The organism is Micromonospora mangrovicola (genome assembly GCF_047200535.1).
Lineage (GTDB): Bacteria > Actinomycetota > Actinomycetes > Mycobacteriales > Micromonosporaceae > Micromonospora.
The window spans coordinates 57168-98225 of record NZ_JBJZOG010000016.1 but is presented as its reverse complement, the minus strand read 5'-3'; the positions used below and the strand labels follow the sequence as shown (position 1 = coordinate 98225).

35 protein-coding genes (1 of these 35 cut by a window edge) are annotated in these 41058 nt (G+C 72.7%); 15 read left to right on the top strand and 20 right to left on the bottom strand.

Annotated elements, in window-relative coordinates; translation table 11 throughout:
- On the bottom strand, positions 1-415 hold a 415-nt coding region (locus ACL02O_RS09735), incomplete at its 3' end, for a hypothetical protein (protein ID WP_412817669.1).
- A gap of 351 nt (positions 416-766) precedes the next feature.
- On the opposite strand from ACL02O_RS09735, the gene ACL02O_RS09730 reads away from it, so the two are divergent.
- The 4 genes from ACL02O_RS09730 (at position 767) to ACL02O_RS09715 (ending at position 4992) form a co-directional block, all read left to right on the top strand.
- The gene (locus ACL02O_RS09730) at positions 767-2179 is read left to right on the top strand and encodes a PhoH family protein (protein ID WP_412817668.1); all 1413 of its coding nucleotides are present in this window, start codon (positions 767-769) and stop codon (positions 2177-2179) included.
- Positions 2180-2464: 285 nt separating this feature from the next.
- On the top strand, positions 2465-3139 hold the full coding sequence (locus tag ACL02O_RS09725; protein ID WP_412817667.1) for an aggregation-promoting factor C-terminal-like domain-containing protein: 675 nt from the start codon (positions 2465-2467) through the stop codon (positions 3137-3139).
- Between the two features lie 118 nt (positions 3140-3257).
- Positions 3258-3938 carry a rhomboid family intramembrane serine protease gene (locus ACL02O_RS09720; protein WP_412817666.1) on the top strand — a complete coding sequence of 227 codons (681 nt, stop codon included), beginning with the start codon at positions 3258-3260 and terminating at the stop codon, positions 3936-3938.
- Between the two features lie 85 nt (positions 3939-4023).
- Positions 4024-4992, top strand: coding sequence for an NAD(P)/FAD-dependent oxidoreductase (locus ACL02O_RS09715; protein ID WP_412817665.1), 969 nt, complete (start codon positions 4024-4026; stop codon positions 4990-4992).
- A gap of 400 nt (positions 4993-5392) precedes the next feature.
- Here the strand turns inward: ACL02O_RS09715 and ACL02O_RS09710 are convergent, their stop codons facing one another.
- Both ACL02O_RS09710 and ACL02O_RS09705 read right to left on the bottom strand, forming a co-directional pair.
- A complete protein-coding gene (locus ACL02O_RS09710; protein WP_412817664.1) occupies positions 5393-5602 on the bottom strand; it encodes a hypothetical protein in 210 nt (69 codons plus the stop codon).
- A gap of 1032 nt (positions 5603-6634) precedes the next feature.
- A complete protein-coding gene (locus ACL02O_RS09705) occupies positions 6635-7330 on the bottom strand; it encodes a TetR/AcrR family transcriptional regulator (RefSeq protein ID WP_412817663.1) in 696 nt (231 codons plus the stop codon).
- Positions 7331-7466: 136 nt separating this feature from the next.
- Here ACL02O_RS09705 and ACL02O_RS09700 point away from each other — a divergent pair, with 136 nt between their 5' ends.
- Positions 7467-8384: an NAD-dependent epimerase/dehydratase family protein gene (locus tag ACL02O_RS09700; RefSeq protein ID WP_412817662.1), complete on the top strand. Its 918-nt coding sequence runs from the start codon at positions 7467-7469 to the stop codon at positions 8382-8384.
- A gap of 107 nt (positions 8385-8491) precedes the next feature.
- Here ACL02O_RS09700 and ACL02O_RS09695 read toward each other — a convergent pair whose 3' ends face one another.
- From ACL02O_RS09695 to ACL02O_RS09635, 13 genes are all read right to left on the bottom strand, one after another.
- Entirely contained in the window at positions 8492-9991 is a 1500-nt protein-coding gene (locus ACL02O_RS09695) for an AMP-binding protein (RefSeq protein ID WP_412817661.1), read from the bottom strand.
- A complete protein-coding gene (bar, locus tag ACL02O_RS09690; RefSeq protein WP_412817660.1) occupies positions 9988-11121 on the bottom strand; it encodes a barbiturase in 1134 nt (377 codons plus the stop codon). Before bar ends, ACL02O_RS09695 begins: the two co-directional genes overlap by 4 nt.
- Positions 11122-11126: 5 nt before the next feature.
- The gene (locus tag ACL02O_RS09685) at positions 11127-12056 is read right to left on the bottom strand and encodes a carbamate kinase (RefSeq protein ID WP_412817659.1); all 930 of its coding nucleotides are present in this window, start codon (positions 12054-12056) and stop codon (positions 11127-11129) included.
- A gap of 93 nt (positions 12057-12149) precedes the next feature.
- Positions 12150-13616, bottom strand: a complete 1467-nt coding sequence (locus tag ACL02O_RS09680) for a carboxyl transferase domain-containing protein (RefSeq protein WP_412817658.1) — start codon at positions 13614-13616, stop codon at positions 12150-12152.
- Positions 13613-15439: a hydantoinase B/oxoprolinase family protein gene (locus tag ACL02O_RS09675; RefSeq protein ID WP_412817657.1), complete on the bottom strand. Its 1827-nt coding sequence runs from the start codon at positions 15437-15439 to the stop codon at positions 13613-13615. The genes ACL02O_RS09680 and ACL02O_RS09675 overlap by 4 nt, the downstream gene beginning before the upstream one ends.
- Entirely contained in the window at positions 15436-17460 is a 2025-nt protein-coding gene (locus ACL02O_RS09670) for a hydantoinase/oxoprolinase family protein (RefSeq protein WP_412817656.1), read from the bottom strand. Before ACL02O_RS09670 ends, ACL02O_RS09675 begins: the two co-directional genes overlap by 4 nt.
- Positions 17461-17539: 79 nt before the next feature.
- Positions 17540-18436: a carbon-nitrogen hydrolase family protein gene (locus tag ACL02O_RS09665; RefSeq protein ID WP_412817655.1), complete on the bottom strand. Its 897-nt coding sequence runs from the start codon at positions 18434-18436 to the stop codon at positions 17540-17542.
- Between the two features lie 17 nt (positions 18437-18453).
- Positions 18454-19287, bottom strand: a complete 834-nt coding sequence (locus ACL02O_RS09660; RefSeq protein WP_412817654.1) for an SRPBCC family protein — start codon at positions 19285-19287, stop codon at positions 18454-18456.
- A complete protein-coding gene (gene cutA / locus ACL02O_RS09655) occupies positions 19284-21686 on the bottom strand; it encodes an aerobic carbon-monoxide dehydrogenase large subunit (RefSeq protein WP_412817653.1) in 2403 nt (800 codons plus the stop codon). Before cutA ends, ACL02O_RS09660 begins: the two co-directional genes overlap by 4 nt.
- Positions 21683-22165, bottom strand: coding sequence for a (2Fe-2S)-binding protein (locus tag ACL02O_RS09650; RefSeq protein WP_412817652.1), 483 nt, complete (start codon positions 22163-22165; stop codon positions 21683-21685). The genes cutA and ACL02O_RS09650 overlap by 4 nt, the downstream gene beginning before the upstream one ends.
- Positions 22152-23030, bottom strand: coding sequence for an FAD binding domain-containing protein (locus ACL02O_RS09645; protein WP_412817651.1), 879 nt, complete (start codon positions 23028-23030; stop codon positions 22152-22154). Before ACL02O_RS09645 ends, ACL02O_RS09650 begins: the two co-directional genes overlap by 14 nt.
- Complete coding sequence (locus ACL02O_RS09640) at positions 23027-24478, bottom strand: uracil-xanthine permease family protein (protein ID WP_412817650.1); 1452 nt, start codon at positions 24476-24478, stop codon at positions 23027-23029. The genes ACL02O_RS09645 and ACL02O_RS09640 overlap by 4 nt, the downstream gene beginning before the upstream one ends.
- A 124-nt stretch (positions 24479-24602) precedes the next feature.
- A complete protein-coding gene (locus ACL02O_RS09635) occupies positions 24603-26273 on the bottom strand; it encodes a PucR family transcriptional regulator (RefSeq protein WP_412817649.1) in 1671 nt (556 codons plus the stop codon).
- A gap of 61 nt (positions 26274-26334) precedes the next feature.
- On the opposite strand from ACL02O_RS09635, the gene ACL02O_RS09630 reads away from it, so the two are divergent.
- The 5 genes from ACL02O_RS09630 (at position 26335) to ACL02O_RS09610 (ending at position 31775) form a co-directional block, all read left to right on the top strand.
- Positions 26335-27084 (top strand): oxamate carbamoyltransferase subunit AllH family protein, encoded by a 750-nt coding sequence (locus ACL02O_RS09630; protein WP_412817648.1) that lies wholly within the window; start codon positions 26335-26337, stop codon positions 27082-27084.
- Positions 27081-28565 (top strand): hypothetical protein, encoded by a 1485-nt coding sequence (locus tag ACL02O_RS09625; protein ID WP_412817647.1) that lies wholly within the window; start codon positions 27081-27083, stop codon positions 28563-28565. The genes ACL02O_RS09630 and ACL02O_RS09625 overlap by 4 nt, the downstream gene beginning before the upstream one ends.
- Complete coding sequence (locus ACL02O_RS09620; RefSeq protein ID WP_412817646.1) at positions 28562-29971, top strand: YlbE family protein; 1410 nt, start codon at positions 28562-28564, stop codon at positions 29969-29971. The genes ACL02O_RS09625 and ACL02O_RS09620 overlap by 4 nt, the downstream gene beginning before the upstream one ends.
- A gap of 87 nt (positions 29972-30058) precedes the next feature.
- Complete coding sequence (locus ACL02O_RS09615) at positions 30059-30628, top strand: nucleotidyltransferase family protein (protein WP_412817645.1); 570 nt, start codon at positions 30059-30061, stop codon at positions 30626-30628.
- Complete coding sequence (locus ACL02O_RS09610; RefSeq protein WP_412817644.1) at positions 30621-31775, top strand: XdhC family protein; 1155 nt, start codon at positions 30621-30623, stop codon at positions 31773-31775. The genes ACL02O_RS09615 and ACL02O_RS09610 overlap by 8 nt, the downstream gene beginning before the upstream one ends.
- Before the next feature lie 55 nt (positions 31776-31830).
- On the opposite strand, the gene glpX is transcribed toward ACL02O_RS09610, so the two are convergent.
- A complete protein-coding gene (glpX, locus tag ACL02O_RS09605; protein WP_412817643.1) occupies positions 31831-32862 on the bottom strand; it encodes a class II fructose-bisphosphatase in 1032 nt (343 codons plus the stop codon).
- A 159-nt stretch (positions 32863-33021) separates the two neighbouring features.
- Here glpX and ACL02O_RS09600 point away from each other — a divergent pair, with 159 nt between their 5' ends.
- The 3 genes from ACL02O_RS09600 (at position 33022) to ACL02O_RS09590 (ending at position 35757) form a co-directional block, all read left to right on the top strand.
- A complete protein-coding gene (locus tag ACL02O_RS09600) occupies positions 33022-33780 on the top strand; it encodes a DUF4245 domain-containing protein (protein WP_412817642.1) in 759 nt (252 codons plus the stop codon).
- A 112-nt stretch (positions 33781-33892) separates the two neighbouring features.
- Positions 33893-34702, top strand: coding sequence for a hypothetical protein (locus ACL02O_RS09595; protein WP_412817641.1), 810 nt, complete (start codon positions 33893-33895; stop codon positions 34700-34702).
- Positions 34703-34914: 212 nt separating this feature from the next.
- Positions 34915-35757 (top strand): hypothetical protein, encoded by an 843-nt coding sequence (locus ACL02O_RS09590; protein ID WP_412817640.1) that lies wholly within the window; start codon positions 34915-34917, stop codon positions 35755-35757.
- Positions 35758-35810: 53 nt separating this feature from the next.
- Here ACL02O_RS09590 and ACL02O_RS09585 read toward each other — a convergent pair whose 3' ends face one another.
- Complete coding sequence (locus ACL02O_RS09585) at positions 35811-36023, bottom strand: exodeoxyribonuclease VII small subunit (protein WP_412817639.1); 213 nt, start codon at positions 36021-36023, stop codon at positions 35811-35813.
- 13 nt (positions 36024-36036) lie between these two features.
- Positions 36037-37272: an exodeoxyribonuclease VII large subunit gene (gene xseA, locus ACL02O_RS09580; RefSeq protein ID WP_412817638.1), complete on the bottom strand. Its 1236-nt coding sequence runs from the start codon at positions 37270-37272 to the stop codon at positions 36037-36039.
- A gap of 190 nt (positions 37273-37462) precedes the next feature.
- Between xseA and ACL02O_RS09575 the strand changes: the two genes are divergently transcribed.
- Both ACL02O_RS09575 and ACL02O_RS09570 read left to right on the top strand, forming a co-directional pair.
- Positions 37463-38452: a 4-hydroxy-3-methylbut-2-enyl diphosphate reductase gene (locus ACL02O_RS09575; RefSeq protein WP_412817637.1), complete on the top strand. Its 990-nt coding sequence runs from the start codon at positions 37463-37465 to the stop codon at positions 38450-38452.
- Positions 38453-38516: 64 nt separating this feature from the next.
- Positions 38517-38933 carry a hypothetical protein gene (locus ACL02O_RS09570; RefSeq protein WP_412817636.1) on the top strand — a complete coding sequence of 139 codons (417 nt, stop codon included), beginning with the start codon at positions 38517-38519 and terminating at the stop codon, positions 38931-38933.
- Positions 38934-39037: 104 nt separating this feature from the next.
- Here the strand turns inward: ACL02O_RS09570 and ACL02O_RS09565 are convergent, their stop codons facing one another.
- On the bottom strand, positions 39038-41058 hold the 3' portion of the coding sequence (locus ACL02O_RS09565; RefSeq protein WP_412817635.1) for a S8 family serine peptidase. 1210 nt of this gene lie beyond the right edge of the window; only the last 2021 of its 3231 coding nucleotides appear in the window; the start codon falls outside the window, past its right edge; the stop codon is at positions 39038-39040.

The following is a 41058-nucleotide window of genomic DNA, read 5'->3' as shown; positions in this document are numbered from 1 at the left end:
GGTGTCCACTAACGTCGGCCACCGCGTACGGGTGGATGATTCCCAGGTCCACGCCCGCCACCCGGTCAGGGTCCGGCCCTGCACCGTACGGATAGGTGGCGACAGGAACGTCCGCGGTGACGTCGAGGAACAGCCGGCCGCCCTCACACGGCAGCGTGACCGAGCGGACCCGCTCGACCGGATACGGCACCTCCCGCGCCAACCTGACCGACAACGGCGGGGCGCCCTTCGCCACCGGGATCCGGACCCGACACCCGCCAGGGGTGAACGTGCCGTGATAACGACGCACCGGCATCAACGCCCGCCGCCGGCGCGGGAACCGCGCCGACACGTCACCGTCGCGGCGGCGTTTCGCCGCGCCGGACCACGCGTCGGAGAACCGGCGCAACACCGACCGCGCACCCGTCGAATCCAACTCGCCAAAGGTGCCCGGCCCGCTGCCCCGGCGTCAACCGCAAGCCCACCCGCGCCGTGCGATGCACACCGAGGCAGTCCCGGATCCCGACGACGAGGCACGACCAACACCCAACACCACCGGTACGACAGAAACCACACGGCGGCCAACCCGGCCAACGTTCGTGAACACCGCACTAGCCGATGGCCTGAACTGCCGCTAGCGTCTAGCCATGGCACGGGGTTTTCCCGGGCCAGCCGGTAGCCCGGACCTGCGACCTCGCGCACGGGGCCCGCATCCGACCCCGTGTCCGACCGGGCACCGGAAGAGGCGGAACTCGGGTGGCCGGGTGCCCATCCGCGGAGCAGGCCTGTGACCACTCGCCGTACCCCCGCCGGTGCCGACCAGACCCCGGCCGCGACTGCCGCCACCCGCCGGACCACCCGCAGCCGCCGTGCGGCTGCCGCGTCGGCCGGCACCGAGGAGCCCCGACCAGCCGGTCCGGCGTTCGTCCTGGACACCTCGGTCCTCCTCTCCGACCCCGCCGCGTTCCACCGCTTCGCCGAGCACGAAGTGGTGCTGCCGCTGGTGGTCATCTCCGAGCTGGAGGGGAAGCGGCACCATCCCGAGCTCGGCTGGTTCGCCCGGCAGTCGCTCCGCATGCTGGACGAGCTGCGGGTGAAGCACGGCCGGCTGGACCGGCCGGTCCCCGCCAACGACCAGGGCGGCACCCTCCGGGTGGAGCTGAACCACACCGACGACGGCGTGCTGCCGCCCGGCTTCCGCACCGAATCGAACGACGCCCGGATCCTCTCCGTGGCGCTGAACCTCGCCGCCGAGGGTCGCGAGGTCACCCTGGTCAGCAAGGACATGCCGCTGCGGGTGAAGGCGGCCTCGGTCGGCCTGCGGGCCGACGAGTACCGGCACGGTCAGGCCAGCGACCCGACCTGGACCGGAATGGCCGAGCTGGAGCTGGGTGAGGAGGAGATCTCCCGGCTGTACGCGGGCGAGACGCTGGACCTGGACGCCGCCGCGGGCCTGCCCTGCCACACCGGGCTGGTGCTGCACTCCGGGCGAGGTTCCGCGCTCGGCCGGGTGCTGCCCGACAAGACCGTACGACTGGTCCGGGGTGACCGGGAGGCGTTCGGCGTGCACGGGCGCTCGGCCGAGCAGCGGGTCGCGCTCGACCTGCTGCTGGACGAGTCGATCGGCATCGTCTCGCTGGGCGGCCGGGCCGGCACGGGCAAGTCCGCCCTGGCGCTCTGCGCCGGGCTGGAGGCGGTGATGGAGCGCCGCCGGCACAAGAAGGTGATCGTCTTCCGGCCGCTGTACGCCGTCGGCGGCCAGGAGTTGGGCTACCTGCCGGGTTCGGAGTCGGAGAAGATGTCCCCCTGGGCCCAGGCGGTCTTCGACACGCTCGGCGCGGTGGTGCACGAGAACGTGCTGGAGGAGGTCACCTCGCGTGGCCTGCTGGAGGTGCTGCCGCTGACCCACATCCGGGGCCGCAGCCTGCACGACGCCTTCGTGATCGTCGACGAGGCGCAGTCGCTGGAGCGCGGGGTGCTGCTCACCGTGCTGTCCCGGATCGGGCAGGGTTCGCGGGTGGTGCTGACCCACGACGTGGCGCAGCGGGACAACCTCCGGGTGGGGCGGCACGACGGGGTGACCGCGGTGATCGAGGCGTTGAAGGGTCATCCTCTCTTCGCGCACGTCACCCTCAGCCGTTCGGAGCGTTCTCCGATCGCCGCAATGGTCACAGATTTGTTGGAGGACGTTCCGCTCTGAGCCCGACTCGCTGACGTTCTTGTCCCGATTTGAGGGCCTTCACTTTGTGGTGCAGGTCACAATCAAGCCTGTTGGTTTCCCATCAGCCTCACTGTGCGCGATGGTGTGCATCGAGCGCCCGCGCACCAGGGAGATCGTCAGGCATCATTCGCCACGGTAGGGCGGAGGGCCACGGACGCCGGTGCGTCGGCTGCGACCGTGGGGTCGGGGCGCTCACGACGCCGCCGTGGCGATCGACGGCCACGCGTCGCGTCGTGTCCTTGCCCCCGACGAAGGGACCACTTCGTGAGTCGGCTGTGGAGCCGGTTCGGTGCCCGCACGGCCGCTGTCGCGCTGCTCTCCGTGGGTGTCGCCGGCGGTTTCTATCTGGGCGAAGACCGACAGACCCAGCAGCAGGGCCTGACCGCGCAGGTCGGCCTCGAGGTCGACCAGGCGGAGTACGCGTACCAGCGCGAGCGGCAGGCCAACCACCGGATGGAGTCCGCCAAGCAGCGCGCCGCCGAGTACCAGGCGAAGCTGCGGGCCGCCGAGGCGGCCAAGGAGGCCGCCGCGCGGGCCAAGGAGGCCGAGGCGGCCGCCGCGTCCCGCAAGAAGGCGCGCGAGGCCGCGGCGGCGACCAAGCCGTACGACGGGCCGATCCCGAGCTCCTGCGAGGAGTACAGCGGCAACCGCAAGATCGGCTGCGCGATCATGGTGGACGAGGGCTTCGGCATCGACCAGTTCCCGTGTCTGGACAAGCTCTGGACCAAGGAGAGCGGCTGGAACCACAAGGCATACAACGCAAGCTCCGGGGCGTACGGAATCCCGCAGGCGCTCCCGGGCAGCAAGATGGGCTCGGTCGCCGACGACTGGAGGACCAACCCGGCCACCCAGGTCAAGTGGGGTCTCGGCTACATCGAGGGCCGGTACGACGACCCGTGCGGCGCCTGGCAGCACTCGCAGAGCAGCGGCTGGTACTGATCGGAAGTTGACGGCAGCGGGGTGTGTGGGGATCCACACACACCCCGCTTTCGGCGTCTGCCGGGGTAACCCGTCACCCGGGTGGCGGCCGGGCCTGATTGCTGATAGCTGTTGGTACGTGACCTGGCGCGGTGGCCCGACGGGCGGCGATCCCCAACGGTTCGGCACCGAGGCGTTCTACGCCTCCCTCGGCCGGGCCTTCGTCGCGATGTGCGCGGTCGTGCCGCTGCTGTTCCTCATCGAGGCGCTCGACGTCGGGCTGCACGCCAACCTCGACGTCGCCGCCGGGATCATCCCGCGCCGGATCCAGGGCCTCGACGGGGTCATCTTCTCGCCGTTCCTGCACGCCGGCTGGACCCACCTCTACAGCAACAGCATCCCGCTGATCCTGCTCGGCACCTTCGTGCTGGCCGCCGGTACCCGCCGGTTCCTCTGGTCGACCATGGTGATCATCCTGATCAGCGGGCTCGGTGTGTGGTTCACCGGTTCGCCGAACTCGGTGGTGGTCGGCGCCAGCGGCGTCATCTTCGGCTACCTCGGCATCCTGCTCACCCGGGGCGTGGTCGAGCGGAGCTGGTGGAACTTCGCGGTGGTGCTGCTGGTCGGCCTGCTGTACGGCTGGCAACTGCTCGGCATCCTCCCCACCGACGAGCGCATCTCCTGGCAGGGGCACCTGTTCGGACTGCTCGGCGGGATCGTCGCGGCGATCCTGTTCCGGCGCCGCCGGGTCGGGCTGCCGGAGCCGGAGCACGATGGCTCGCCCACCGTCACGATGCCGCGACCGGGCGTCGACGCGTAGCCGGGATGTGCTTGCCCGGGGGCGACCCGGGGCCTACCGTCGGGATCAACACGCGTTGATCCGTTGGCGAAAGTGACGGTACGCCATGCGCGAGGTCGATGTCGCCGTGATCGGGGCCGGTCCGACCGGCCTGTTCGCCGCGTACTACGCCGGGTTCCGCGGACTCTCCGTGGCCGTGGTCGACGCGCTGCCCGAGCCGGGTGGGCAGGTGACCGCCATGTACCCGGAGAAGCTCATCCTCGACGTCGCCGGGTTTCCCGCGATCAAGGGGCGGGACCTGGTCGCGAACCTGGTCGCCCAGGCCGCGCCCTTCCACCCCCGGTACCTGCTCGACACCCGGGCGGAGAAGCTCTCGCACGCCGACGGCCGGCTCGTGCTGGGCCTGGCCGGCGGCGAGCAGCTCGCCTGCGGGGCGGTGGTGGTGACCGGCGGGCTGGGCAGCTTCACGCCCCGACCGCTGCCGGTGGCCGACAGCTTCCTGGGCGCCGGGATCGTCTACTTCGTGCCGCAGCCGGAGGAGTTGGCCGGCCGGGACGTGCTGATCGTGGGCGGCGGCGACTCGGCGTTCGACTGGGCGGTCACGCTGACGCCGATCGCCCGGTCGGTGACCCTGGTGCACCGGCGGGAGAAGTTCCGGGCGCACGCCTCGACCGTGGCCCGGGTCCGGGCCCTGCCGGTCCGGATGGTGGTCAACGCCGAGGTGACCCGGCTGCACGGCGAGGACCGGGTCACCGGCGCCGAGATAGCGGTCCGCGGCGGCACGGTGGAGACGCTGCCGGCGGACACCGTGGTCGCCGCCCTCGGCTTCACCGCCGACCTGGGACCGCTCGCCGAGTGGGGCCTGCGGCTCGACCGCCGGCACATCGTGGTGGACAGCTCGATGGCCACCAACCTGCCCCGGGTCTTCGCGGCCGGTGACATCACCGAGTACCCGGGCAAGGTCCGGCTGATTGCCACCGGGTTCGGCGAGGCGGCGACGGCGGTGAACAACGCGGCGGTCGCCATCGACCCCACCGCCCACCTCTTCCCCGGGCACTCCTCCGACGGCACCTGATCCCTCATCCACACCAAGACGTGGCCGGATCGACACCGGCCCCGGCCATGGTGGACGGATGCCACCCTCGGCCGTCACCCCGCGCGACGGGGCCCGCGCCACCCTCGCCTGGCTGGGGCATCCGGCGTCCGTGCTGGCCCTGGTCGTGCTGCTGCTCAACGACCACGTGCTGAAGGCGGCCTTTCCCGGGACGCTGACCGGCAAGCTCAGCGACGCCACCGGCCTGCTGGTCGCCCCGCCACTGGTCGCGGTGCTCGGCACGCTGCTGGTGCCCCGGCTGCCCGCCCCGACGGCGGCGGTGGGCGCCGTCATCCTGGTCGGGCTGGGGTTCACCGCGGTCAAGGCCGAGCCGGGCGCCGCCCGGGCGGTCTCGGGCGTGTGGAGTGCCGTCAGCGGCCCGTCACTGGTCCGCGCCGATCCCACCGACCTGCTCGTGCTGCCGGTGCTCGCGCTCGCCGTGTGGGTCTGGCGGCGGGCCCGCCGGGATCCGGTACGGCACCGCTCGGCCCGGCTCCTGCGGCTGCTCGTGGTGCTGCCGCTGGCCGTGTTCGGGGTGGCTGCCACCAGTGCGGTCCAGTACCACCAGGCGGTGTCGGCCGAGGTCGAGCACGGCCGGTTGGTCGCCGGTTGGTCGGCCGAGCCGGGCCGGGCCGACCTGGCCATCTCCTGGCGGATCAGCGACGACGTGGGATCGACTTGGCACGATGCCGCCCCGGAGTACCGCTCCCGGATGGCCGAGGGGCCGGCGGACGCCCCTGACCGCCAGGCGTGTTCCACCGCCACGCCGGGCCTCTGCTATCGGGTGGTGGACGGGCGGATCCGCGTGGAGCGCAGCGACGACGGTGGTCGCTCCTGGCGGCTGGCCTGGGAGGTCACCGACTCGCAGCGGTACCTGCTCAGCCGGCACCACCCCGGGATGCCGCTCGACCTGCTCAGCTCCCGCAGCCTGGCCGTACTGGATGTCGGGGGCGGGCACGCGGTGCTCGTGGCGAACGGTGCCGACGGCTTCGCGCTTCGGCACTCGGACGGCCGGTGGGAGCGGGTGGGCCTGGTCGGTGCCACCGGCAGGTCCAACGCTCCGCTGCCGCTCGGCCGTTCGACTCCCGGGGAGCGGCCCGACGACGTCCGGCGCGTGGTGGCCCTGCTCGCCTGGTTGGTCTGCCTGGTGCCGGTGGTGGGTGCCCTCCGGGCGGCCGGACGGGCCGGGGGGCCGACCTGGGTGCCGGTAACGCTCGGAGCCGTCGGGGCGTGCTCGGTCCCGCTGTTGGCCGTCATCTGGCTCGATCTCGACGGCCTGCTGTCGTTCGCCGCCACCCCGCTCATGCTCCTCGTCGTCCTGGTGGTCCTGGTCCTCTCGCTGGTCGCGCTCGCCGCGCAGGACGTGCCGGGGCGGTGGTTCGCCGAGATGCTGCCGGCGACCGGGCTGACCCCTGCGCTCACCGCGCTGCCGGCGGTCGGGTGGCTCTACGGGCGGCCGGTGTATGCGGCGACCGCCGCGCTCCTCGCGCTGCTGGCGGCGATGCCCGGCCTCCTGCTGGCCTGGCGGGCCGGGCGGTTGGTACCGGGCCGCCGACGGCGGACCCACCCTGGCCGCGAGCTCCGGCCCGGGTTCCGGCCGCCCCGGCGCCGTCGGACCGTTGAGTCACCCCTGCGCGGGCAGGCCGATCAGGTCGGCCATCAGCCCGGTCTGGTGGTCGAAGTACTCGTCGCGGTGCGGCAGCGTCGGGTTGATCCGGCCGAAGAGCTCGAAGCTGATCAGCCCGAACAGCTGGGTCCAGCCGGCCATGCCCCGGGCCAGCAGCGCCGGGGGCAGGTCGACGGAGAGCAGGGCGCCGAGTTCGGCCACGTCGGCCCGCAGGGGTTCGGGCAGGTCCTCGTCGGGCGGGTCGATCCGGCCGTCGGTGACCCCGTCGCGGAGGATGCCGACCAGGATGAGCGGGGGGCGCTGGGCCGGGGCGACCGTGTCGGCGGGGGCCGCGTACCCGGGTACCGGGCTGCCGTAGAGCAGGGCGTACTCGGCCGGGTGGTCGAGCGCCCAGGTGCGGGCCGCCCGGCACGCGGCGTGCCAGCGTCCGCGCAGGTCGGTCCGGTCGACCGCGGCGTCGGCCGCCTCCACCACCTCGCCGAGCGCCTCGTACGCCTCCAGGATCAACGCGGTGAGCAGGTCGTCACGGCTGGGGAAGTAGCGGTAGATCGCCGACGAGACCATGCCCATGTCGCGGGCGACGGCGCGCAGGGAGAGATTCGCGCCGTCGGTGGCCAGGTGACGGCGGGCCACCGCCTTGATCTCGTCGATCATGCCGGCTCGGACCCGGGCGCGGAGCGAGGGAGCGACCATGCCTCCACTCTGCCACGGATGAGAGCGCCAATCAAAACCGAGAGCAGTGCTCTTGACGGCGGGTCGGCCGGGGGTGCATGCTCTGTTGCGAGAGCGGTGCTCTCGAAAAAGACTTCTGCTTCGAAGGGTGGACCTCATGTCCCTGCACGTGATCGTCGGCGCCGGCCCGGTCGGCACCGCCACCGCCCGTATCCTCGCCGAGCGCGGCGACCGGGTGCGGCTGGTGACCCGGCGCGGCACCGGCCCCGAGCACCCGGCGGTCGAGCGGATCGCCGCCGACGCCGCCGACGCCGAGCGGCTCAGCGCGCTCACCGAGGACGCCGTCGCCCTGCACAACTGCGCCAACCCGGCGTACCACCGGTGGCCGGTGGACTGGCCGCCGCTGGCCGCCGCGCTGCTCACCGCGGCGGAGCGGACCGGCGCGGTGCTCGCCACGGTCGGCAACCTCTACGGGTACGGGCCGGCCGACGGCCCGATGACCGAGGCGACACCGCTCGCCGCCACCGGCACCAAGGGGCGGGTGCGCAACCGGATGTGGACCGACGCGCTCGCCGCGCACCGGGCCGGTCGGGCCCGGGTCACCGAGGTACGCGGCTCCGACTACGTCGGCGTCGGCGGGACCTCGCTGGCCATGATGGTGCTGCCCCGGGTGCTCGCCGGGCAGCGGGTGTTCCTGCCGGTCGACTGGGACGCGCCGCACACCTGGACGTACATTCCCGACGTCGCCCGCACCCTGGTCGCCGCCGCGACCGACGAGCGGGCCTGGGGACGGGCCTGGCACGTGCCCAGCGTGCCCGCCGTGCCGATGCGGGACCTGGCCGCCCGCGCGGCGGCCCTGGTCGGGGCGCCCGCGCCGAGGCTGGCCCGGATGCCCTACCCGGTGCTCTGGCTCGGCGGGCTGGCCAACCCGATGGCCCGGGAGTTGCGGGAGACCGCGTACCAGTTCGACCGGCCGTTCGTGATGGACTCCACCGCCGCCACCGCTGCCCTGGGGATCGAGCCGACCCCGCTCGGCGAGTCCCTGGCCCGGACGGTCGCGGCCCTGGCCGGTTGAAGCCGGGTGCACCCGCTCGTCCGCCCCACATCCCGGCGGGTGGCGCCCGGCGGCGCGGCCGGCCGGGTCGCTTCGCCATCGGGCGACGGCCCGCGCCCGAGGGCCGGTCATCCTCCTCCGGACAGCTCGCGGCGGAGCACCTTCCCGAGCGCGTTCCGGGGCACGGCATCGATCCAGCGCCAGGCGCGGGGGCGCTTGTACGGCGCCAGCCGCGCCTCGCACCACTCGGTCAGCTCCCGTTCCAGCCGCGACGTGTCGACGACGCCGGCCGGCACGACGAAGGCGACGACCATCTCTCCCCACTCCGCCGACGGCATCCCGGCGACCGCCGCGTCGGCGACCCCGGGATGGGCCCGCAGCGTCTCCTCGACCTCCCGCGGGTAGACGTTGTACCCGCCGGTGATGATGAGTTCCTTGGCCCGACCGCTGATCCGCAGATACCCGTCGTGGTCGAGGACGCCCAGGTCGCCGGTGCGGAACCAGCCGTCGGCGGTGAACGCCTCCGCGGTCGCCTGCGGGCGGTCGAGATAGCCGCCGAAGACGTTGGGTCCGGCCACCTCGATCTCGGTGGTGCCGCCCGCGCGAGGGGCCAGCCGTACCGACACTCCGGGCAGCGGCAGCCCGACCGTGCCCGGACGGCGCGGTCCGTCGTACGGGTTTGAGACCAGCATGATCGTTTCGGTCATGCCGTAGCGCTCCAGGATCTGCTGGCCCGTGCGCTCGCGGATCGCGTCGTGCAGCTCGGCCGGCAGCGGGGCCGATCCGCTGACCGCCAGCCGCAGCCCGCGCAGCGCGGTGAGCCGCGGAGACTCGGCGAGCCGGTGGTACATGGTTGGCACCCCGAAGAACATGGTGCAGCCGCTGTCGACCGCGTCGGCGACCGCGGCCGGCTCGAAGCGGGGCAGAAGCAGGAGCGAGCCACCGGCGACGAGCGTGCCGTGCAGCCCGACGCCGAGCCCGTGGATGTGGAACAGCGGCAGCGAGAGCGCCAGCCGGTCCTCGGGAGTCCAGCGCCACGCCAGCCGGACCGCGTGCGCGCTGGCCAACAGGTTGGCGTGGGTCAGCACGGCACCCTTGGGCCGGCCGGTGGTGCCGGAGGTGTAGACGAGCAGTGCGGGGTCCGCCGGCCCGACCCGATCGACCGGGGTCGCCTGCGAGGCCGGCAGCGCGCCGAGGTCCGGCGTGGTCGACGGGATGCCGGGCGCGCGGCTGACATCGTCGAGCACGGCGAGCGCCGGGTGCGAGTCGGCGGCCAGGTTCGCCAGCTCGACGGGGGTGTACGCGGTGTTGGCCGGCACCACGGTCAGCCCGTACCGCAGCGCGGCGAGGTAGGCGACGACAAGCTCCACGCTCGGTCCGGCGGACACCATGAGCCGGTCGCCGGGCGCGAGGCCCGCCGCGGCGTAGCGGCCGGCCGCTTCCGCCGTGAGCTGTTCGAGCTCGGCGGCGGTCACGATCCGCCCGGCTGGGGTCGCGACGACCTCGGCGCGCGGAGCGGCGGCCCAGCGGGCGGTCCACGCGCCCGGCAGGGTGGTGCCGAGGCTCAGGTCCGCGTCGGCACCGGGCGCGAGATGCGCCGACCAGTGCGGGGCGACGGCGGCGGTCACGGCGTGACGTATCCGGTCGGCTCGGAACCGAGGTCGACGATCGCGGCGACCGGGCCGCCACCGTCCGGGCCCTGGTGCGCTGCGGAGACCGACACGAACACGGCCGGATCGCCGGTCACCGCGGCGGCCACCCCGCCGACGCAGGACTTGATCTGTCGGTGCCAGTGCACGTCGGAGTCGTCGAGCATCGCGTTGCGCCGGCCCCGCACCATTCCGTCGGAGGACACCTCGCACTTGAGGAAGACGTTGACCAGCCGCCCGCCGAGGTCGCTGTGGTGCGGGCGGTCCGGCAGGTCCAGGCCGGCGTCGCGGATCGCGGCCCAGATGCCGTCGGCGTCGAGCGCGTCGCGCATCACCGAGTGGCCGATGCGGTACCGGCCGCCGATGCCCCGCGCGTTGCCGACCACGACGACCTGCGCCTGGTCCAGTTCGACCCCGGACGAGCAGCTCGCGACCGACGAGTAGAGCGAACGGTCGTGCAGCACCGCCTCGTCCTCCGGCATCTTGATCTCGCCGAGCGCGACCGCGATGCCCAGTGCCGTCGTCCCGTTGGACAGGTCCATCGACTCGTGGGTGTGCTCGGTCCAGACGTCCTTGCCACGGCTCTTCGCGTCGCGGATCGTGTGGATGGTCAGCAGGGGCGTCTTCGTCTGCACGTAGTGCACGTCGGCGGGGTCGCTGATCCCGGCCCGCTCCATCGCCTCGGTGACGGCGGTCGCGACCTTCTCGATCATGCCGCGCCGGCCGATCTCCTCGGGCAGGATCGGCTCGCTCATCGCGAAGCCCACGGTCAGCCGCGGCTCGTCGGTCGGCTCGACCGAGCCGGCGGGCACCGTGGCGAAGACGGTGGCGTGCGGCGAGATGACGCCGTCGGTGCCGCCCGACCAGACGATGGGTACGCCCGCCACCTCCTCGGCCGACCGGTTGCCCCGCGCGACCAGCACCTCGCGGAACGCCCGGTCGGCGATGATCCGGGTGTAGTCGTTGACGCCCCCGTTGCCTTCGGTCTTGCCGATGATGGCGACGACCCGGTCGGCGTCGAGCACCCCGGCGTCGATCAGCTCGGTCAGCCCGGACGCGTCGGAGACGTGTTTGATCGGCAGCTTGCGGACTTCGATGGGCTGTGGCACAGCGGTCACCTCTCGTATTTCGCGGTTACGACGGTGCCGGCCCGGCCGGCCACCGCCTCGGCAATGCGGTCCAGGGAGCAGATCATCGCGCGGTCGCCGCCCCGCTCGACGAACCGGCAGGCCGCTTCGACCTTCGGCCCCATCGAGCCGGCGGCGAAGTGCCCGTCGGCGGCGTACCCGCGCAGTTCGGCGGCGCCGACCGTACCCAGCGGCCGGGCCCGGGCGGTGCCCCAGCCGACGGTCGCGGCGTCGACGTCGCTGGCTATCACCAGGACGCTCGCCCCGATCGCCCGGCCGAGCAGCGCGGCATTGAGGTCCTTGTCGATGACTGCCTCGACTCCGCGCAGCGTACCGTCGGCGTCCCGCACGACCGGGATGCCGCCGCCACCGCCGGCGATGACCACGAACCCGGCAGCCAGCAGCGTGGCCACCGCGGGAGCGTCCAGCACCTCGACCGGTTCGGGTGAGGCCACCACCCGCCGCCAGCCCCGGTCGCCGCGGTCCTGCCACACCTGGCCGTGATTGATCATCACCCGCGCCTCGTCCCCTGGCAGGTAGCGCCCGACGGGCTTGCTCGGGTGGGCGAAGCCCGGATCGTCCGGGTCGACGCGGGTACGGCTCACCAGTGCGGCAACCGGCCTCCGCGACTGCTCGGTCAGTGCGTTGAGCAAAATGAAACCGAGGGTGCCCTGGGTTTGTGCGCCACACCAGTCCAGCGGCACCGGCGGCACCACCGGAGCGGCCAGCTCGTTCTTGACCAGCAGGTTGCCGACCTGGGGTCCGTTGCCGTGCGTGACGACGACCTCGGCGCCGGTCGCGATGACCTCGGCGATCCGCCGGGCGGCGCGCTGGACGGCGGCAATCTGGTCCTCGGGACGGGCGAGGCCGTCCGGCGAGGTCATCGCGTTGCCACCCAGGGCGACGAGTATCCGCACGGATGGACTGTAGGAATCCGGTGCCCACCGCGCATGGGCAAGATTCGCCGAACGGCGCGCCGAACTTCGGCAGATGGTGGCACCGGCCTTCCCTCAGAGCCGGCGATACCGGGCCCGGCGGGCGTTGAGCCGCTGCGCCGGCTCGGCGTCGAGCAGGGTGACCAGCTCGGCGGCGATCACCGCGCGCAGCCGGTCGAGAAACGCCGGTGGCTCGTCCGCGGCGTCGTCCCGCTCGGCGACGATCCGGTCCACGATGCCGTGCGCCCGCAGGTCCACGGCGCGGATGCCCTGCGCGTCGGCGACCTCCGGCGCGCGCACGGTGGTGCGGTACAGGACCGCCGAGGCGCCCTCCGGCGGCAGCGACGAGAGCCAGCCGTGGGCGGCGGCGATGACCCGGTCGGTCGGCAGCAGGGCGAGCGCTCCGCCGCCGCTGCCCTGGCCGAGCAGCACACACAGCGTCGGGACCGGCAGCGTCACGAGATCGGCGAGGCAACGAGCGATCTCCCCGGCCAGGCCGCCCACCTCTGCCTCCGGTGACAGTGCCGCACCCGGGGTGTCGATGACGGTGACCACGGGCAGGTCCAGCTCGGCGGCGAGCCGCAGCCCGCGCCGGGCGGCTCGCAGGCCGGCGGGATCGAGCGGGCTGTCGCGCCGGTCGTGGCCGACGACGACCGCGGGCGCCGCCTCGAACCGGGCCAGCGCGACGATCACTCCGGTGCCCGTCTCGCCACTCTGCGTGCCATGCAGCGGCACCACCCCACGGGCGGCGTTCCGGAGCAGGGCGCGGGTGCCGGGCCGGCCGGCGCGCCGGGACCGTCGGACGACCTCCCAGGCGGGCGGGGCTTCCGGTAGGTCGTCCGCCGGCGCTGGTCCGCCGGCGATGCGCCGCGGCGCGCAGATGGTGGCAAGGGCTCTCGCGGCCACCGGCGCCACCTGATCCGGGGCGAGAACCGCGTCGACCAGGCCGTGCCGGTGCAGGTTCTCGGCGGTCTGCACACCCTCCGGGAACGGTGAGCCGGTGAGCGCCTCGTGCACCCTCGGGCCGAGGAAACCGATGAGCGCGCCCGGCTCGGCGACCGTCAGGTGCCCGAGGGAACCCCAGGACGCGAAGACGCCCCCGGTCGTCGGATGCCGCAGATACACGAGATACGGCAGCCCGGCGGCCTTGTGCGCGATGATCGCCTGGCTGATCTTCGCCATCTGCAGGAAAGCGACCGTGCCCTCCTGCATCCGGGTACCGCCGCTCGCCGGAGCGGCGAGCAGCGGGATCCGCCGCGCGGTCGCCCGTTCGATCGCCCGGGTGAGCCGCTCGGCCGCGGCGACGCCGATCGAGCCGCCGAGGAAGCCGAACTCGCCGGCGACCACGGCGACCGGACGACCGGCGAGCCGGCCGGCGCCCGTCGTCACCGCCTCGTCGAGGCCCGTCCGGCGTCGCGCCGCGGACAGGGCTTCGCGGTAGCCCGGCGGCAGCGACCCCGGTACGGCGACCGGTTCGTCCCAGGACTCCCAGGTGCCGGGGTCGATGGTGGCAGCGATCAGGTCCCGGGCCGACGAGGTCACCGCCGATCGACCTCCGCGCAGGTGCGCCCACCGGAGAGCCGGGCATAGCCCGGGCCCCGGTCGAAGAACGGCTCGTCGCCGCTGCGCCGGCCCGCCAGTTCGGCGCGCAGCGCGTCGGAGGCGGCGACATCGACCCGACCACCGTCCATGACCACCCCGTAGTCCGCGCGGGCCCCGGCGGCGCTCACCTTGCCCCAGGCCACATCCCGGGCCACCGCGTCGTACGGACGGGTCAACGGGTCACCCCAACCGCCGCCGCCCGTGGTGCGGATCCGGATCACCTCGCCGGCCCGGACCGGCTCGGCGTCGGCCAGCGCGTCGATCTCCCGCTCGTTCGGCCCGCCCGGGTCCACCACCACGCTGAACGGGCGTCCGGCGCGCCCGCCGTTGACGCCCCAGCAGGACAGCATCGACCGGTCGGCGATGGACATGAAGTTGGCGTGGCGCAGCATCCGGATGTGCTTGTCGTAGCCGAGGCCGCCCCGGTGCCGGCCCGGGCCGCCGGAGTCCACGGCCAGGCCCAGCCGCTCCACGACGAACGGCCAGCGGGACTCGGCGAACTCGACGGGGATGTTGCGCGAGTCGGGTACGACGTGGATGGTGTCCTCGCCGTCGGCGTAGTACCGCCCGCCCGAGCCGCCACCCAGCACCTCGCGCATCAGGTAGGGGTTGCCCTCCGCGTCGGTGCCGTAGACCCCGGTGTACCTGATGGTTTCCTGGTCGGCCGGCATTCGGCCGTCGACCGCCTTCGCCAGTACGCCGGCGAGCACCCCGAGCAGGCGCAGGATGACGAACGTCCGCGCGTTCGTCGGGGCCGGGAAGACCGGCGTGAGCAGCGTCCCGGGCGGCGGGAAGCGCATCTCGATGAGCGGCACGACCCCCTCGTTGACGTCCAGCTCGGCCATCCGCTCGGGGGTGTCGGCGAGGTTGCGCAGGATCGGGGCGAGCCACTTCTTGAGGAAGTTGCCGTCGGCGTAGTCGCCGCAGTGGTTGATCGGTCCCTTGGCCTGCGGCGAGGTGCCGGTGAAGTCGATGATGAGCCGGTCCGGGACCTTGGTCAGTGTGATCCGCTGCGTGTGCAGCCGGGGCGGGTCGACGCCGTCGTGCTCGGCGTAGTCCTCCCAGACGTACGTGCCGTCCGGGATCTTCGCCAGGATCTCGCGGCGGTACGTCTCGGTGGTCTTGTCGACGATCGCGTCGAAGCACGCCTCGACCGTCGCCCGGCCGTACCGCTCGAACAGTTCGGCGAGGCGCCGCGCGCCCATCAGGCAGGCCGCACACTCGGCGTCGAGGTCGGCGGAGAGGGAGTCGGGCATGCGCGAGTTCCGGGTCATGATCTTGAGCGCCGCCTCGTTGGGCACCCCGGCGTCCCACAGCCGGATCGGCGGCACCATCAGCCCTTCCTCGTAGACGCTGGTCGCGCCGGACGGCATCGAGCCCGGGCAGCCGCCGCCGATGTCGTCGTGATGGCCGAACGCCTGCACGAACGCGACGACCGTGCCGTCGTGGAACACCGGCACGGTGACGCACAGGTCGGGCAGGTGCCCGATGCCGCCCTCGGACAGGTACACGTCGTTGTGGAAGAACACGTCTCCCGGGTGCATCGTCTCGGGCGGGTAGTCCCGGGCCACCGGGTGCACCAGTGCCGAGTAGGAGCGGCCGGTGAGCTTGCGCAGCCGTCGGTCGTGGATGCCGGCGCGGAAGTCGTGCGCGTCACGGATCATCGGCGACCGGGCGGTGCGGCCGATCGCCGTCTCCACCTCCCGCTCGATCGAGGCCAGCGTGCCCTCGACGATCTCCAGCACGATCGGATCCACGCTCATCTGCTCACCACCACATTTCCGAACCGGTCGACCGTCGCGCTGAAACCGGGATGCAGCGGAACGGTCGAGCCGTACTCCTCGATCACGGCCGGGCCCCGCACCGTCGCCCCGGGGCTCAGGTCGTCACGCCAGTACACGGGGGTCCGCGCGTACTCGTCACCGTGGAAGCAGACGGGCCGGAAGGTGGGCGTGGCGGCCGGGCCGTCCGCCAGCACCGGCAGCGTCGGTCGCCGGATCGGGCCGATGCCGGTCACCCGCAGGTTCACCCACTCGACCTGCTGCTCCGGCTTGTCCCGGAAGCAGTAGCCGTAGACCCGCTCGTGGGCGTCGTGGAACGCCGCGACCACGCCGTCCGGGTCGAGGTCCCCGACCGGGACCCGGACCTCGAACGCCTGCCCGTAGTAGCGCAGGTCCGCCGAGCGCAGGTAGCCGTGCTGGTCGCGGGGAAAACCCTCGGCGTCGAGCGCCTCCGCCGCGCGCCGGGTCAGCGCGTCGAAGTGAACGCGTACGGCGTCGATGTCGAGCGACCGGTGCCGCGCCACGTACGTCTGCACGTAGTCGTTCTTGACGTCGACGGTCAGCAGTCCGAACGCGGACAGGTTGCCCGGGTTGCGGGGCACCACGACGGCGCGCAGCCCGAGGATGTCGATGAGCCGGCAGAGCAGCAGCGACCCCGACCCGCCGAACGTCACCAGGGCGAAGTCGCGTACGTCCAGCCCCCGCTTGACGGTGATCTGACGCAGCGCGTTCGCCTGGTTCCAGGCGGAGATCTCCAGGATCCCGTTCGCCGTCGCCGGCACGCTCAGGCCCAGCTTGGTGCCGAGGGTCGCGAGCCCGTCGCGGGCCGCGTCGACATCGAGCGGCACCTCACCGCCGAGCAGATGCGGCGGGATCCGGCCGAGCACCACGTGCGCGTCGGTCACCGTCGGCTCCGAGCCGCCCCGGCGGTAGCAGAGCGGTCCGGGGTCCGCGCCGGCCGAGCGGGGGCCGACCTTCAGGGCGCCCTCGCGGGACAGCCAGGCCACCGAGCCGCCGCCGGCGCCGACCGTGACCACGTCGATCATCGTGATCTTCGAGGGGTACGCGCCGACGCTGCCTTCGGTGGTCAGCGTCGGTTCGCCGTCCTGCACCACGGACACGTCGGTCGACGTACCGCCACCGTCGAGGGTCAGCACCCGGTCGAAACCGGCCGTGCGGGCCACCAGCGCCGCGCCGAGCGCGCCGGCGGCGGGGCCGGAGAGCACCGTGGTGATCGGCTGCTTCGTCACCTCGTCGGCGGAGAGCACCCCGCCGTTGGACTTCATGATGTAGAACGGCGTCGAGCCCAACCGCTGCCGGATACTCGTGACATAGCGGGCCACCCGGGGCTTGACGGCTGCGTCGATCAAGGTGGTCATCGCTCGCTCGTACTCCCGGTACTCGCGCAGCACCTCGCAGGAGAGCGAGACCACCGCGTCCGGATGCTCCTCGGCCAGGATCTCGCGCATCCGCAGTTCGTGAGCGGGGTTCGCGTACGAGTGAAGGAAGCAGACCCCGATCGTGTCGATCCCCTGCTCGGCGAACCACCTGGCCGCCGTGCGCGCCCCGTCCTCGTCGAACGGCCGCAGTTGCGCGCCGGTGTGGTCCAGCCGACCGCCGACGGTCTTCACCAGGCCGGCCGGCACGATCCGGGGCGGCTTGACCCAGAAGTAGCTGTTGCCGTAGCCGTCCGGCACGCTCTGCCGGGCGATCTCCAGGAGAAACTCGTACCCCTCGGTGGTGAGGAAACCGATCTGGTCGATCTTGCCCTCGAGTAGCTGGTTGGTGGCGACGGTGGTGCCGTGGCACACCGCGAGGATCTCCACGCCGGCACCGGGAAGGACCTTGTCGAGCCCGGTCATGAAGCCCTCGGCGGGGTTGGCCGGTGTCGAGGGAGTCTTCGTGGTGAACAGCTCGCCGCTGTCCTCGTCGAAGGCCACCACGTCGGTGAAGGTGCCACCGGTGTCGATGCCGATTCTGACGCGGCGACGTCGCTCCGCCATGGTGCCGTCCTTTCTGACGTCCTGGGCGAGCATTCAACCGACGCCGACGGCGCCGCACGTCGTCAACAGTTGCCAACACTCATTCGCTGGAGTGCGGAAACCTGGTGCGTGCCGGACGGGCCAGCACGTCGAGGTGTCGCTCGATGAAGGCCAGGTTGCGGTCCGCGAGGTGATCGAAGCGTTGCGGCACGTTCGAGCCGGGCGTCAGCGACGCCAACGCCGTGTCCGGGTCGAGGCGCGCGCTGACCCAGCCCTCGTGGGACGCGGCGCGGGCGACCACCTCGGCGATCGGGGTGACGATCATCGAATTGCCGAAGTAGAGGACGCCGGCCGGGTCGACCCCGGTGGCGTTGGCGCCGACCACGAAGACGTGGTTGTCGTAGGCGCGCGCCCGGTTGGTCAATTCCCAGATGTCGGCCGAGCGCAGCAGGGCCGACGGCCGGCAGATCACCTCGGCGCCGAGGACGGCCTGCACCCGGGCCAGCTCGGGGTAGTCGCCGTCGAAGCAGATGATCATGCCGATCCGGCCCAGGTCGGTGTCGACCACGACGGCCTCGTCGCCCGGGGTCACCCAGCCGCCACCGGACCGGTCCTCGCCGGCGAAGAGGTGGGTCTTGCGGTAGGTCCCCAGCACGTCGCCGGACGGGCCGATCAGACAAGCCTCGTTGTAGACCTCGCCGCGCGACTCGCCGCGCGCGTAGCTGCCCACCACCACGTGCACCGACAACCGCGCCGCAGCCTGCTGCATCGGCTCGGTGAGCGGGCTGCCGAGCAGATCCCACAGCTCATCGGCGGACCGGCCCGGGGTGAACCCGGTGGTGGCCGTCTCCGGCAGCACCACCAGTTCTGCGCCGGTGGCGTCGACGCAGCGGTGCAGGTACTCGACGCATCTGGCCACGTTCGCCGTGACCGACTCGGCGGTCAGCGGACCGGGCGTCGGTGCGATCTGCACCGCCGCCGCCGTGAATGCGCGCACAGTCGGTCCTCCCTCGCTCAGCGACGGCCCGCTACCAGGCCGCCGACCACCGCGCCCAGCAACGCGACGCCGGCGCCCGCCGTCACACCCAGCGCGAAGTCGCCGTCGGGCCGCAGGCCACCGACCAGCGCGCCGAGCAACGTGACGCCCGCACCGGACACCAGTCCCAGGACGAGGTCACGAGCCGACCGTTGGCCGGCGGGCGCGGGTGCCGGCGGCCGGGTGTAGACCAACGGCTGCGTACTCGGCTGCGGCTGCCCGCCCGCCGCCTGGGTGCCTGCCGGTTCCGGCGTGGCCGTTGGCTGTGTGCCTGCCGGCGGCGCGCCCACCGGTGCCGGTGCGGGAGCTTGCGCCTGTACCGGCACCCGTACCGGCACCTGCACGGGCGGCGGTGCCGCCACCGGCGCGGGCTCGCCGGTGAGCACCGCGTCCACCGCCGAGAAGAACTCGCCGGCCGTCTTCTTCGCCACGCTCGCGAGGACGCGCTGACCGACCCCGCCGATCATGCCGCCCACCACCGCGTCCGCGTCGTACGACAGCAGCGTCGTGCCGTCGCCGTTCTCCGCGAGCGTGACCGTGACGTCGGCCGACACGGTGCCGGGCGCGCCCGCCCCGGACGCACAGAGCACCAGCGAGTGCGGCGGCCGCTGATCGCTCAGGCGGATCGCGCCGGAGAACGAGCCCTTGATCGACGCCACCCCGGCGGTGACCGTCGCCCGGTAGGCGTCCGCGCCCGCCTGTTCGAGCCGCTCGCAGCCGGGGATGGTCCGCACGAGCACGGCGGGGTCGTTGAGCACGGCGTACACCGTCTCGACCGGGCCGTGCAGGACGGCCGTGCCGGACACCTTCATTTCCGAACTCCCCTCGTCACTCCCGGCACCTCGCCGGCCTGGTGCCGCCCGCGCAGCTCCCACAACTCGGCCGGCGAGATCGGCATCCGGTCGATGCGGAACCCCTCGGCGTCCTCGATCGCGGCCGCCAGCACCGCCGCGCCGGGGATGACCCCGGCCTCACCCGCGCCCTTCACCCCGAGGGGGTTGAGCGGCGACGGCGTCTCCAGGTGGTCGATCTCCACCATCGGCACCTCGGAGGCGTACGGGATCAGGAAGTCCATGTAGGACGCGTTCAGCAACTGCCCGTGCTCGTCGTAGACGATCCGCTCGTACAGCGCCCCGCCGACACCCTGCGCGACACCACCATGGACCTGGCCTGCCACGATCCGCGGATTGATCAGCGTCCCGCAGTCGTGCACCACGCAGTACCGGAGGATCTTGATGTCGGCCGTCTCCGGGTCGGTCTCCACGATCGCGGCGTGCGCGCCGTTGGCGAAGGTGGAGCGCAGCGGCGAGTAGTAGTCGGTGGCCTCCAGCCCCGGCTCCTCGCCCGCCTCGACGGGCGGCCGGTCGGTACGCCCGCCGACCGCGAACTGCGTGGCGCGGGCGGTCTCGGCGTCGAAGGCGTACCGCAGCGGGTTGGCGAGCACGGCGACGGTCTTCAGGGGGATCTCCGCGCCGGCCGACGACCGGACGACGCCATCGACGATGTCGAGGTCGTCGGTGGGGCAGTCCAGGGCCTCGGCGGCGATCCGCAGCGCCTTGGCGCGTACCTTGCGGGCGGCCAGCGCGACCGCGTTGCCGCTCATCACCGCCGCCCGGGAGGCGAAGGTGCCGACGGCGTACTTGAACCGGCGGGTGTCGCCGGTGACGACGGTGACGTCCTCGACCGGTACCCCCAGTTCCTCCGCCGCGACCTGCGCGAAAACGGTCTCGTGGCCCTGGCCCTGGGTGGTCAGGCCGGTCGCGACGTGCACCTGCCCGGTCGGCTCGACCCGCACGTGCGCGCCCTCGTACGGCCCGACACCGGTGCCCTCGACGTAACAGGCCAGCCCGATGCCGACCCGCCGGCCCTCGGCGCGGGCCCGCTCGCGGTAGGACGCGAAGTCGTCCCAGCCGATCAGCTCCCGGATCTTGTCCAGGGTGGCCGGGAAGTCGCCGGAGTCGTAGACCAGCCCGCGCCCGTCCTGGAACGTCAGCCCGTGGTCGAACGGCATCTCGTCGGGCCGGATGAGGTTGCGTTCGCGCACCACCGCCCGGTCCAGCCCCAGGTGGTCGGCGACGGCGTCCATGGTGCGCTCCATCGCGAACACACCCTGCGGCCGGCCCGCGCCGCGGTAGGGCGTGACGATGACGGTGTTGGTGTAGAGCGAGTGGAACTCGACCCGGTAGGCGCCCGGTTTGTACGGCCCGAGCAGCTGGGTGGCGGTGATGACCGGCACGACGATGCCGTAGGGCGTGTAGGCGCCGTTGTCGTGCAGGAACTCGACGTCGAGTCCGAGCAGGTGGCCCTCCGCGTCGAACCCGACCCGTACGGTGTGCCGCTGGGCCCGCTCGTGCGCCGAGGAGATGAAGTGTTCCCGACGGTCCTCGGCCCACTTGACCTCCCGGCCGAGCCGGATGGCGGCCCACGGGACGAGGATCTCCTCGGGCCATGGATGCATGATCTTCACGCCGAAGCCGCCGCCCACGTCGGGCGTGACGACCTCGACCCGGTCGACGGGCACGCTCAGCTTGTGCGCGAGCGCGAACCGCAGCGAGGTGGACGTCTGAGTCGAGGAGTAGACGCGCAGGCTCCGGTCGTGCGCGTCCCAGCGGGCGTACACCCCCTTGCCCTCCATCGGCATCGAGGCGGAGCGTTCGACGTCGAGGTGGAGTTCGAGCCGGTGCGGCGCCGCGTCGACGGCCGCCCGCGCGTCGCCCACCTCCTGGACGAGGTGCGCGGCCACGTTGTCGGGAACGTCGTCGTGCACGGCGTGCTCGGCCCGGAACGCGCTGTCGATACCGACGACGGGCGGCAGCGGCTGGTACTCCACCCGGATCCGCTCGCACGCGTCCTCGGCGAGGTAACGGTCCCTGGCCACAACCATCACGACCGGCTCGCCGACGTGCTTCACCACGCCGTCGGCGAGCGGGCGGGCGGTACGTGGCGCCCGCAGCGCCGGGTGCGGGATCAGGATCGGCAGCGGCTCGGCCACCTGCCCGACAAGGTCGTCGTACGTGTAGATCGCCACCAGCCCGTCGACGTCGAGCGCGTCGGTCACGTCGATGTCGACGATCCGCGCGTGCGCGTGCGGGCTGCGCACGAACGCGGCGGCGAGGGTGCTGGGGTTTCCGAGGTCGTCGAGGTATCGGCCCTGTCCGGAGACCAGCCGCGGATCCTCCAGGCGCGCGATCGGTTCGCCGAAGACCTTCACGATTCGCTCCGCATGATGTCCGCAGCCTGCAGGACCGACGCCACGATGTTCTGGTATCCCGTGCATCGGCACAGGTTCCCGCCGATCGCCTCGCGCGCCTGCGCCTCCGTCGGGTTTGGGTTGTCGCGCAGATACGCCGTGATCGTGGTGATGAATCCCGGCGTGCAGAACCCGCATTGCAGGCCGTGGCAGTCCTGGAACGCCTGCTGCACCGGGCCGAGCCCGCCGTCCGGCGTCCGGCAGCCCTCGACGGTGGTGATCTCGGCGCCGTCCACACTGACCGCGAATAGCAGGCAGGAACGCATCGGAACGCCGTCGACCAGCACCGTGCACGCTCCGCAGACGCCGTGCTCGCAACCCACGTGGGTGCCGGTGAACTCCAAGTCGTGCCGCAGGCAGTCGGCGAGCAGCCGCCGCGCCGGCACCCGGACGGACCGTTCGATCCCGTTGACGGACAGCCGGATGTCATGGTCGGACATGTGTGCTCGCTTCCTGCGCCGCGGCCCGCAACGCCCGGGCTGTCAGGACGCCGGCCAGGTGCCGACGGTAGGCGGCGGTGGCATGGATGTCGTCCTCCGGATCGATCGCCGCGGCGACCACGGCCGCCGCGGCGGCCCAGTCGGCCACGTCGGCGGGCCGGCCGACGACCGCGTCGGCGAGGTCGACGAGCACCGGCACCGGTCCGACCGAGATGAGGGCGGCCCGCGCGGCGACGATCCGCTGGTCGGGGTCGAGCGTCACGAGTACGCCGACACCGCAGAGGGCGTAGTCGCCGTGCCGGCGGGACAGTTCGAGCCAGGCGCTGCCGGTGCCGGGCGGCGGTGCCCGGAATGTCGCCGACACGGCCAGTTCCCCCGGCCGTACGCAGGACTCCAGCGGCCCGACGAAGAAGTCTCTCGCGGGGACCGTGCGGCGACCGCCGGCCGCCGCCAGGGTGACGTGGCCGTCCAGCAGAGTGAGCACCGCGGGCAGTTCCGCCGCCGGGTCGGCGTGCACCAGGCTGCCGACGGTCGTGCCCCGGTTGCGGATTGTCGGGTGCGCGACGTGTTCGGTGGCGCGCCGCAGGAGCGGGATGGCGGCGTACGCGGCCGGGTCGCGCGCCAGGTCCGCGTGCCGGGCGAGCGCACCGACCTCGACGTCACCGTCGACCACCCGGACGTAGGCCAGTTCCCGCACGGTGTTGACGTCGATCAGCTTCCGGGGCGCGGCCAACCGCATGTTGAGCATTGGCACCAGGCTCTGGCCGCCGGCGAGCACCTTGCCGTGCTGGCCGGCCTCGGCGAGGAGGTTGAGGGCCTCGCCGAGGCCGGCCGGCCGGTGGTAATCGAAGGATGCCGGCTTCATGACACCTTCGAGGCGTCGACCTCGTCACCGGGCCGCTGGGTCGGGGCGACCGGGGCCGGCGCGGCGGTCTCGGCGAGCTGCTGGTCGCGCAGGTGTGGCGGGGCGATGGCGCGGACCAGGTGGTAGCTCACCACGGTGACGATGGTGCCCAGCGCGATCCCGGCGAGTTCGAACTCCGAGCTGAACACCAGAGAGGTGTTGCCGATGGCGATGATGATGCCGGCGGCCACCGGGATCAGGTTGATCGGGTTGCCGAAGTCGACCCGGTTCTCCTTCCAGATCTTCGCGCCGAGCAGACCGATCATGCCGTAGAGCACGACGGTGATGCCGCCCAGGACGCCGCCGGGCGTGGCCGAGACCAGCGCCCCGAACTTCGGTGAGAAGCCGAAGAGGATGGCGACGAGGGCGGCCACGTAGTAGGCGGCCGTGGAGTAGACGCGGGTCGCGGCCATCACGCCGATGTTCTCGGCGTACGTTGTGGTCGGCGACCCACCGACCGCACTGGCCAGGGCGGTGCCGACGCCGTCGGCGGCGATCGCCTTGCCCATCACCGGATCGAGGTCATTGCCGGTCATCTCGGCGACGGCCTTGACGTGCCCGGCGTTCTCCGCGATGAGCGCGATCACGGCGGGCAGCACGAGCAGGATGAACGCGAACTTGAAGTCGGGCAGGTGCCAGCCGGTGATCTCCTTGCCATCCGCACCGGTCGTGGTGTGCGGCGGGAAGCCGAACCAGTCGGCGGAGCGGACGCCGTCCCAGTTGACCCGGAAGTGCTCGGTGGTCTTGCCGGCACCGGGATCGAACGAATTGATCTTACCGAAGATCAGGTCGAGGACCCAGGACAGCAGGTACCCGAAGACCAGGCCGAGAAAGATCGCGATCCGGCCGAGGAAGCCCCGGAAGCCGACCGCCATCGTCATCACGGCGAGCATCGTCACGAGGGCCACCCACTGGTCCTGCGGCCAGTAGACACCGGCCACCACCGGGGCGAGGTTGAAGCCGATCAGCATGACGACCGCGCCGGTCACCACCGGGGGCAGCACGGTGTAGAGCACCTGCGGGCCGAGCAGATGGATCGCGACGCCGCACAGGATGAGGATCACGCCGGCCACCAGGATGGAGCCGGTCACCTCGGCTGAACTGCCGCCCTGTGCCCGGATGGCCACCACACCGCCGACGAACGATGCCGAGGTGCCGAGGTAACTCGGCACCACCCCCTTGACGATCAACAGGAAGCAGATGGTTGCGATGCCGCTCATCATGATCGCCAGCTGGGGGTTGAGCCCCATGATGATCGGGAAGACGAATGTGGCGCCGAACATCGCCACGACGTGCTGTGCGCCGAGTCCGACCGTCCGGGGCCAGGAGAGCCGCTCGTCCGGTCGTACCACCTCACCCGGTGGTGGCGTCTTGCCGTCGTGCACGACCCGCCATCCCAGCAGGGCCATGTACGCTCCTCTCGTTGGCAGCTCACGGCGCGCCAGCGCCGAATTGCCGATCAGGATGGGTCGCGGGTGACCAACGACACATGGGCAAATGTCGCCAATATTGCGGCGCAGGCTTGGCGGACTTTCACAGGCCCCGGATTTCCAGCACCCGTAGGGCCAGCATCAGGTCGAGCCGGAGGGCCGGTTCGCTGGTGAACGGGCCGACCATGCGCTCAAGCTTTCCGATGCGGTAGCGCAGCGTGTTGTAGTGGAAGTGCAGCCGGCGCGCGGTCTCGGCGACGTTGCAGTTCGTCTCGAGCAGCACCGCGAGGGTGCGCCGCAGGTCGGAGTTCTCCGGGTTGTCGACGGCCAGTTCGCCGAGCGCGTCGGTGAGGAAGCCGCGCAGCTCCGCCCGGTCGGTGATGAGCGACAGCAGCCGGTGCACCCCCAGCCGGTCGAACCTCGTCCGCGCGCCGTCGCCGTGCAACCGCCGCCCGATCCGCACCGCCGCCCGGGCCTGCTCATAGGCTTGCACGAGGTGCTGCGGTCCGTCGGTGGGGCGCGAGACGCCGAGCGAGAAGGAGCGCCGCCCGCCGCCGCCGTCACCCTTGACGAGCCGGACCAGGTCGGCGACCAGCCGGTCGAGGTCACCGTCCGCGGGTAGCCCGAGCAGCACCACCACCTCCCGGTTGAAGTTGACGACCGCCGCGCGGGGGTCGCGCCAGCGCACGACCGACTGCCAGGCGGCCGCGAACCGCTCCTCGACCGGCCGCAACTGCGGCGCGGACGTGGCCGGCGGCACCGCATCGGCATCCAGTTCGGCGACCACGACGACCGACGGCCGATCGATCTCCCAGCCGAACGAGCGGGCGTGCGTGACGGCCGCCGACAGGTCCTCCACCCGGCCGGCGAGGAGGTCGCGCAGGAAGTCGGCCCGGTACTTGCTCTCCACGGCGGCGACCGCGAGTTCCTTGGTGATCGCCAGCGCCGCCACGGTCGCGGCGCGCTCCAGGTGGTGCACGTCGGCGTCGGTCAACGGAGACAGCGGGCCGGCCGGGAACGCGACGATCCGGCCGTGGTCCACCCGGCCCGCGACGATGGGCACGACGACGTGGTCGCCCCTGGACTCGATCAGGAACCTGCCCGACGGGTCGAAGCCGCCGGTGATCTCGCCCGCCCGGGCGAGCACCCGCCCGTCCGGCGTGGTGATGAGCGCCGGACCACCCAGCAGCCGGGTCACTTCGGCCGCCAGGTCGCCCAGGTCCCCGCCGTCGAGCACCACCGCCGCCAGCGCGCGGTGCACCTCCTCGCTGCGGGCGAGCACCGCCGCCTGCCGGTTGAGCAGTTCGGCGAGGACCTCGTTGAGTACGTCGGCGAAGCCGACGCCGGCCGGGACCTCGAGGATCGGGAAGCCCCGCCGGTCGGCCTCGGCGAGCATCGTGGCCGGCACCTCGTCGAGGTACCGGTGCAGCTTGATCGCCAGCGCGGCGAGGCCGCGGTCGTCCAGCTCGCCGACCAGGCTGACGAGCGCCTGCGGATCCTCGCGGAGCGGGTAGCCGGTGGTCAGCAGCAGCTCGTGCGGCTTGACCCAGGACAGGATGTCGGGCACTTCCATGATGTTCAGGTACCGCACGATCCGGTCGAGGCCCGTCGCGCCGGCCAGCACCCGGACGCCGGCCAGCGACGAGACACCGAGGATCTCCCGTACCCGAAGGCCCACGGCGGGGGTGGCCCGTTCCGGCATGGCGGGGGAGGCCCGCTCCGGCTGGGCAACATCAGCCGAAGAAGTGGCCTCACCGTTGGCACCTTCGACCATCAACGCACGATAGACCGCTCACCTACCTTCAGGACACCCTCAGTGAGGAGGAGGTGTCCGTATGCGGCTTCGTCCGGTCGCCGCCGCGGCGTCGGTCGCCCCGGTACTGCTGCGTCCCCGGCATCCGGTCGCCGTCGCCGCCGTCACCGCCCATGCGGTCTATCTACGGACCGACGACCCCGCGTGCCCCGCGGTCTGCCTGTCGACCCCGCGTGCGGTCCGGGTGCCGTGCGCGCTCGTCCTCGGTACCGACGCGCCCCCGCCCGAGCTGCGAATAGGCGACACCGGGTCGCTCGGCGGCGGCGAGCTGACGGTGGGTGGGACGGCGTACCGGCCGGCGCGTTGGTGGCGCCCGGCCCGCCCGCGGGCCAGCGGTCGGCTCCCCATTACCTACCTGCCGCCGCTCGACCCCGCGACCGCCACCGCGGTCAGCCGGCTCGCGGCGGCCCTCGCGGCCGGAACGTCGCTCGCCGGGCCGGTCGCCGAACTCCTCGGACGCGGACCCGGGCTGACCCCGCTCGGGGACGACGTGCTCGCCGGGGCACTCGTCACGCTCCTGGCGACCGGCTCACCCGCGGGCCCCACGCTGGCCGCGGAGGTCATGCGGGAGGCGTTCCGGCGCACCGCGTTCGTCTCCGCCGCGCTGCTCTGGCACGCCGCGCGCGGCGAATGCGTCCCGCAGTTGGCCGCCCTGCTCACCGGCGCACCGGGGGCGGCGGAGGCGCTGCTGCGCGTCGGCCACACCTCCGGTGCCGGTCTGGCGCACGGGGTACGCGCCGTCTCGACGATTTCCGGTGAGGTGACCGCATGACCAGCCATGTCGAACTACGGCGCGGCAGCTATCGCGACTCGGTGCGCCTGATGCAGGTCAGCCGCGCGGTCAACGGCACCCCAGGGGTTTCGGCCGGGCTCGTCGCCATGGCGACCCCGCTCAACCTCGACCTCGCCGCCGGCCTGGGGTTCCCGCCGCCACCGGATGCCACACCCAACGACCTGCTGGTCGCGGTCGCCGCCGCCGACGACGACGCGCTGCGGGCCGCGCTCGCCCGGCTCGACGCCGAACTGGACGCCGTGGCCGCCCCGGCCGCGGGCACGCCGGAGGTCGCGCCGCGCACGGTCGGTTCCGCCGTACGGCGGCTCGGGGCGAACCTGACACTTGTCTCCACACCCGGCCGGTACGCGTTCGCCGACGCGATGGACGCGCTGGCGGCCGGCACGTCGGTGATGGTGTTCTCCGACAACGTCCCGATCGCCGAGGAGATCCGGCTCAAGGAAGCCGCCTCGGCGCGCGGGCTGCTCGCGATGGGGCCCGACTGCGGCACGGCGGTGATCGGCGGGGTCGGGCTCGGGTTCGCCAACGTCGTACGCCCCGGACCGGTGGGGCTGGTCGCCGCGTCCGGCACCGGCGCCCAACACATGATGTGCCTGCTCGACGCGGCCGGGGTCGGTGTGTCGCACGCCCTCGGCGTGGGCGGGCGGGACCTGTCGGCGGCCGTGGCGGGCCGGAGCACGCTCGACGCGCTCGACGCGCTCGACGCCGACGACGCCACCGAACTCATCGTGGTGATCTCCAAACCCCCGGCGCCCGAGGTCGTCAGCCGGGTGCGTGAGCACGCCGCGCGCCTGGCGACGCCGGTGGTGTTCGCGTTGCTCGGTGCGGGCCGCCCCGACCTGACCGCGGTCGCCGCCGACGTGCTGCGCCGGCTCGGCACCCCGGTCCCGTCGCCCTGGCCAACCTGGCTGCCGGCCACGCCGCCGGCCGGTACCGGACGGGCGCTGCGCGGGCTGTTCTCTGGCGGGACACTCTGCGACGAGGCGATGCTCATCGTGAGTGGGGCGCTGGGACCCGTACGTTCGAACATCCCGCTGCGGCCGGAGTGGGCCCTGCCGGCCGACCTGACCGCGGACGGCCACACGATGATTGATTTTGGCGACGACGCGCTGACCCGGGGCCGCCCGCATCCGATGATGGACTGCGCTGGGCGCGTCGACCGGCTCCGCGTCGAAGCCGCCGATCCGGCGTGCGGTGTGGTGCTGCTGGACGTCGTACTCGGGCACGGCTCGCACCCGGACCCGGCCGTGGAGTTCGCGCCGGCGATCGCCGCCGCGCGCGTCCCCGTCGTCGTTTCGCTGGTCGGCACGGCGAGCGATCCACAGGGCCTCCACCGGCAGGCCGCCTCGCTACGCGAGGCCGGGGCCGTTGTCTTCGCGTCCAACGCCGAGGCGGCCCGGCACGCCGCCCACCTGGTGAGTCACCCCGCCCAGCTCGCGTCTCCGGAGGCCGCCCCATGATCGACCTCGCCGCCGAACCCCGGATCGTGACCGCGGGCGTCGGCCTGCTCGACGAGGCGCTGGCCGCACAGGCCGTCGCGCACCTGCCGGTGCAGTGGCAGCCGCCGCTCGCGGGCACCGAGGAGGCCCTCGCCCGGGTCCTCGCCGACCCACGCCGCGGTGCCGCGAACGCCGAGGCGACCCGGCGGATGCTCGCGGCGGGCGCGGCCCTGGTCGACGTCCGCCCGGCCGCCGAGGTGCTCGGGCTGCGGCCGGGGCAGTTCTGCCACGCCGGGCCCCCGGTCACCTGGGAGCGCGCATCCGGGCCGATGCGCGGTGCGTTGATCGGCGCGATGCTCTTTGAGGGTCTGGCGGATTCCCCAGACGAAGCGTCGGCGCTGCTCGCCGCCGGGCGCGTGCAGTTCGAACCCTGTCATGCCCGCGGCGGGGTCGGGCCGATGGCCGGCGTCGTCTCGCCCTCGATGTGGGTGTTCGTGCTGCGCGACGAGACCCACGACCGGATGAGCTGGTGCAGCCTCAACGAGGGCCTCGGCAAGGTGTTGCGCTACGGTGCCTATTCCCCCGACGTGCTCGACCGGCTCCGCTGGATGTCGGTGGTGCTGGGACCCGCGCTGCGGACGGCGCTGCGACGCAGCGGACCGATCGACGTCAAGGCGATCATCGGGCAGATGGTGCAGATGGGCGACGAGGGCCACAACCGCAACCGGGCCGGCACCCTCATGCTGCTGCGCGACCTGCTTCCGCACCTGGTCGACGCGGGGCTGCCGGCCGCCGATGTCGCCGAGGTCGCCCGGTTCGTCGGCGGAAACGACCACTTCTTCCTCAACCTCGTCATGCCGGCGGCGAAACTGCAGACGGCGGCGGCAGCGGGCATTCCCGGTGCCACGGTGGTCACCGCGATGGCCCGCAACGGTAGCGACTTCGGGATCCAGGTCTCGGGTACCGGCGACGCCTGGTTCACCGGCCCGGCCGAGGTGCCGTCCGGGCTGTTCCTCGGCGCGTACGGCCCGGACGACGCCAACCCGGACATCGGTGACTCGGCGATCACCGAGACGGCCGGGCTGGGCGGCTTCGCCATGGCCGGCGCACCGGCGATCGTCCGCTTTGTCGGCGGCACCGTGCCCGACGCCTTGCGCACCACCGCGGAGATGTATGAGATCACCATTGCCGAGAACCCGGCGTACGCGCTGCCGATCCTCGACTTCCGTGGCGCGCCGACCGGCATCGACGTCGTCTCCGTGGCCCGTACGGGCCTGCGCCCCCAGATCAACACCGGCATCGCCGGCCGGGTGGCCGGCACCGGGCAGGTCGGCGCCGGTCTCGTCCAGCCGCCGGTGGAGTGCTTCATCGCCGCGCTGTCCGCTTTGGCGTCGGCCGCGCCGCCGGTGCATGCTGCGGATGGGTGACCGGCCAACCGGCGGGCACCGGCCGCGGCGCGTGGGGAGGGCAGCAGGCATGACCACCGAAATCCGTCGGCGGACCCGGGACCGGGGATGACCACGGCGGGACTGGTCCTCGCCGCGGGCGCCGGCCGGCGCTACGGGATGCCGAAGGCGCTCGTCCGACGCTCCGGGCAACTGCTCGTCGAACGGTCCGTCGCGGTACTCCGCCAGGCGCGCTGTTCGCCCATCGTCGTGGTGCTCGGTGCGGCTGCCGGCGAGATCCGTGCCCGGGCCGACCTCGACGGCGTCATCGCGGTGGACAATTCGCTCTGGGAAACGGGCATGGGATCCTCGCTCCGGGCCGGGCTGGCCGCGCTCGCCGACACCGATGCCACCGCGACGGTGGTGCTGCTGGTCGACATGCCGGGCGTGACGGCTGCGGCGGTGCGTCGGGTTGCCGCCGACGCCGGCCGGGCCAACCTGGTCGTGGCCGGATACGGCCAGAAACGTGCCGGTCATCCGGTGCTGCTCGGCCGCGACCACTGGGCGGGCGTGGGCCTCTTGGCGGTGGGTGATGTCGGCGCGCGAGCGTACCTGCAGGCCAACCGCGCGGCGGTGCGGGTGGTGCCGTGCGCCGACGTGGCCGACGACCGCGACCTGGACGTGGTGCCCGATGCGTGAGGTCCTGGACGAGCTGCTGCGCTGGTGGCGCGCCGGACAACCGGTGGCCATGGCGACCGTGACCGGGACCTGGCGGAGCGCGCCACGGCCGGCCGGCGCGACGATGCTGGTCGGCCCGGACGGTACCGCCGTGGGCAGCGTCTCCGGTGGCTGCGTCGAGGCCGACGTTTACGAGCTGTGCCAGCAGGTCCAGGTGTCCGGCGAGCCCCGGACGGCGCGGTACGGCGTCAGCGACGACGACGCGTTCGCCGTCGGCCTGACCTGCGGCGGCATCATCGACGTGTTCGTCGAGCGGGTCGACCGGGACCGCTTCCCCGAGCTGCCGGAGGTGGCCGCCGCGATCACCGCGGAACGTCCCGCGGCGGCGGTGACCTGCATCGAAGGCCCAGCCGGGCGACTCGGCCGGCACCTGATGGTCACGGCCGACGGGTGCCTCGGCACGCTCGGCTCGGCCCGGATCGACGCCGCTGTCGCCGACGACGCGCGCGGCATGCTGGCCCTCGGAAGCACCGGCCCGCTGCACTACGGGGTCGACGGGCAGCGGCGCGGCAGCGGCCTGACGGTCCTGGTCAGCGCGTTCGCGCCCCGCCCCAGGATGATCGTGTTCGGGGCGATCGACTTCGCCGCCGCCGTCGCCCGCGTCGGTGTCTTCCTCAACTACCGGGTCACCGTCTGCGACGCCCGGCCGACCTTCGCCACCCCGCGACGGTTTCCCGACGCCAGCGAGGTGGTTGTCGACTGGCCGCACCGCTACCTGGCCGCCGAGGCCGAGGCGGGCCGGACCGACGAGCGTACCGTCGTCTGTGTGCTCACCCACGATCCCAAGTTCGACGTGCCGGTGTTACGGGTCGCCCTCGACCTGCCGTTGGCGTACGTCGGCGCGATGGGCTCGCGGCGTACCCACGACGAGCGGATGACCCGGCTGCGCGAGGCCGGCGTGCCGGAATCGGCTCTTGCCCGGCTTGCCTCGCCGATCGGGTTGAACCTGGGCGCACGCACCCCGGAGGAAACCGCGGTCAGCATCGCCGCCGAGATCATCGCGAACCGTTGGGGCGGCAACGGCGGCCCGCTGTCCAGCGCCACCGGTCGCATCCACCGGGACCCCGCCGCCCCCACCCGCGTCAACCGTCGGCCGCCCGGAACGTGAGCAGCCGAGTTGCGCTGCCCGGCCCGTGGTGCGGGCGGCGGCGTCCCGGTCGTGGTCACTCCTGTTCGGCCAGGGGCCGGCCGTCGAAGTCGACCGCCGAGTAGAGGGCGAGCTTCTCCAGCCGGTGGTACGAGTCGATGACCCGGATCGTGCCGCTCTTCGAACGCATCACGATCGACTGGGTGTACGCCCCACCCGCCCGGTAGCGGACGCCACGCAGCAGGTCGCCCGAGGTGACCCCGGTGGCCACGAAGAAGCAGTTGTCCCCGGTGACCAGGTCGTCGGTGAGCAGCACCCGGTCCAGGTCGTGCCCGGCGGCGAGCGCCTTCTCCCGCTCCTCGGCGTCCTTCGGCCACAGCTTGGCCTGCATCATGCCGCCCATGCACTTGAGGGCGCAGGCCGCGGTGATGCCCTCCGGGGTGCCACCGATGCCCATCAGCACGTCGACGTCGGACTCGCCCCGGGCCGCCGCGATGGCGCCGGCGATGTCGCCGTCGGAGATGAACCGGATGCCCGCCCCGGTACGCCGGATCTGCTTCACGAGGTCGTCGTGGCGCGGCCGGTCCAGCACGCAGACCGTTACCTCGGCGGCGTCGGAGCCCTTGACCTTGGCGATCCGTCGGATGTTCTCGGCCACCCCGGCGTTGATGTCGACCACGTCGGCGTACATCGGGCCGACGGCCAGCTTCTCCATGTAGAAGACGGCGCTCGGGTCGAACATCGCGCCGCGCTCGGCCACCGCGAGCACCGCGAGGGCGTTCGGCATGCCCTTGCTCATCAGGGTGGTGCCGTCGATCGGGTCGACCGCCACGTCCACCTCCGGACCGGTCCCGTCGCCGACCTCCTCGCCGTTGAAGAGCATCGGGGCGTTGTCCTTCTCGCCCTCGCCGATCACCACGACGCCCCGCATCGGGATCGAGTTGATCAGCTTGCGCATGGCGTCGACGGCTGCGCCGTCGCCGCCTTCCTTGTCGCCCCGGCCGACCCAGCGGCCGGCGGCCATCGCCGCGGCCTCGGTGACCCGGACCAGGTCGAGGGCGAGGTTGCGGTCGAGGTTCTGGGGGGTCCGCGTCCTGGTGGTTGTCATCACGGCTTCCTCCTCGCGACGTTGCGGGGTGGACCGGCGGTACACGGCCGTCGCCGCCGCCGGCTTTGTCGCTGATCCTCACACGATCTCAGGTTCCGCGTCGGAGCGGGGCGGAGGAGGCCAGGATCACGTCACCCGGAGGGCTGCGAGAATGGCCGGGTGGAACCCGCACACCCTGCCGACCGTGTACCGACCGACGCCACTCCGCCGGACGGCCAGCCGCCGGTCCGGTCGACCGCCGGCCCGGCCCCCGAGGTCGGCGAACCGGCTCTGGTCGAGCCGTCGCCCGCGCCGCCGGCCGCCGGCGAGCCGGCTCTGGTCGAGCCGGTCGAGGGGGCGGCCCGGGGTGGCGCGAGCAGCCACCCGGCCGTCTCGGGCGACCAGCCCGCCCTGCCCGCCCGCAGGGAGAAGGCACGCTCCGAGCGGTCGCCCCGGGACATGGCCCTCTCGCTGCTGGTCCTGCTGGTCCCGATCGTGCTGCTGCTCGCCTTCTACCGGGGTTTCCTCGGCGGGGACGAGCCGGCGACCGTCGACCCGGCGCCCGCCGTCGAGCAGGCCCGGGCGGCCGGTGCCTTCCCGGTCAGCCAGCCCGAAGGACTCGGTGCGGGCTGGCGTACCGTCAACGCCCGCTACCGGGCCGAGTCGGGCGGCGCGACGCTGCGGATCGGCTACGTGACCCCGGAGGGCCGGGGCGCGCAGCTCGTGGAGAGCAGCGTGCCGGCCGACAAGCTGCTGCCGGCCGAGCTGAAGGGCGGCCAGCCACAGGGACCGGCGGACCTGCCCGGCGGCAGCTGGCAGCGCTACACCGCGCGGGACAACGAGCAGGCCCTCGTGCTGCTGGAGCCGAACCGTACGGTGATCGTGATCGGCGACGCCCGCGAGAACGAGTTGCGGCAGCTCGCGACCGCGTTGCGCTGACCGGCGGCGGCCCGCCGCCCCTCGGTAGTCGGACCGTTCCGTTACGCTGCCCCGGTTTGGCAAACCGGCACACGTGACGTGTCCCGGACAGCTCACCGGAAAGAGATACAACGTGAACCTTCGACGGTGGAGCGTCGGCGTCCTCGCCGCCGCCCTGTTCGTGCCCGGCCTGGCCGCCTGCAAGACCGAGGCCGACTCGCCGGCCGCCGAGAGCAAGTCCGCCGCCCCGGCGGTCCCCGCCGACCCGAAGGAGGCGCTGGCCGCCTCCACCGAGGAGATCAAGAAGGGCAACTTCACCTTCACCATCTCCGGCGGCGAGTTCAACGGCGAGGGCACGGTGCACATGCCGTCCAAGAGCGCCGAGATGAAGCTCAGCAGCGGTGCGGGCTCCGGTGACGACATGAAGATGCACCTGGTCTTCATCGACGCCGACAGCTGGGTCAAGCTCGACTTCGGTGCGATGGCCGACTCGATCCCCGGCTTCAAGGAGATGAAGGACAAGTACCAGCACCTGGACCGCAGCAAGATCAAGGACGCCGACGAGCTGAACTTCGACTTCGCGGACGTCGACCCGGCGGGCAGCGACAAGATGATCGACGCGATCACCGACGTCAAGAAGACCGGTGAGGGCACGTACGCGGGCACCCTCGACGCCACCAAGGCGACCGACTCGGACGTGCTCGACGCCGAGGCGATCAAGACCCTCGGCGACAAGGCCAAGGCCGTACCGTTCACCGCGAAGCTCGACCCGCAGGGTCGGCTGACCGAGTTCGCCGTCGAGGTGCCCGCCGCAGGCAGCATCCCGGCGTCGACGGTGACCGTCAACTACGCCGACTACGGCTCCGCCACCGCCGTCCAGGCGCCGCCGTCCAACCAGGTCGTCGAGGCGTCCGACAACGTCTACGAGATGTTCAAGGCCTGATCCGGGCCCGGGCGGGGGTGCCATCCGGCGCCCCGCCCGACCGGTCACACCGGACAGGGATTGCGGAACACCGCTTCAGGGAACAGAAGAGGGCACGAGCCGACCAGGCCGCAACGGCGGCCGGACGGGCTCGTGCGCCGGAGCCGCCGTGAGGGCTGCGGCGCCAGCCTCCGGCACCTCGTGGGCCGGACGACCCACCTGGAGAGGTTCACGTGAAGATTCGACGCCTCAGCGCGGCGGCCTTCGCCGCGGCGCTGCTTGTCCCCGGCCTGACGGCCTGCAACGACACCGGGACCGGCGAGGCGGGGGCCTCCGCGTCCCCCACGGTCTCGAACAGCATCGCCCCGAGCGGTACGCCGGGCACCGGCGACGCCAAGCAGGCGCTGCTCGACTCCACCAATGCCATCCGCCAGGGAAACTTCCGGTTCACCATGTCCGGCGCGGGCTCCACGGCTGAGGGGCAGGTGCATCAGCCGAGCCAGAGCGCGCAGATGCGGATGACGATCGGTGACCCGTCCTCCGACCTGATGATGAAGCTGGACCTGATCCACTTCAAGCCGGACAGCTGGGTGAAGCTGGAGCTCGGTGGCAAGGCCGCGAGCAGCATCCCCGGCGTGCAGAAGCTCAACCTCGGCAAGTACCAGCACCTCGACCAGAGCCGGACCAAGGGCAACCGGGCGCTCGGCTTCGACTTCGACCAGCTCGACCCGGCCGGCAGCGCCGTGCTGACTGAGGGGATCACCGAGGTCCGGCAGACCGGCGACGGGACCTATGCGGGCACCGTCGACGTGTCGCAGGCGGCCCAGGCGGGCTCGCTCGACCCGGCCGTGATCACCGCGCTCGGGGCGCAGGCGAAGGACGTCCCGTTCACCGCCAAGGTCGACCCGCAGGGCCGGCTCAGCGAGCTGGTGCTCCAGGTGCCGGCCGCCGGGCAGAACGCCGCCCAGGACATCAAGATCACGTACTCGGACTACGGCAACGCGACCGCCGCCCAGAAGCCGCCGGCCGACCAGGTCGTCGAGGCGCCGCCGGAGTTCTACAACCTGTTCAACTGAGCACGACACGATCGACGGGACGGCCGAACCGCCGTCCCGTCGATCGCGTCCGGCTACTCCTCGGCGCGCTGCCGCGCGGCGTCGATCCGGGCCCGCGCGCCGTCCAGCCAGCGTTGGCAGATCCCGGCGAGCTGCTCGCCGCGCTCCCAGAGCGCCAGCGACTCCTCCAGCGACGTGCCGCCGGCCTCCAGCCGCTCGACCACCTGGGCCAGCTCGGCGCGGGCCTGCTCGTAGCTGAGCCGCTCGTCCTTCTTCTCGTGACTCATCGGTCCCATCCCATCAGCCGTCCACGGTCGCGGCGAGCTCGCCCTCGGCGAGGCGTACCCGCAGCGGGTCGCCCTTGGCCACCTCGGACGCCGCACGGACCACGTGCCCGTCGGCGCGCTGCACGATCGCGTATCCCCGGTCGAGGGTCGCCGCGGGGGAGAGGGCCCGCAGCCGGGCCAGGGTGTGCCGCAGGTCGTCGCCGGCCGCGCCGAGCCGGTGGTCCAGGCAGCGGCCGGCCCGGTCGCGCAGCGCGGTGACCTCGGTTGCCCGCTGGTCGACCATCACCTGCGGGCGGGCCAGCACCGGTCGGGAGCGGAGCAGGTCGAGGCGGTGCGACTCCCGGTCGACCAGGTTGCGGACCGCCCGCTCCAGCCGGGACCGGGCCTGACCGATGAGGCGGACCTCCTCGGTGAGGTCGGGAACGATCCGCTTGGCCGCGTCGGTCGGCGTGGAGGCGCGTACGTCGGCGACGTAGTCCAGCAGCGGCGCGTCGGTCTCGTGGCCGATCGCGCTGACCACCGGCGTGCGGCAGGCGAACACCGCCCGGCAGAGCGCCTCGTCGGAGAAGGGGAGCAGGTCCTCGATGCTGCCGCCGCCCCGGGCGATGACGATCACGTCGACGGCCGGGTCGGCGTCGAGCACCTTGAGCGCGTCGACGATCTGCGGCACCGCGCTCGGCCCCTGCACGGCGACGTTCACGGTCCGGAACTCCACCGCCGGCCAGCGCCGCCGGGCGTTGGTGAGCACGTCCCGCTCGGCGGCCGAGGCGCGGCCGGTGATCAGCCCGATCCGGCCGGGCAGGAACGGCGGGCGTCGCTTGCGGGACCGCTCGAAGAGCCCTTCGGCGGCGAGCAGCTTCTTGAGCTTCTCCAACCGGGCCAGCAGCTCGCCGAGCCCGACCTGGCGGATCTCGTCGGCGCGCAGGCTGAGCGTGCCCCGGGCGGCGTAGAACTCGGGCTTGGCGTGCAGCACGACCCGGGCGCCCTCGCGCAGCTCGGGCGCACCCGCGTCGAGCACGTCGCGATTGGTGGTGACGGTGAGGCTGAGGTCCGCCGAGGGGTCACGCAGGGTGAGGAAGACGGTGGTCGCGCCGGGCCGGCGGCTGATCTGCGCCACCTGCCCGTCCACCCAGACCCAGCCCAGCCGGGCGATCCAGGCGCCGATCTTCTGGCTGACCACCCGGACCGGCCACGGCTCGTCCGACGTGCTCCGCCCCGGCTCTCCGCCGCCCTGCCCCACCTCGCTCACCCGCCCACCCTAAGTCCCACCCCCGACGTCCCCCGCGTCGATCATGAAGTTGACGGCGGTGTCGATCTTTGCGGACCCTGGTCGGTGCTGCCGGTCCGCCCGCGTTCTGCCGGGCCGTACCCCGGCCGTACCACGACGGCTCCGGGTCGTGGCCGCTGCCGGGTGAAAACCGGGCACGTACGATGGTCGGGTGACTGAGCCTGACACCACTCCCCGGACCGGTAAGCGCGTGCTCCTGGCCAAGCCCCGCGGCTACTGCGCGGGCGTGGACCGGGCGGTGCAGACCGTCGAGGAGGCGTTGAAGCTCTACGGCGCCCCGATCTACGTCCGCAAGCAGATCGTGCACAACAAGCATGTGGTGCGGACCCTGGAGGCCAAGGGCGCGATCTTCGTGGAGGAGAACGAGGAGGTGCCGGCGGGCGCCACCGTCATCTTCTCCGCGCACGGCGTCGCCCCCGAGGTCTACGCGCAGGCCAAGGAGCGTTCGCTCAAGGCGATCGACGCGACCTGCCCGCTGGTCACCAAGGTGCACCAGGAGGCCCGCCGGTTCGCCGCCGAGGACTACGACATCCTGCTGATCGGGCACGAGGGGCACGAGGAGGTCATCGGCACCGCCGGTGAGGCCCCCGCCCACATCCAGCTGGTGGACGGCCCGGACGGCGTCGACAAGGTCACGGTGCGCGACCCGAGCAAGGTCGTCTGGCTCTCCCAGACCACCCTCTCCGTCGACGAGACGCTGGAGACCGTGGCCCGGCTCAAGACGAGGCTGCCGCTGCTCCAGTCGCCGCCCAGCGACGACATCTGCTACGCCACCTCCAACCGGCAGCACGTGGTCAAGGAGATCGCACCGGACTGCGACGTGGTGATCGTGGTCGGCTCGCGCAACTCCTCCAACTCGGTACGCCTGGTCGAGGTCGCCCTGGACGCCGGCGCCCGCGCCGGGTACCTGGTCGACTTCGCCCACGAGATCGACGACGCCTGGCTGGCCGACGCCCGTACCGTCGGGGTCACCTCCGGCGCCAGCGTGCCGGACGAGCTGGTCCAGCAGGTGCTCGGGCACCTGGCCGAGCGGGGCTTCACCGACGTCGACGAGATCACCACCGCCAACGAGCGGCTGACCTTCTCGCTGCCGCAGGAGCTCAAGCGGGACATGAAGGCCGCGGCGACCGCCCGGGCCTGAGTCGGACGGCGTGCCCGGGCCACCGGCGCGGAACGGAATGCGGGCGGCGCACGTCCGATCCGGTATGAAGACCCTTCGGACGGCGGTACCGGCCCTGCTCCTCTGCGCCGCCCTGGGTGCCTGCGGGGGCCAGGGCACCGACAACGGCAACCCGCCCCCCGAGCCGCCAGGAGGCACGCGGATGACCGTTTCCCCGAGCGGCGGCCCGTCAGGCCCGGTGGATCCGACCGTGCCGCCGACGACCAAACCGACCGGGCCGAGTCTGCCGCCCGGCCCGGGGGCGCAGACCCTCACCGGCACCGTCGAGGCCGGGGTGGAGCCCAACTGCCTGTTGCTCGACGGGTACCTGCTGGTCGGCGGCCCCCGCGACGTGCTGCGGCCGGGTACGAAGGTGACCGTCACCGGTCAGGCGCAGCCCGACATGATGACCACCTGCCAGCAGGGCACCCCGTTCGTGGTGGAGGCCGCGAGACCCGCCTGAGGCGAGCGCGGACGTCGGCGGCGCCGCTGACCAGGAACCGGCCCCGGACGCGCGGAAGGCCCGCCCCCACCGGGGACGGGCCTTCCGGCTCACCGCCGCAGGCGTCAGCCGACGCTCTTGACGATCACGTCACCGCTGCCGATGAGAATGTTGGTGTCGGTACGCACCTGGACGGCGCCGTAGAGCACCCGGCCGCTCTCCGGCGCCGCCTTCGCGATCACCGTGCCGGGGACCTCCCACGTCGCACCCGTCGGGCGCGGCGCGTTGGCGTCGGTCACCGACACCGAGCCGAAGGCCGGGTTGGTGAAGACGTCGATGTAGTTGAAGGTCGTCGAGCCGGCGGGCACCGCGTACCCGTCGACCCGGACCTTCCAGGCACCCGGCTTCGGGTTGGCCACGGTGACCGACTCCTCCGAGTCGCCGTCGGCGCTCTGGCCGGCCGTCACGCAGGTCCCGGACGTGCAGTCCAGCACGTACAGGTCCAGGTCGGCGCCCGGGTCGGAGGTGCCGCCGATGGTCGCCCGCAGCTGGGTCGAGCCCGGCGCCACGGTCAGGTCGTACTCCTGGGTCTCGTGCGCGGCGATGGTGTACGTGCCCTGGCGGGCGCTACCCAGTGAGCCGCCGCCGACCGCCCGGCCGGTGAACGAGCCGAGCGTGCTGGTCAGCGTGTACGACCGGGCCATCGGGGTGTTCAGCGGGGCCGCCTCGATCACGTCCGGGTTCGGGGTGACCGTAGCGCCGAGCACCGAGGCGGTCAGGGTGAACGGCGTCCACTCCGCGTCCGAGGTGCGCCGACCGTCCACGGTGACCTCCCAGACCCCGGCCAGCGGGTTGGCGGTGGTGCGGCTGTTCGGCGAACCGGTGGAGCAGCTGCCCGCGCTCGGCGAGTAGCAGGAGGACGACGCGTTGCTGTCGATCGCCACGCCGTACGGGTGGTAGCGCAGGAAACGCGCCTGACCCGTGCCCGCCGTGCCGTCCGGTCCGGTGAAGTCCACCTTCAACGCCGGGGTGTTCGCCGGCACCGCGAAGAAGTAGTGCATGGACTGGTTGCGCCCCACCTTGTCGCTGATCCGGACCTGGTAGTTGGCGCCCGCCACGAAGCTGTACGGCGCGATCACCGTGTTGAGCGTCTGGTAGTCGATTCCGATGGTGGCCGGGTCGTCCAGCCGTAGCACCGCCGAGTGGGCACCCGGGCCGGCCGGGTTGATCCGCACGGTCACCGTCACCGGCTTGTTCAGCGGCAGCGTCACCGACGCGTCGGTCGCGAAGGTGCCGTCGTTGCCCACCCACGACAGGTTGTAGGTGATCGCCTTCGACCCTCCGCTGGTGCGGGTGAAGGTGTACGTCCGGGTGTACTCGCGACCGACGGTCACGCCCTCGCGGTCGTAGATGCCGACCCCGACGCCCGGCGTCGCGAGGAAGCCGGAGAGCAGGGTGTTGACCGGCACGGAGGAGGTGATGTCGACGGTCTTGACGTTCTTGCGCAGCAGCTCGTACGCGGCCGGAACGTCGATCAGACCCGCGCCCTGCTCGTACGCGCCGGTGTTGTCGATGAACCGGGCCGAGGACATGATCGCCTGCCGGAGCTGGGCCGGCTTGCGCTGGAAGCCCTGCGCCTTGGCCGCGCCGACCAGCAGCGCGCCCGCGCCCGCGGCCTGCGGCGAGGCCATCGAGGTGCCGTTGAACATCGCGTAGCCCGGCGGCAGGTCGTACGTGCCGGGGACCGGGCCGCCCGCCTGCCAGGTGGGCACGCTGGAGATGGCCGAGCCCGGCGCGACCACGCTCGGCTTGAAGCCGCCGTCCTCACGCGGGCCGCGCGAGCTGTAGTAGTGCAGGCTCTCGGCGTACGGGGAGCTGGAACCGTAGTTGGCCCGCCAGGAGGCGTCGGTGATGTACGAGCCGATGGCCAGCACCCGCTCGGCGACCGCCGGGTCACCGACGGTGTTGAGGCCCGGGCCGCTGTTGCCGGCCGAGATGAACATCTGCACGTTGTACTGGTCGATGAGTCGGTTGTAGAGCAGCGCCCTGGTGTTGTTGCCGTCGTTGAGCGACGGCAGCCCACCGATCGACATGTTGATCACGTCGACGTTCGCCTGCTTGGCGGCGTAGATCATGCCCTCGATCA

What these genes read in the sequence shown, in the direction of transcription:
- ACL02O_RS09640 (WP_412817650.1), bottom strand. Translation starts at nt 24,478, where the DNA reads ATGGCCCTGCTGGGATGGCGGGTCGTGCACGACGGCAAGACGCCACCA.
- ACL02O_RS09615 (WP_412817645.1), top strand. Translation starts at nt 30,059, where the DNA reads ATGACCACGGCGGGACTGGTCCTCGCCGCGGGCGCCGGCCGGCGCTAC.
- ACL02O_RS09625 (WP_412817647.1), top strand. Translation starts at nt 27,081, where the DNA reads ATGACCAGCCATGTCGAACTACGGCGCGGCAGCTATCGCGACTCGGTG.
- ACL02O_RS09630 (WP_412817648.1), top strand. Translation starts at nt 26,335, where the DNA reads ATGCGGCTTCGTCCGGTCGCCGCCGCGGCGTCGGTCGCCCCGGTACTG.
- ACL02O_RS09645 (WP_412817651.1), bottom strand. Translation starts at nt 23,030, where the DNA reads ATGAAGCCGGCATCCTTCGATTACCACCGGCCGGCCGGCCTCGGCGAG.
- ACL02O_RS09635 (WP_412817649.1), bottom strand. Translation starts at nt 26,273, where the DNA reads ATGGTCGAAGGTGCCAACGGTGAGGCCACTTCTTCGGCTGATGTTGCC.
- ACL02O_RS09610 (WP_412817644.1), top strand. Translation starts at nt 30,621, where the DNA reads ATGCGTGAGGTCCTGGACGAGCTGCTGCGCTGGTGGCGCGCCGGACAA.
- ACL02O_RS09700 (WP_412817662.1), top strand. Translation starts at nt 7,467, where the DNA reads ATGTCCCTGCACGTGATCGTCGGCGCCGGCCCGGTCGGCACCGCCACC.
- ACL02O_RS09705 (WP_412817663.1), bottom strand. Translation starts at nt 7,330, where the DNA reads ATGGTCGCTCCCTCGCTCCGCGCCCGGGTCCGAGCCGGCATGATCGAC.
- ACL02O_RS09570 (WP_412817636.1), top strand. Translation starts at nt 38,517, where the DNA reads ATGAAGACCCTTCGGACGGCGGTACCGGCCCTGCTCCTCTGCGCCGCC.
- ACL02O_RS09670 (WP_412817656.1), bottom strand. Translation starts at nt 17,460, where the DNA reads ATGGCGGAGCGACGTCGCCGCGTCAGAATCGGCATCGACACCGGTGGC.
- ACL02O_RS09675 (WP_412817657.1), bottom strand. Translation starts at nt 15,439, where the DNA reads ATGAGCGTGGATCCGATCGTGCTGGAGATCGTCGAGGGCACGCTGGCC.
- ACL02O_RS09650 (WP_412817652.1), bottom strand. Translation starts at nt 22,165, where the DNA reads ATGTCCGACCATGACATCCGGCTGTCCGTCAACGGGATCGAACGGTCC.
- glpX (WP_412817643.1), bottom strand. Translation starts at nt 32,862, where the DNA reads ATGACAACCACCAGGACGCGGACCCCCCAGAACCTCGACCGCAACCTC.
- ACL02O_RS09715 (WP_412817665.1), top strand. Translation starts at nt 4,024, where the DNA reads ATGCGCGAGGTCGATGTCGCCGTGATCGGGGCCGGTCCGACCGGCCTG.
- ACL02O_RS09620 (WP_412817646.1), top strand. Translation starts at nt 28,562, where the DNA reads ATGATCGACCTCGCCGCCGAACCCCGGATCGTGACCGCGGGCGTCGGC.
- ACL02O_RS09660 (WP_412817654.1), bottom strand. Translation starts at nt 19,287, where the DNA reads ATGAAGGTGTCCGGCACGGCCGTCCTGCACGGCCCGGTCGAGACGGTG.
- ACL02O_RS09585 (WP_412817639.1), bottom strand. Translation starts at nt 36,023, where the DNA reads ATGAGTCACGAGAAGAAGGACGAGCGGCTCAGCTACGAGCAGGCCCGC.